This is a genomic window from Stenotrophomonas sp. YJH_SMC_12-1 (genome assembly GCF_059370935.1).
Genome location: NZ_JCAFUD010000003.1, coordinates 1 through 56,266 on the forward strand (window position 1 = coordinate 1; position 56,266 = coordinate 56,266).

Genomic DNA, 56,266 nt, shown 5'->3' on the forward strand with positions numbered 1-56,266 from the left:
CCACCCGATCCCATCCCGAACTCGGAAGTGAAACGCAGCTGCGCCGATGGTAGTGTGGCTCAAGCCATGCGAGAGTAGGTCATCGCCAGGGTTTACACCCAAAACCCCGCTGCTCACGCAGCGGGGTTTTTCTTTGTGCGCAGGAAACCCCGGTAGTGCCGGCCACTGGCCGGCAACCCGATGGCGTTGCATTGCCCGGTAGATCCACGCCATGCGTGGGTGCTCCGCGAGGAAGCATGGCGCCAACCAAGGTTGGCCGCTACCAATCGATTGCCGGCCAGCGGCCGGCACTACCGGCAGATCCACACCAACCGTGGATGAGCCGCCGACGGTAGACAAAAGAAAAGCGGCGCCCCGTGGGGCGCCGCTCTGCTCTCAACGATGTTCAGTCGAGCATGGCCCGGCTTTACTTTGCCGAAGCCTTGTCCTTCATCATCGCGTCGCGGGCTGCCTTGAACGGGTTGCCTTCGTACCAGTTCGGCCAACGATCGCCACCGGCCAGTTCCTTGCCGACGCCGTACATCAGCTGCAGGTCCTCGACAGTCCCGTCCAGCTTCCAGGTGGACGCGTCGAACTCGTCCTTCGGACCGTGGTAGCGGTTGGCGCCGTAGTCCGCCGCGGCCTTGCGGCCGGCGTCCACGCCACCCTCGCGCAGGTCCTCGCCACCATCGGCGTACAGGGCCGGCACGCCGGCCTTGGCGAAGTTGAAGTGATCCGAGCGGAAGTAGAAGCCGCTCTGCACCGAGGTCTCACCATGCAGCGTGCGGTCCTGGGCCGCAGCCAGCGGCTTGAGGATGTCCTCCAGCTCCGAGCTGCCGAAGCCGGTGACGGTCACGTCCTTGGCACGGCCGGCCACCGACATCGCGTCGAGGTTGATCACGCCGGCGATCTTGTCCAGCGGGAAGGTCGGGTGGGAGACGTAGTACTTCGAACCCAGCAGGCCGGACTCTTCCAGGGTCACCGCCAGGAACACCACCGAGCGCTCCGGCTTCGGATCCTGGTGGGCCATGGCTTCGGCCACCTCAAGGATGCCGGCCACGCCGGTCGCGTTGTCGACCGCACCGTTGTAGATGTTGTCGCCGGTTTCACCCTCGTGCTTGCCCAGGTGGTCCCAGTGCGCCATGTACAGCACGGCCTCGTCGGCACGCTTGCTGCCTGGCAGCACGCCCACCACGTTGCGCGACTGCTTCTGCGCGATCTGGCTCTTCAGGTCGACCGTGGCGGTGGCCTTCAGCGGCACCGGCTTGAAGCCGCGCTTGCTCGCATCCTTGTAAGCCTGCGCCAGGTCCAGGCCGGCACCGGCAAACAGCGCCTTGGCGGCGTCGGCGCTCAGCCAGCCCTGCACCGGGATGCGGGCTTCCGGGTCATCCTTGGCCGGCAGGTCGTACTGCGGGCCGGCCCAGGAGTTCTTCACCACGTCCCAGCCATAGGAGGCACCGGCGGTGTCGTGCACGATCAGCGCCGCGGCGGCGCCCTTGCGCGCGGCCTCTTCGAACTTGTAGGTCCAGCGGCCGTAGTAGGTCATGCGCTTGCCGTCGAACAGCTTCGCGTCGTCGACATGGAAGCCCGGGTCGTTGACGAACATCACGACCGTCTTGCCCTTCCAGTCCTGGCCGGCATAGTCGTTCCACTTCTGCTCCGGCGCATCAACGCCATAGCCGACGAACACCAGGTCGCTGGCATCGACCTTCACCTCGGCCTGGCCGGTGCGGGTACCCACCACCATGTCGGTGCCGAACTTCAGCTCGGTGGTCTTGCCGCCCTGGGTGATCTTCAGCACGGTCGATGCGTCGGCCGTGGTCTCGGTCATCGGCACATCCTGGAACCAGCTGTCGCCGTTGCCGGGCTGCAGGCCGATGCGCTGCATCTGGTCGCGGATGTAGTTGACCGTCAGCTCTTCACCCTTGCTGCCCGGGGCGCGGCCTTCGAATTCATCCGAGGCCAGGGTCTTGACCATCTCGGCGAAGTCGCCGGCGTTGATCTCCGGGGAGAACTGATGAGCCGCCGGCTTCGCGGCAGCGGTGTCGGTGGCTGACGCCGGTGCGGTGGCCGGCGTGTCTTCGCCTTTGCAGGCACTGAGCGCGGCCGCGGCGGCCAGGCACAGAAGGAGTTTGCGGGGCATCGTCGATTCCTGGAAAACAAAGGGCGGCCGCACGTCGTGCACGGCCGGTGTCAGCGAGTATCACCGAACCCGAAGGCGCGGTGCGCTCAGTCCGCCGGAGCGGTTTCGGTGTCGAACGGGATCGGCTCAGCGCCGGTGACCGGACCGATGCGCGCGGTGCGATGCACATAAAGCACCACCTCGCGTTCGAACTGCAGGGGGCCGTTGACCACAGCATTCGGGCCGACGATCACGCGCGGCTTGCGGCTGGCGGTGAGCGAGACGCTGAAGTTCGGCTTGCGCACGTGCACACCGCCGTTGACCTGGGAACCGATGCCGACGGTGATATCGCCGTTGACGGTCTCCACGTCCTTGCCGACGCGGCTTTCGACCAGGCCGATGCCACCGTTCACGGTTTCGACGCCGCCTTCGATCTGGCTGCCGCGATCGGTGAAGATGCTGCCGTTGACGGTGCTGACGCTGCCGTGTGCAATCACCTCGCGGCCCAGGCGTACGCCGCCGTTGACCGTTTCAATCTTGCCGGTACGTGCACGGTCGGCCACCTTGACCCCGCCGTTGACGGTGTCGATGCTGCCGGTCTCGACGCCTTCACCAACCCGGATGCCGCCGTTGACGGTATCCAGCTTGCCGTAGCGCTGGCCAGGCTCGGCGCTGATGCTGCCGTTGACCTTGCTGATGTTGTCCTGGGCACCGGCGGGGCCGGCAACGAGCAGGACGCCCAACAACAGCGGAATGGAAAGAGTTTTCATGGGACCTCGATGGATGTGCGGCTGGCAGGCCGCGTGCGGAGATGTCACCATTCCCCGGTACCCCCTGCAACTGCCTGAAGTCACTGGAAAGCCCTTGCGCGACAACGCCTTCCCATCACGCCGACATCACATCGCCGCTGCCCGCGGCGGTCGCTGCCTGCTGCTGGGGCTGGCGTTGGCGCTGGCCCTGCCGCTGCCCAGCGGTGCGCAGACCACCCGCGAGACCGAACGCAAGCTGCAGAAACTGCGAACCGAACTGAAGGGCGTGGCGCAGGAGCGACGGCAGATCGAGGGCCAGCGCGGGCAGGCATCGCAACAACTGCGCGAGGCCGACGAGAAGGTAGCCCGCACCGGCCGTGCCCTTGCGCAGACGGAAGCCGCGCTGCGCGAGCAGGGCCGCGCCCTTGCCGAAGCCGAGCAGCGCCGCAGCACGCTGCAGGGCAACCTGGCCCAGCAGCACCGCGAACTGGCCGGGCTGTTGCGCGCGGCATATCAGCTGGGCAACCACGCACCGCTGAAGCTGCTGCTGTCGCAGGACACGGTGGCCGATGCCAACCGCGCCCTGGCCTACCATCGCTACCTGCAGCGCGAGCGTGCGCAGCGGATCACCACGCTGACCGCCGACCTGAAGGAGCTGGAAGCGCTTCAAGCGCAGATCGCCGAGCGCAAGCAGAAGCTGCAGGGGACGCAGCAGGACCAGAAACAGCAGGCAGCCGCCCTGGAAGCGGACCGCCGCGATCGCGCAAAGACCGTTGCCTCGCTGGAAGAGCGCTTCAAGGACCAGCGTGAGAAGGAACAGGCACTGGGCCAGGACGCCAAGGCACTGGAAACGCTGCTGGCCAACCTGCGTGCCGCTGCCGCGCGGGCCGAAGCCGAGCGGCGCGCCGCTGCACGCCGGGCCGCCGCCGAGAAAGCCGCTGCCGAGCGCGCCGCACGCCAGGCCGCCGCGCAGGGCCGTCCACCGCCGCCCACCAAGGTTCCACCTGCGGTGGCGTCGGCACCGGCGCCGAAGGTCGGCGGCCTGGGCTGGCCGTTGTCCGGCAACCTGCTGGCCCGCTATGGCGGCAAGCTGCCCGATGGGCGCACCAGCAGCGGTGTGCTGATCGGCGCGCCAGCCGGCAGCACGGTCACGGCCGTGGCCGATGGCACCGTGGTGTTCTCCGACTGGATGACCGGCTACGGCATGATCCTGATCGTCGACCACGGCAACGGCTACATGAGCCTTTACGCGCATAACGACACCCTGCTGAAGGATGCTGGCGCGCGGGTCAGCCGCGGCGATGCGGTGGCCAAGGTCGGCAATTCCGGCGGCCAGGGCGTCACCGCGCTGTACTTCGAGCTGCGCCGTGGCGGGCAGCCGGTCAACCCGGACAGCTGGCTGCAGCGGCGCTGAATCCTGGCCCGTCGGATGCGGGCCGGATTCAACGGGAATTTAGCTGTGCTTCGCGCATAATCGGTGCATGTGCCTTGGGCACCATGCCACCGTCGACAGGAGTGATCCATGCGCGCAGCCCGTACCGCCACCCTCTTGCTGGCCCTGTTGCCAGCGCTGTCCTGGGCGCAGCAGACCGCGCCCGCCCCCAGCCCGGAAACCAGCGGGCAGGCAGCGAACAGCGAGGAGGCGGTGACCTCGAAGGTGCCGCTGGAGGAAATCCGCCGGTTCGTGGCCGTGTACAACGCGGTGCGCGCCGCCTATGTCGACCCGGTCGATGACAAGAAGCTGATGCAGTCAGCCGTGCGTGGCCTGCTGCTCGACCTTGATCCGCACAGCACCTACTTCAACAAGGAAGACGCGCAGGCTTTCGACGAGCAGGCCAACGGTGCCTACGAGGGCATCGGCGTGGAGCTGCAGCAGCAGCCCGACAACGCCAGCATGAAGGTCATCTCGCCGATCGACGACACGCCGGCGGCCAAGGCCGGCATCCTCGCTGGTGACCTGATCATCGCCATCGACGGCAAGCCGATCAGCGCCATTGATGCGAGCGAACCGTTGCGTGGCCCGGCCGGCAGCAAGGTGGTGCTGACCATCGTGCGCGCGGGCAAGCCGAAGCCGTTCGACGTCAGCCTCACCCGCCAGACCATCCGCGTGACCAGCGTGCGCAGCCGCCTGCTGGAGCCGGGCTACGGCTACATCCGCCTGAGCACCTTCCAGGCCGACACCGGGTCGGACTTCCAGAAGCACCTGCAGCAGCTGCAGAAGCAGTCCGGTGGCCAGCTCAAGGGCCTGGTGCTGGATCTGCGCAGCAACCCGGGTGGGCTGCTGACTGCCGCGGTGCAGGTGGCCGACGACCTGCTCGACAAGGGCAACATCGTCAGCACCCGCGGCCGCATCAGCATCAGTGATGCACGGTTCGATGCGACGCCGGGCGACCTGCTGAAGGGCGCACCGGTGGTGGTGCTGGTCGATGCGGGTTCGGCCAGTGCCTCGGAAGTGCTGGCTGGGGCGCTGCGCGACAACAAGCGCGCGCGCGTGGTCGGCAGCCGCACCTTCGGCAAAGGCTCGGTGCAGACCGTGCTGCCGCTGGACAACGGCGATTCGGTGAAGCTGACCACCGCGCGTTATTACACGCCGAGTGGCAAGTCGATCCAGGCCACTGGCATCGTGCCGGAAGTCGAACTGAAGCCTGCGGCGCGCCCGGAAGACGAGGCGCTGCCGGCCAGCCTGAGCGATTACAGCGAAGCGACCCTGCCAGGCCATCTGCGCGGCGATGACGAAGGCACCGAGGGCTACCACGCCGGTGCGGTGCTGCCGGGCGATGGCCCGATCAATGACGCGCTGGCCGAGCTGAAGAACCCGGGTTCGGTGGCTGCACGCTTGAAGGCCGAAGCGGCGAAGGCGGATGCGGCCAAGGCCGCGAAGGCCGCTGCGGCGAAGCCGGAAGCGAAGGTCGAACCTAAGCCGGAAGCAAAGCCGGAAGCAAAGCCCGCACCGGCCCCAGCGAAGCCGTGAGGTAGCGCCGGGCCATGCCCGGCGTCGGCTCAAGGGCGGAAGAAGAAACCAAATGCCGGCCAGCGGCCGGCACTACCCGGGCGGTCAGAAGCCGTGGCGCTTGCGCAGGCGGCGGGCGATGGCCGCGCGCACGTAGACCCCGTACACCAGGCCGAACACGAAGCCACCGATGTGCGCCCACCAGGCCACCATGCCGAAGCTTGGGCCGATGTGGGCGAACACCACTTGCAGCGCCGCCCAGACGCCGATCAGCAGGTAGGCCGGGGCACGCACGAACTCCAGGAACAGGCCGAGCGGGATCACCACGCCCAGCCGCGCGCCCGGGAACAGGGCCAGATACGCACCGATCAGGGCCGACACCGCGCCACTGGCGCCGATGATGATCTGGTCCGGGCTGCCCATGGTGTAGATCGCCACCAGGTTCGACACTGCGCCGCCGACCAGGAACAGCAGCAGCAGCCGCCACGGCCCCAGCACCCGCTCGGCGGGCAGGCCGAAGATCAACAGGAACACCAGGTTGCCCAGCAGGTGCGACCAGTCCGCGTGCAGGAACAGGGCGGTGAACAGCCGCAGCACGCTGCCGTCCTGCAGGGTCGCCCACCAGTCCAGCGGGTGGGTCAGACCGGTGGACAGCGCGCCCCAGTCCAGCCAGAGGCTGCCGCGGGCATCGTCCGGACGCGAGATCGACCACAGGAACGCCAGCCACAATGACGCGAACAGCACGGGCGTGGCCCAGCGCAGGGCCGCCTTCTTGCGGGACGGGAGCGAGACGAACATGCCAATAGCCTAGCGTGCGGCCACTTTCGGTGGGGACGGTCCTGTTCAGCTTTTGAGACGAAAAAACCGCCTGCGCTGTTATTGTTTCATTAACAGCTCTGGGTAATACTCGCATACGGCGTCGTATGTCGGGAGGGGAATCCGGCGCGCTCCGATGGGTCCCAGGACCCGGCGGGCGCAGGCGCACTCAGAGCACCATCACCGCTTACCGGAGAGAGAGAACTACGATGCAAACCGCTTCCACCATTGCCCGACTGACCCTGCTGGCTGTCGGCGTTGCCGGTGCGCTGGCCGCCGCCGATGCCAATGCTGCCGCCTTCCAGCTGAAGGAAAACAGCGCCAAGGGCCTGGGCCGCGCGTTCGCCGGCTCCACCTCGACCGAAGGTGACGCCTCGGTCATCGCCACCAACCCGGCCTCCATGCGCCTGCTCGACGGCACCCTGGTCCAGGGCGACGTCAGTGCCATCAGCTTCGGCGCCAAGTTCCGCGGCCAGGGCAAGTACGGCAACGGCGCGCCGATTTCCGGTGGCAACGGCGGCGACGCCGGCATGATCGCCCCGGTTCCGGCCGCGTACTTCCACGTGCCGTTCGGCGAGAACGACAACATGCACTTCGGTGCTTCGCTGACCGTGCCGTTCGGCTTCAAGACCGAATACGACCGTGACTGGGTCGGCCGCTACAACGGCGTCAAGACCGAGCTGCAGGCGATCGACCTGGGCGTGGCGTTCTCCTACGACGTCAACCCGTACCTGTCGTTCGGTGCGTCGGTGTTCGCCGAGCGCCTGAACGTCGACCTGACCAGCGCCGTCGATACCGGCACCGCGATCAACGCCAGCGCCCAGCAGAAGGCAGCCGCTGCCGTGCTGGCCGCCGGTGGCACCCCGGCTCAGGCCCTGGCTGCCTCGAAGCAGGCCGCTGCGGCCTTGGCCCAGCAGGGCTTCGCCCCGGGTACCGCCGATGGCTTCCTGCGCATCAAGGGCGATGAAGTGTCGGTCGGCTACACCCTGGGCATGACCGTCACCCCGGTGGAAGGCACCAACATCGCCTTCAGCTACCGCTCGAAGGTCGAGCACAAGATCACCGACGGCAAGGCCGACTTCACCATCCCGCAGAACGCTGCCGCCTTCCTCGCCAGGGCCGCCCCGGGTACCTTCATCGACAGCAACGGCCGCGCGACCATCACCCTGCCGGCCAGCGCCACCGTGGGCTTCACCCACCGCGTGAACGACCAGTGGCAGATCATGGCCGAAGTCACGCGCACGGCGTGGAGCAAGTTCGACCAGGTCACCGTCGACTATGACTCCAACCAGCCGGACAGCGTGCTGCCGTTCCACTACCGTGACACCACCTTCGCGTCGATCGGTACTGATTTCCGCGTGAACGACAAGCTGACCCTGCGTGGCGGCCTGGCCTATGACCAGACCCCGACCACCGACGCCCACCGCGACGTGCGCGTGCCGGACACCACCCGCAAGTGGCTGTCGCTGGGCCTGACCTACGCCGCTTCGGACAAGATGGAATACAGCGTGGGCTACACCCACCTGTTCACCAAGGATCCGAACGTCAACTCGACCTCGGTCACCGGCAACACCGTGACCGGCAAGTACAAGGTCAGCGGCGACGTGCTGGCGGCTTCGATGCAGTACAAGTTCTGATTCGGGCCCTGGCCTGAAGCAGCACGAGGGAGCCCCGCGCAAGCGGGGCTTTCTTTTTGTGGGGGCGGCCATCCATGCATGGCATGGATCTACTGCGGCGTGGCGGGGTCGGATCCCTTTCCGAAGGAAAGGGCTCTGACCCCAGTGCGTAGGAGCGAGCCACGCATGGCGCGCGGATCAACGACAATAGCGCCATGAACCTGTCCGACCCGAACTTCCAGCTGGAGTTGGCTGCCAACATCGCCGTCGCCGGCTCGATCCTGCTGGCCGGCCGCAACAACGTGCACACCTGGTGGCTGGGCATCGTGGGCTGCGCGCTGTTCGCCGTGGTGTTCGAGCGTTCGCACCTGTATGCGGACATGGTGCTGCAGTTCTTCTTCATCGCCGTCAGCGTGCTGGGCTGGTGGCAGTGGCTGCGTGGCGACCATGGCGCGCCGCTGCCGATCACTGCGCTGCGGCCGCGTGCATGGGCCTGGCTGGTGCCGCTGGCGGTGGTGGCCACCTTCGGCTACGGCTGGATGCTGACCCGCTTGACCAACGCCTACGCGCCGTACATCGATTCGGCGGTGCTGGTGCTGAGCGTGATCGCGCAGATCCTGATGATGCGGCGCAAGCTGGAATCGTGGTGGGTGTGGCTGCTGGTGAATACCGTGGCGGTGCCGCTGTATTACAGCCGCGGCCTGCACCTGACCTCGATCCTTTACATCGGTTTCTGGATCAACGCGCTGGTCGCCCTGCGCCACTGGCGCCACCTGATGCGGATCGAGGCCAGGGCAGCCGATGCCGCTGCCTGAGCGCGTTGCGCGGGGCCTGGTGGTGGGCAAGTTCTGCCCGCTGCACCTCGGCCACGAACGCCTGATCGAATTTGCCGCCACACGCTGCACGCAGCTGCTGGTGATTGGCTGGTCGCAGCCGGGCTTTCCAGGCTACAGCGCCGCGCGTCGCGAGCGCTGGCTGCGAGCGCGATTCCCGCAGGCCACGGTGGCGGTGCTCGATGATGCGCGACTGGCGGCATTGTGCACCCGGCAGGGGATGCCGGTTCGCAGGCTGCCGCAGGACAGCGACAACGAGCAGGTGCAGCGCGCATTCACGGCCTGGCTGTGCCTGAACCTCTTCGGAGGGGCAGTGCAGGCGGTGTACACCGGTGAGGACTATGGCGATGGCTTCGCGCAGGCGCTGTCGGCGCACTTCGACGCGCCGGTGCGCCATGAGCGGCTCGAACGCGCACTGGACGTCGGGCAGGCGTGTGGCACCCAGCTGCGCGCCGATCCGCATGCGCACCGTCATGGCCTCGCACCGCAGGTCTATGCCGGCTATGTGCAGCGCGTGGCGTTCATTGGTGGCGAGTCCAGCGGAAAGACCACGCTGGCGCGCGTGATGGCCGAGCGACTGCAGACCGCCTGGGTGCCGGAGTATGGCCGCACGCTATGGGAGCAGCAGGGCGGAGAGCTGACGCCAGATGATCTGCTTCGCATCGCAATGGCACAGCCGCAGCACGAAGACGAGACCGCACGGCATGCGCATCGCTGGCTGTTCTGCGATACCACGCCGCTGGTGACGCTGGGCTACAGCAGCTGGATGTCTGGTACGGCGCCGGAGGCACTGCGGCAGGCTGCATTGCGACCGTATGACCTGCTGTTCCTGTGTGCGCCGGATATCCCGTTCGACCAGGACGGCACGCGGGTGGGCGAGGCCTTCCGGGCGCAGCAGCATGCGTGGTACGTGCGCGAGCTGGAGGCGCGGGGAGTCGACTACGTGCTGCTGGAAGGCGATCTGGAGACGCGCATCGCGCGCGTGCAGAGCGAGCTGGCGAAGCGGGCGGACAATCGGTTCAGTGTGGCCCAGCCTCTGTAGAGCGAGCCCACGCTCGGCTGTGCGAGGCAAACCGAGCGGGGGCCCGGCTCTACAGGAAGCAAGGCATAAAAAACCCCGCTTTCGCGGGGTTTTTCGTTCACTGCATCAACCGGGCGATCAGTCGCCCAGGGTCAGCAGCGAGGCGTTGCCGCCGGCGGCGGTGGTGTTCACCGTCACCGTCTTTTCGGTGGCGAAGCGCAGCAGGTAGTGCGGGCCGCCGGCCTTCGGGCCGGTGCCGGACAGGCCCTGGCCGCCGAACGGCTGCACGCCGACCACCGCACCGATCTGGTTGCGGTTGACGTAGACGTTGCCGACATGGACGCCGTTGCTGATGCGGTCGACGGTCTCGTCGATGCGCGAATGCACGCCCAGGGTCAGGCCGTAGCCGGTGGCGTTGATCTGGTCGATCACCGCGTCGAGCTGGTCGCCCTTCCAGCGGATCACGTGCAGCACCGGGCCGAACACTTCCTTCTGCAGCTGGCCCAGGTCCTTCAGTTCGTACGCGCGCGGTGCGAAGAAGGTGCCGTTGGCGGCCTCGGCCGACAGCTCGGCGGCGGCGATCAGGCGCGCTTCGCGGTCCATGCGCTCAGCGTGGTCCTGCAGGATCTTCAGCGCATCTGCGTCGATCACCGGGCCGACGTCGGTGGACAGCAGGCCGGGGTTGCCGACCTTCAGTTCCTTCATCGCACCGGCCAGCATGGTCATCACCTTGTCGGCGATGTCGTCCTGCACGAACAGCACGCGCGCGGCCGAGCAGCGCTGGCCGGCGGAGGTGAAGGCCGAACCGATCGCGTCCTTGACCAGCTGTTCCGGCAGCGCCGACGAATCGGCGATGAAGGCGTTCTGGCCGCCGGTCTCGGCAATCAGCACACCGATGGCGGCGTCACGCGCCGCCATCGCGCGGTTGATCGCACGGGCGGTGTCGGTGGAGCCGGTGAAGGCCACGCCGGCCACGCGCGGGTCGGCGGTCAGCGCGGCACCGACGGTAGCACCGTCGCCGGGCAGGAACTGCACCACCTCGGCCGGCACGCCGGCGTCGTGCAGAAGCTTCACCGCGTAGTAGCCGATCAGGTTGGTCTGCTCGGCCGGCTTGGCGATGACGCTGTTGCCGGCGGCCAGGGCGGCAGCGACCTGGCCCAGGAAGATCGCCAGCGGGAAGTTCCACGGGCTGATGCAGACGAACACGCCGCGGCCGTGCAACTGCAGCTCGTTGGACTCACCGGTCGGGCTCGGCAGCTTCTCGGCGTGGCTGAACTGCTCGCGCGCCTGCTTGGCGTAGTAGCGCAGGAAGTCCACCGCTTCGCGCACTTCGGCGATGCTGTCGGGCAGGCTCTTGCCGGCTTCCTTCACGCACAGCGCCATGAATTCCGGCATGCGTGCTTCCAACTGGTCGGCGGCGTGCTCGAGGATGGCGGCGCGGCTGGCGGCCGGGGTGCGGTTCCAGGCCGGCTGCGCGGCTACGGCGTTGGCCAGGGCCTTCTGCACGGTGGCGGCGTCTGCGGCCAGCCACTGGCCAACCACTTCACGGGTGTCGGCCGGGTTGGTCACCGGCAGCGCGGCGCCGGTCGGGTTGGCACCCGGCACCAGCGGGGCGGCCTGCCAGGGCTTCACAGCCGCGTTGATCTGCTCGGCCAGGGCGCGCAGTTCGTTGTCGTTGGCGAGGTTGGCGCCCATGGAGTTCTTCCTGTCGTGGTTCTGGCTGCGCAGCAGGTCAACCGGCAGCGGGATCTTGGGATGCGGAATCGAAGCGAACGAGGCGACCATCTCGACCGGATCGCGGATCAGGTCGGCGATCGGTACGCGTTCGTCGGTGATGCGGTTGACGAAGCTGGAGTTGGCGCCGTTTTCCAGCAGGCGGCGCACCAGGTACGGCAGCAGGTCTTCATGCGAACCGACCGGTGCATACACGCGGCAGGGCAGGCCCAGGCGGTCAGCCGGCACCACTTCGGCGTACAGGTCGTCGCCCATGCCGTGCAGCTTCTGGTGCTCGTACACGCCGCCGTTGGCGATGCTGCGCACGGCCGCGATGGTGTGCGCGTTGTGCGTGGCGAACATCGGGTAGATCGCGTCGGCATGGGTGAACAGCCGCTTGGCGCAGGCCAGGTAGGACACGTCGGTGTTCTGCTTGCGGGTGAACACCGGGTAGCCCGGGTAGCCTTCGATCTGCGCGCGCTTGATCTCGGCGTCCCAGTACGCGCCCTTGACCAGGCGCACCTGCAGGCGGCGACCGGCGCGGCGCGCCATGTCGGCCAGGTGGTCGATCGTGTACGGGGTGCGCTTCTGGTAGGCCTGCACGACCACGCCGAAGCCATCCCAGCCGGACAGCGACGCGTCAGAGAACACCTGCTCGATGATGTCCAGCGACAGTTCCAGGCGGTCGGACTCTTCGGCGTCGACAGTGCAGCCGATGCCGTAGCTCTTGGCCAGCTGTGCCAGTTCCAGCACGCCCGGTACCAGGTCCTTCAGCACGCGCTCGCGCTTGGCGTGCTCGTAGCGCGGGTACAGCGCCGACAGCTTGATCGAGATGCCCGGGGCATTGTTGACGTCGCCATCCGGACGGCCGCCGCGTGCCTTGTGATCGCCGCCGATGGCGTGGATCGCACGACGGTAGTCTTCCAGGTAGCGCAGCGCGTCCTTCATGGTCAGCGCACCTTCGCCGAGCATGTCGAAGGAGTAGCGGTAGCTGGCGTTGTCGCCCTTGTGCGAGCGCGCCAGCGCTTCGCTGATGGTGCGGCCCATGACGAACTGGTGGCCCATGATCTTCATCGCCTGGCGCACGGCCAGGCGCACCACCGGCTCACCGACGCGGCCGACCAGGCGCTTGAACGCGCTGGGCGCATCGGCGCGGGTGGCGTCGTTCATCTGCACCAGCTTGCCGGTCAGCATCAGGCCCCAGGTGGAGGCATTGACCAGCACCGAGTCGCTGCCGCCCAGGTGCTTTTCCCAGTCGGCATCGGCCAGCTTGTCGCGGATCAGCTTGTCGGCGGTGTCCTGGTCCGGAATACGCAGCAGTGCCTCGGCCACGCACATCAGCAGCACGCCTTCCTCGCTGCCCAGGTCGTATTGGCGCATGAAGGCTTCGATGGCGCCCTGGTCCTTGGCACGCACGCGCACGCGGCCAACCAGGTCGGCGGCCAGCGCCTGCACCCTGGCCTGCTCTTCGGCCGGCAGACGGGCCAGCGCCAGCAGCTCGCGGACGTGGCTGGCCTCGTCCTTCAACCAGGCATCGGTGATGGCTTGGCGGAACGGGTTGGGGGGCGCCGGCAGTTCCGGCGACAGCAGCGCGCCGGGACGCAGTGCGTCGCTGGCGGCAGGGGAGGAGGAAGGTGCGTTCATGCCGGTCCGGCCAATGGAAAACTTGGCGATTTTAATCATTTTTGCGGGTTGCGGAAGTGCCCCGCAGCCACCTTCGTGAAGGGCTGATAGCCCCTAACGGTGGTGGATTCAGCGTGTTCAGCAAGCTCGGTAGAATTTGTGCTGAATTCGTCATTCGTGCCGCCGACCTCATGCTGTGTTGCAGCATGGGAAAAAGTGTGAATGCACCCTTGCTACCGGCGAGAGGGCAGGGCTACCATCGAGACGTTTCCCGCGGCAGGAACGCGGTTGCGACATGATCGAGGTGCTTCCAGCTCCGGATGGGTCAGGTACGCAGCTGCGGCTGCGTCCCCCACGGGCGCTCGATGCCCGGCAGTTCGTCCTGTTGTTCACCGTGTTGTCGGGTGCGATGTGGCTGGTGTCCGCCTTCGGGTGGTTGGCCGGCAATGCATTCGCCCCCCTGTTCGCGCTGCTGTACAGCCTGGTGCTGGCGGCGGCGCTGCGTGCCCTGTGGCGCAGCGGTGAACGGCAGGAGGAGATCCGGGTAGTGCCGGCGTACGTGGAGGTCATCCCCGTACCCGGTGGATCGCCGGTGTTCCGGGCCCACCCCCACTGGGTGCGCCTGCTCACCGACGATGAGAGGGTCCGGCTGGCATCCAGCGGCCGGCAGGTGGAGGTGGGGAGTTTCCTCGCGCCGGCCGAACGTCAGACGCTTGCAGAGACACTTGAAAGCTTGCTCGCCGCCAGCGATGGCGGCAACCGACGACGCTAAGGGTCTAGGCAATGAAGCAAAGCAGCAGGTGGGGCACGAAGTGTGTTGCAGCGGTCGCCGCCATGGTGGCCGGGGGACTGGTTCCGGCATTGGCCTGGGCCCAGGCGGCCGATCCCAAGCCGTGGCAGCTGAACATGGGCAAGGGGGTGACCCAGACCTCACGCCTGGCTTGGGAATCGAACAATCTCTCGTTGATCATCTGCACGGTGATCGGCGTCATCGTGTTCGGCGCGATGGCCTACGCCATCTTCAAGTTCCGCAAATCCAAGGGCGCGGTCGCCGCCACCTTCAGCCACAACACCAAGGCCGAGATCATCTGGACGGTGATCCCGGTGATCATCCTGATCGTGATGGCGTGGCCGGCCACGGCCAACCTGATCAAGATGTATGACACCCGCGATGCCGAGATGACAGTGAAGGTCACCGGTTACCAGTGGATGTGGAAGTACGAGTACCTTGGCGAGAACGTTACCTTCACCAGCCGCCTGGACCGCGAGTCCGACCGCGTGCGGCAGAGCGGCATCGTGCCGACCCGCGAAAGCCATCCGCACTACCTGCTGGATGTCGACAACCGCCTGGTGCTGCCGGTCGATACCAAGGTGCGTTTCGTCATCACCTCCGACGACGTGATCCACGCCTGGTGGGTACCGGCGCTGGGCTGGAAGCAGGACGCCATCCCCGGCTTCATCAACGAAGCCTGGACCCGCATCGAGCAGCCGGGTGTCTACCGCGGCCAGTGCGCCGAGCTGTGTGGCAAGGACCACGGCTTCATGCCGATCGTGGTCGAGGCGGTGTCCAAGGAAGAGTTCAAGCAGTGGCTGGCGCAGCGCAAGCCGGCGCCGCCCGCCGAGCCCGCCACGCCTGCGGCACCTGCCGAACCGACTGCACCGACGGGCGAGGCACCGGCTGCGCCTGCTGCTGCAGAAGCGGGCAGCGCGCCTGCCACCGCGGCCAGCGGAGCGTGATGTAAAGCCCGCAGCCGTTCGCGGCCGCGGTGACAACCGATTCTGAGAGGTGTTTTGCAATGGCGCACTCGGCAGTTGGGCACGACGATCACCATCACCACCAGAGCTTCTTCGAACGTTGGTTCTTCTCGACCAACCACAAGGACATCGGCACGCTGTACCTCGGTTTCAGCTTCATCATGTTCATCATCGGCGCGGCGATGAGCGTGGTGATCCGCGCCGAGCTGGCGCAGCCGGGCCTGCAGTTCGTCAAGCCCGAGTTCTTCAACCAGATGACCACCGTGCATGCGCTGGTGATGATCTTCGGCGGGGTGATGCCGGCCTTCGTCGGACTGGCCAACTGGATGATCCCGCTGCAGATCGGCGCGCCGGACATGGCGCTGCCACGCATGAACAACTGGTCGTTCTGGTTGCTGCCGGTGGCATTCAGCCTGCTGCTGCTGACCCTGTTCCTGCCGGGCGGTGCACCGGCCGGTGGCTGGACGCTGTACCCGCCGCTGTCGCTGCAGGGCGGCTACAACGTCGCTTTCAGCGTGTTCGCCATCCACGTGGCCGGCATCAGTTCGATCATGGGCGCGATCAACATCATCGCCACCGTGCTCAACATGCGTGCGCCGGGCATCGACCTGCTGAAAATGCCGATCTTCTGCTGGGCCTGGCTGATCACCGCCTTCCTGCTGATCGCGGTGATGCCGGTGCTGGCCGGCGCGGTGACCATGCTGCTGACCGACAAGTTCTTCGGCACCAGCTTCTTCAATGCCGCCGGTGGCGGTGACCCGGTGATGTACCAGCACATCTTCTGGTTCTTCGGCCATCCCGAGGTCTACATCATGATCCTGCCTGCCTTCGGCGTGGTCAGCGAGATCATCCCGACCTTCAGCCGCAAGCCGCTGTTCGGCTACCAGGCGATGGTGTACGCCACCGCCGCGATCGCGTTCCTGTCGTTCATCGTCTGGGCCCACCACATGTTCACCGTGGGCATGCCGCTGGGCGGCGAGATCTACTTCATGTTCGCCACCATGCTGATCTCGATCCCGACCGGCGTGAAGGTGTTCAACTGGGTCAGCACCATGTGGCGTGGCTCGCTGACGTTCGAGGCACCGATGCTGTGGTCGGTGGCCTTCGTCATCCTGTTCACCATCGGTGGCTTCTCCGGCCTGATGCTGGCGATCGTCGCCGCCGACTTCCAGTACCACGACACCTACTTCGTGGTCGCCCACTTCCACTACGTGCTGGTGACCGGTGCGGTGTTCGCGCTGATCGCGGCGGTGTATTACTGGTGGCCGAAGTGGACGGGACGGATGTACAGCGAGAAGTGGGCCAAGGTGCACTTCTGGTGGTCGATCGTGTTCGTCAACCTGCTGTTCTTCCCGCAGCACTTCCTCGGCCTGGCCGGCATGCCGCGCCGCATTCCGGACTACAGCGTAGCGTTTGCCGACTGGAACCTGATCAGCTCGATCGGTGCGTTCGGCATGTTCGTCACCCCGTTCATGATGGCCGCGATCCTGCTGTCCTCGCTGCGCAACGGCGAGAAGGCCGAGGCCCGTTCCTGGGAAGGCGCGCGCGGCCTGGAGTGGACGCTGCCGTCGCCGGCACCGGCGCACACCTTCACCACGCCGCCGACCATCCGCCCGGGAGATCTGGCGCATGACGACATCACGCATTGAGGTGGGGCATGCATAACGAGAGCCCGCTGCCGATCGGTAGAGTCGACTGTCAGTCGACTCGCGAAGTGCAGCCGACTAACAGTCGGCTCTACCAAAGCCAAAGCCAAAGCCAGACCGAAGCCCAACGCCACGGCATCGAACAGCAACGCCAGCGCGCCAGGCGCACGGCGATGTGGGTCGGCGCCATCGCCGTGCTGGTCTACGTCGGCTTCATCCTCAGCGGGGTGATCGGCCGATGAGCGAGGCGCCAGCCAGCACACCGTCTCGCAGTGCGGGGCTGCCGCGCCTGATCGGTGTGGCGGTGGCGGTGTTCCTGCTCACGTTCTCGCTGGTGCCGCTGTACCGCATCGCCTGCGAGAAGGTGTTCGGTGTGCGCCTGGAACGCGGCCCCGGTGGCGAAGCCAGTGCAGGCGCCGCCACCGGCAAGCGCACCGTGCGCGTGGAGTTCGATGGCGGCGTCAATTCGCGCCTGCCGTGGTCGTTCCATCCCGAACAGCTGACCATGGACGTGGTGCCCGGCGAACTCAACGAAGCGCTGTACTTCGCCCGCAACGACAGCCAGCAGGCGGTGGTCGGCAGTGCGGTGCCTTCGGTGGCGCCGGCGCGTGCCTCGGGCTTCTTCAGCAAGACCGAGTGCTTCTGTTTCACCGCGCAGACGCTGCAGGCCGGCGAGAAGCGCGACATGCCGGTGCGTTTCATCGTCGATCCGGACCTGCCGCCCGAGATCAAGACGATCACCTTGTCCTACACCTTCTATCGCAACGACGCGCTGTCCGATCGGCTGGCCCCGGCCGCCACCTCGGAAGGCGCGCACGCCGCACCCTGACCCGGATACCGACATGGCCCAGACACCGACCGACGCCAACGTGTACTTCGTCCCGGCCCAGAGCAAATGGCCGTTCGTGGGTTCCATCGCGATGATGGTGACCATGGTGGGCGTGGCCAGCTGGCTCAACGATGCCAGCTGGGGACGCTGGACCTTCTACATCGGCATCGCGATGCTGGTGCTGACGTTGTTCTGGTGGTTCAGCGACGTGGTGCGCGAGTCGCAGGCGGGCAACTACAACCACCAGGTCGATGGCTCGTTCCGGATGGGGATGATCTGGTTCATCTTCTCCGAAGTGATGTTCTTCGGCGCCTTCTTCGGTGCGCTGTTCTACACCCGCAACCTGGGCCTGTCGTGGCTGAGCGGCGAAGGCCGCGGGGTGATGACCAACGAGCTGCTCTGGCAGGGTTATTCCGCCGGCTGGCCGACCAACGGCCCCGCGGCGATCGGCGGCGCGTTCCAGACCATCCCGGCCTGGGGCCTGCCGCTGATCAATACGCTGATCCTGCTGACCTCCGGCGTGACCCTGACCATCGCCCACCACGCGCTGAAGGCCGGCAACCGCCGCCAGCTGCTGATCTGGCTGGGCCTGACCGTGGTGCTTGGCCTGGGCTTCCTCACCCTGCAGGCGGAGGAGTACATCCACGCCTACAAGGAACTGAACCTGACGCTCGGCTCGGGCATCTACGGTTCAACGTTCTTCATGCTGACCGGCTTCCACGGCGCGCACGTGCTGCTGGGCACGATCATGCTGATCGTGATGTGGCTGCGTTCGGCCAAGGGACACTTCACCCGCGACAATCATTTCGGTTTTGAAGCGGCCGCGTGGTACTGGCACTTCGTCGACGTGGTGTGGCTGATGCTCTTCATGTTCGTCTACGTGCTTTGACCGCGCACGCATCGGTGACCTCAGCCGCCGATGCCGTGCGGTTTGATCCAGCCCATGTAGATGCTCACGATCACCAGCAGGATCAACGCAACCGACACCGCGATGCGGCGCGTCAGTGCGTTGACCGTGCGCTTGGTCTGGCCGCGGTCGACCAGCAGGTAATACAGGCCGGCGCCCAGATTCCAGACGATGACGATCAGAAACGCGATTACCAGCAGGGTCTTCAGCGAATCACTCATGCGCGGCTCGAGGGCAGGGTGGATGCGCCTATCTGACCGCGTTTGCGCGGACTTGTCATGATGCGCCAGCACACGCGCGTGATCGCATGGCTGCTGGCGGTGCTGGCAATGGTTGGTTTCACCGCATTGGGGCTGTGGCAGCTGCAGCGCATGCATGCCAAACAGGCAATGTTGGATGCACAAGGTCCAGCTGTGGCACAGGCGATGCCACTGGCGCAGGCCCTGGCTGCACCTGGCGCATTGCACGGCGTGGCCGACCACGGCCGTTTCCTGCCCGGCGTGGTGCTGCTGGACAACCAGACCCGGCACGGCCGCGCGGGCGTGAAGATCTATCGCCCGTTCCGCAGTGACGAGGGCAGCGTGCTGCTGGTCGATCTGGGCTGGCGCGCGCTGCCGCCCGATCGCAGGCTGCCGGATGTGCCGTCGCCGCCTTCGCCGGTGGCGGTGCGTGGCCTGCTGGCGCCGCCGCCGTCGGCGGGGCTGGCCTTGGGCCCGGCGTTCTCCGCTACCGATGAGGCCGGGCGTTGGCTGGCCAGCCGCTTGCCCGACGAGGGCCTGGCGGCGGCGCTTGGCCTGCCGGCATTGCCCGATCGCGTCCTGCGGCTGGACCCGGCGCTGCCATTTGGCGACGAACGCGACCTGGACCTGCTGCCGAACACGCTGCCGCCGCAGCGCCACCTGGGCTACGCCGTGCAGTGGTTCGGGCTGGCCCTGACCGTGCTGGTGGTCGCGCTGGTACTGGAGTGGCGCAGGCGACGTGCTGCCCGGTAGTGCCGGCCGCTGGCCGGCAACCCCCGCATTCCTGGATGCCGGCCGGCGGCCGGCACTACCGCGGCGTCACACCCGCATCCCTCACCCAACCATGAGAAAATGCCCCGCATGAACACTGCTACGTCCCCGCAGGCGCGCGGCTCCGGCCGCCGGACCCTGGTGCTGCTGTTTGCCGTGTTCTTCGGGGCGATGGCGCTGGCCGCCGTGCTGCGCTTCTCTGGCTGGCAGCCCACCGGGCACCGCAATGCCGGCCAGCTGCTGAAGCCGCCGGTGGACCTGCGCCAGCAGGCGCCGACCCTGGCCAACGGCCAGCCGTACCCGTGGAACCCCGAAGCCCGTACCTGGCGCCTGCTGGTGGCGCCGGCCGGTGCCTGCGACGCGCAGTGCGTCACTTTGTCGCAGGGACTGGGCAAGGTGTGGCAGCTGTTCGGCCATAACGCCGATAATGTCGAGATCCTGTGGCTGGGTACGCCACCGGCGTCGATCGCCTCGCTGCCCGCGCTGCGGCCGCTGGCTCCGTCGCCAGCCCTGCGCGCGGCGTTGCCGGGCGTCGATGATCCGGCGGGACTGCCGGTCTACGTGATCGATCCGAACGGCTTCGTGATCATGCGCCATGCCCCGGGTTCCGACCTCGGTGGCCTGCGCAAGGACATGGCCACGTTGCTGAAACTGAAGTGAGTCCCGTTTGATGAGCCTTTCCGCGCGTCCGGCGCTGCACCGCAATTTCCACCGCCTGGCGTGGTTCGCCATGATCATGACCGCGAGCACGATCATGTTCGGCGCCTTCGTGCGCCTGTCCGATGCCGGCCTGAGCTGCCCGGACTGGCCGACCTGCTATGGCCAGGCCACCTGGCCGCAGCACGTGGAAGAGACCATCGGCCACCCGGCGGCGGAGATCCGCCCGCTGGAGACCCACAAGGCCTGGCGTGAACAGGTGCACCGCTTCCTGGCCGGCGCACTGGGCATCGAGATCCTGACCCTGGCGCTGCTGGCCACGCGCAAGCGGCGATTCGGAAGCACGGCGGTGGTGACCGCCTGCGTGCTGGTGGCCGCCGGCATACCGCTGTACATGATGGGCTGGCATGGCACCGCCAGTACCTTGGCTCTGATCGGCGAGGCGATCCTGCTGATCGCCGCGCTGCGCTGGAGCAACATCGACCTGGCGCGCGCTGCACTGCTGACCCTGGCCGTGGTGATCTTCCAGGCCCTGCTGGGCATGTGGACGGTGACCCTGCTGCTCAAGCCCATCGTGGTGATGGGGCACCTGCTGGGCGGCATGCTGATGTTCGCGCTGCTGGTCTGGATGGCCTGGCGCGCCACGCACATGCCGATCACCCTGGCCGAAGCACCGAAGCTGAAGTGGGTGCTGCGCATCGGCGTGGCGGTGCTGGTCACCCAGATCGCACTGGGCGGCTGGGTCAGTGCCAACTACGCGGCGCTGGCCTGCGGCGGCGGCAGCGCCTCGCTGGACAACTTCCCGCGCTGTGCCAACCAGTGGTGGCCGCAGCACAACTTCGTCGAAGGCTTCACCCTGTGGCGCGGCATCGGCGTGGATTACGAAGGCGGCGTGCTGGATGGCGCCTCGCGTATCGCCATCCAGATGGCGCACCGGCTGTTCGCGGTGGTGGTGGCCGTCTACCTGCTGTGGCTGGGCGTGCGCCTGTTCCGCTTGCCGAGCATGCGTGGCTGGGCCAGCGCGCTGATCGCGCTGCTGGTGCTGCAGGTCACCCTCGGCATCCTCAACGTGAAGCTGGCGCTGCCGCTGGAAGTGGCGGTGGCCCACAACGGCGTGGCCGTTGCCCTGTTGTTCGTGCTGGTCAGCCTGCTGGCCCGCCTGCGCGCCCCGGACTGACTCCATGTTTTCCAATTACCGCCAGTACTGGGACCTGACCAAGCCCAAGGTCGTTGCCCTGATCGTCTTCACCGCCCTGGTCGGCATGGTCCTGGCCATTCCGGGCGTGCCGAGCTGGGAGCAGGTGCGCGCCGGTGTGCTCGGTTTCCTCGGCATCTGGCTGGCGGCCTCGGCCGCAGCCGCCATCAACCAGCTGCTGGACGCACACATCGATGCGCAGATGGCGCGCACCTCGTGGCGTCCGCTGGTGGTGGGCAAGGTCAAGCCATGGCAGGTGCTGGTGTTTGCCGGCGTGCTGATCGTGCTGTCGATGACCATCCTGGTGCTGTGGGTGAACCTGATCACCGCCGTGCTGACCTTCGCCTCGCTGATCGGCTACGCGGTGATCTACACCGTGTACCTCAAGCGTGCGACCTCGCAGAACATCGTCATCGGTGGCCTGGCCGGCGCGATGCCGCCGATGCTGGGCTGGGCCGCAGTGACCGGCATGCAGGGTTCGTCGGACTGGGCGTACTCGTCGCTGCTGGTGCTGATCATCTTCATCTGGACCCCGCCGCACTTCTGGGCGCTGGCGATCTTCCGCCGCGAGGACTACGCCAAGGCGGAGATCCCGATGCTGCCGGTGACCCACGGCGTGGTGCATACCCGCAAGCAGATCATGGTGTATTCGGTGGTGCTGGCGCTGGTCTGCCTGCTGCCGTACCTGGTGGGCATGAGCGGTGCGTTCTACCTGGGCGGCGCGATCGTGCTCAACGCGGTGTTCCTCTGGTATGCCTGGCGCATGCTCAACCCGCCGGACGAATTGTTCTCGATGAAGATGTTCTATTACTCCATCGTGTACCTGATGGCGCTGTTCGCCTTCCTGCTGGTGGACCACTGGATCCTGCCCTGGCTGTGAGCGGCTGCCCTTTGTAGAGTCGAGCCACGCTCGACTCAGGCCCGGTCTGATGGCGGGAGCATCCACGCACGGCGTGGATCTACTTGAACCGCGGTTGCTGCGTCGCCATTGCTGTTCCTGACCGCAAAGGAAAGGAAGGCGCAGGGATGCATTCGATCTTCCGTTGGACCACCGCGCTGCTGCTGGCGCTGGGTGTAGCCCTCACCGCGCATGCCGATGACACCGCCGCGCAGATCCGCCAGCATGCCGGTGAGCACCGCCTGCTGGTACTGGGCGAATTCCACGGCACCCGCGAGACCCCGTTGCTGGTACGCCAGCTGGTGGACGACTACAGCCGCAACGGCCCGGTCCTGCTGGCGCTGGAACTGCCACGCGCCGAGAACCCTGTGCTGCGCGACTATCTGGAATCCGATGGCGGGGCCAGGGCGCGCCGGCACCTGCACGGCCGCGCGTTCTGGACCGTGCGCGATGACCAGCATGATGGTCGCCGTAGCCGCGACATGCTGGCGATGATCGAAGGCCTCCGTGTGCTGAAGGCGCAGGGGCGCGTGATCGAAGTGGTTGGCTATGACGTCAATGCCAGCAGTGGCGGCAACCAGACGCGCGATGACTTCATGGCAGCCGAATTGCGACGGCTCTATCGAGGGTTGCCAGACAATGCACGCATGCTGGTGCTGACTGGCAATGTCCACGCCATGCTGCGGCGGCCGGAAGGTATGCCGCCGGAAATGCAGAGGCGGCCGATGGCCTCCCAGCTGCGGGACCTGGATATCTACAGCGTGCGGTTGGGTGCGCTGCGTGGCCAGGCGTGGGCGTGCGCGGACCGTTGCATGGCGCGGCCACTTCCAGAGCAGGTGGCCCCGCGGCTGCGGGGCGATACCCATGCGGAACGGGCGTACGACCTGTGGGTGTGGATGCCGGAGCTGAGCGTCGGCACGCTCGTGGATCCGTAGTGTCAGGCAACCCATCCACGCATGGCGTGGATCTACTGGTGGTTCACGCCATCCGTGGTTTGGAGTAGATCCACGCCATGCGTGGATGGTCTACCCGGAACAACCCGCGTGCCCTGTCAGGGCTTGCGCCGCGCATACCGCTGCGCGATCACGCCGCAGACGATCAGCTGGATCTGGTGGTAGATCATCACCGGCAGCACGATCGCGCCGAGGCTGCCGCCGGCGAACAGCACCTTGGCGATTGGCACGCCGGTGGCCAGGCTCTTCTTCGAGCCGCAGAACACGATGGCGATCTCGTCCTCGCGGTTGAAGCGCAGCCGGCGGGCGATGAAGGTAATCAGCGGCATGGCGATGCCGAGCAGCACGGCAGCCACCACGGCCACGGCCAGCAACGAGAGCAGCGGCGTCTTGCTCCACAACCCTTCGGTCACCGCTTCGCCGAACGCCGAATACACCACCAGCAGGATCGTGCCCTGGTCGGTGTAGCGCAGCAGCGCGCGCTGCTTCTCCACCCAGCCGGCAATCCACGGCCGCAGCAGGTGGCCGGCCACGAACGGCACCAGCAGCTGCAGCATGATGCCGCCGATCGCGTGCAGTGGGTCATGCACGCCGCCGGAGGTGCCGGCCAGCGCGGTCAGCAGCAGTGGGGTCAGGAACACGCCGAGGATGCTCGACAGCGAGGCGCTGCACACCGCTGCCGGCACGTTGCCGCGGGCCATCGAAGTGAACGCGATGGACGACTGCACGGTGGACGGCAGGGTGCACAGGAACAGCACGCCCAGGTACAGCTCCGGAGTCAGCAGCCAGCCCGACAGTGGCTTGAACATCAGCCCCAGCAGCGGGAACAGGAGGAAGGTGCAGGCCAGGATGGTCAGGTGCAGCCGCCAGTGCAGCATGCCGCCGATGATCGACTCGCGCGGCAGGCGCGCGCCATGCAGGAAGAACAGCGCGGCGATGGCGACGGTGGTGACATCGTCGAGCACGATGGCGGCGGCGCCCTTCATCGGCAGCAGCGAGGCCAGGCCGACGGTGCACAGCAGGGCGAGGGTGAAGTTGTCCGGTCGCAGGCGCGACCACCAGCGGGTCATGGTGGGCAGAGTCCTTGGTGCGGAGGGTTGTTCAGGGCGAAGTGACCGGTGTGGCCAGGCGCTGGCGGGTGGCGGCTTCCAGCGACTTCAGGCCGGCGCGCTGGCCGAGCTGAAGCGCCTGCTCCGGGCTGGCATGTTCGTAGTGGGCATTGACCAGGCCGAGCACGGCACCGGCGCGGTTGCCGGAGGCGCAGTGCAGCAGCACCGGCCCCTGGCTCTGCTGCAGGGCCTGGTGCACCGCGCGCACATTGGCCGTATCCAGGCCCTCGGCGCCGGCCACCGGAATGCGCACATAGCGCAGGCCCAGCGATTCGGCCGCGCGGGTTTCATCGAAGCCCCGGTCCTCGTCGGGCTGGCGCAGGTCGATCACCGTGCGTACGCCCCGTGCGGCCAAGGCCTGCAGCTGTGCGGCACTGGGCTGGCCACCGGCATACAGGCCGGGACGGACTTCGTTGAGAGGCACGTCTTCGGCCAGGGCCGTCAGTGGCAGGCAGAGCGACAACAACAGCAGGCAGGTCAGGCGCAGCAGCATGGTCCTCTCCGTGAAAACGTCCTGCCGCTACAAGCGCAGTCCGGCGCGGGCCTTCAACAGCTCGCGCAGTTCGTATTTGTCAGTATCGTCGAGGCCCTGCTGGCGCTGCTTTGCCAACAACTCCTCCAGACGTTGCACCAGCAGCTGTTTCTCCAGCTGGGCCACTGCGTCGTGCAGTTCCTGGGTCCAGCTGGCTTCGGTGCCGGGCAGCGTCTGTGCGGCCAATGTATGCAGCGAGGCCTGTTCCTCGCGGCCGTCGAAGTGTTCCAGCAGGGCGCCGGTGCTGATGTCCGGGCGCTGTTCGACCAGCCCCAGCAGCTCCAGCAGCAGTTCCACACCCGGCAGGCGAAGGCCCTGGAAGTGATGCTTGCCGCCCAGGGTCAGCGCCAGCGACGGCTGCTGCAGCAGCACGGCGATCGCGCCGCGCACCAGGCTGCGCCTGGCCACTGGCTGGATCGTGCGCGAAGGCTGGCGTTGCGGCATCGGCGTGCGTGCAGCCTGGGCGTTGCCGCCGAGCCCGGTCAGCTGCGCCAGCTGCTGCTTCATCAGGTCGCCGAAGGCACCGTCGGGAATCTGCGCCAGCATCGGCTTTGCGCGTTCGGCCAGGCGCGCCTTGCCGTCCAGCGTGCCCAGGTTGATCTCGCGGGTCAGTTCATCGAAGAAGAACTGCGACAGCGGCGTGGCCTGCTTCAGGCGCTCGTTGAAGGCCTCGGCGCCTTCCTTGCGCACGATGGTGTCGGGGTCCTCGCCATCGGGCAGGAACAGGAAGAAGGCCTGGCGGCCGTCCTTCATGCGCGGCAGCACCGACTCCAGCGCCTTCCAGCCGGCGCGTCGGCCGGCGGCGTCGCCGTCGAAGCAGAAGAACACGTCCGGCGCGTTGCGGAACAGCAGCTCGGCATGGTCCGGCGTGGTTGCGGTACCCAGTGTTGCCACCGCCTGGGTGACACCGAACTGGAACAGCGAGACCACGTCCATGTAGCCCTCGACCACGATCAGCCGCTCGATCTTCTGGTTGGCCTGGCGCACCTGCCACAGGCCGTACAGTTCGCGGCCCTTGTGGAACAGCGCGGTTTCGGGCGAGTTGAGGTACTTGGGGCCGTCGTCCTTCTCGAACACGCGGCCACCGAAGGCGATCACCCGGCCACGGCGGTCGAAGATCGGGAACATCACCCGGTCGCGGAACTTGTCGTAGACGTGGCCGCGGTCGTTCTTCGAGAACAGGCCGGCGCGGTCGAGCAGTTTCATGCGCCGCTCGTCCTTGCCCAGTGCATCGCGCAGGCCGCTGTACCCATCCGGGGCGTAGCCGATCTGGAAGCGCGCGCGGTTCTCTTCGTCCACGCCACGCCCATCAAGGTAACTGCGTGCCTTGTCGCTGCCTTCCAGGTTCTTCTGGAAGAACCGGGCAGCGGCATCCAGTGCCGAATACAGCTCGCGACTGTCGTCCTGCTGCTGGGGGCTGCGCGGGTTCTCGTTGCGCGGTACTTCCATGCCCGCGCGCTTGGCCAGCTCATCCACCGCGTCGAGGAACTCGAGGCGGTCGTAGTTCATCAGGAAGCTGATCGCGGTGCCGTGCGCGCCGCAGCCGAAGCAGTGATAGAACTGCTTGGTGGGCGAGACCGTGAACGACGCGGAGCGCTCGTCATGGAACGGGCAGCGCGCGGCGTACTCCTTGCCCTGGCGCTTCAACGGCACGCGGCTGCCCACCACCTCGACGATGTCGGTGCGGGCGAGCAGGTCGTCGATGAAAGCGTCGGGGATACGGGCCATGGGCAACAGGGCAGGGCGCGGTGCAGGACCACGCGACGGAACCGGGGGCGGTCGGCCTAGTTTACCCCCTGTCGGGCACCTGGCTGGCGGTTGCCGGATCAATGCCGGCTGCGGCCAGGTGATGACGCGCGCGCAGGCGCTCATCGATCACCGCCGTCATCAGGGCACCAACGAAGAACACGACGGTGGCGTAGTAGATCCAGACCAGCGAGATCACCAGCGCGCCCATCGAGCCGTAGGCACTGCCGGGGGCCACGGTGGCGATGTAGACGCCGATGCCGTACCGGCCCAGTGCGAACAGTGCCGAGGTGATGACGCCGCCGATGAAGGCCTGGCGCCACGCCACGCGACGGTCGGGCAGGTAGTGGTACATGAAGGCGAAGCCGACTGCGTACAGCAGCAGGCTCGTGACGTACCCCAGCGCGGGCAGGATCGAGGGCAGTTGCGCGAAGGCCACCTGCAGCACCGTGGTGGCGGTCATCGACAGGATCAGCAGGAAGCCCAGCGCCAGCACCACGCCGAACGAGAACACGCGCTTGCGCAGCCAGGCCTTGAGGCCTTCCAGGCGCTCGCCGCTGGTGCGGAAGATCAGGTTCAGTGCGTTCTGCAGCTGGGCGAACACGGCGGTGGCGCCGACGAACAGCAGCAGCGTGCTCCACACACCCGCCAGCGAGCCGACATCCGGCTGGTTGTCGGCGTTCTTCAGAACGGTTTCGGCCACGGTGGCCGCGCTGCTGCCGGCCACCGAGCTGATCTGGTCGATCAGTGCCTGCTGGGCCGGCGGGTACAGCGAGGCGGTCAGCCACAGCAGCAGCACCAGCAACGGTGCCATCGACAGCAGGGCGTAGAAGGAGACGGAAGCTGCCTGGGTCAGCACGTCGACGTCGATGAAGCGCTTGGCCACCGCCATCGGGAAGCTGTCCTGCAGGCGCTTGATGTACTTGCGCAGTGACACGGGAACGTTGGGCTCGGGTTCAACCATGTGTGCGGTTGTAGCAGGCGACCGACGAAGGTGCGGTGAAGCGGGTGCATCAATGGGGTCAGAGCCCTTCCGTGTCGCGGAAGGGATCCGACCGCAAGTGCTGGATTACGCCAGCAGCTGCTTGACCAGCTTGGAAACCAGGCCCATGTCGGCCTGGCCGGCGAGCTTGGGCTTCAGTGCGCCCATCAGCTTGCCCATGTCGGCCGGGCCGGAGGCGCCGGTTTCGGCGATGGCGGCCTGGATGGCGGCCACGATCTCGGCTTCGCCCATCTTGGCCGGCAGGTAGGCTTCGATGACCACGATCTCGGCGCGCTCGATCTCGGCCAGGTCTTCGCGGTTGGCGGCTTCGTACTGGCTGACCGAGTCCTTGCGCTGCTTGACCATCTTGTCGAGCACGGCGATCACGGCGGTGTCGTCCAGTTCGATGCGCTCGTCCACTTCGCGCTGCTTGATGGCGGCATTGATCAGGCGGATCACGCCCAGCTTGTGCTTCTCGCCGGCCTTCATGGCGGCCTTCATGTCTTCGGTGAGCTGCTGCTTCATGCTCATGAGGAACCTCGTGGTGGTAGGTGGGGCGGGCGCGGATGCCCGAACCCGGAAACGCAAAAAGCCGGCGACGCTCGCGCGTGCCGGCTTCGGCTCCATCGCGACAGGCAGGCCCGCCGCAATGAAGATGCGTCCGATCAGTACAGGCGCTGACGCTTGGTGACGTCGCGCGACGAGCGGCGCAGCTGACGCTTCACAGCAGCGGCGGCCTTGCGCTTGCGCTCCTGGGTCGGCTTTTCGTAGAACTCGCGCTTGCGGGTTTCGGCCAGCACACCGGCCTTTTCGCAAGTGCGCTTGAAGCGGCGAAGAGCAAACTCGAAGGGCTCGTTCTCGCGGACTTTGACGCTGGGCATGGAATCTCCGGGACACAGTAGAACCGGGTCACGCCCGGCGAGCCGCACATTATAGCGGCGAATAGACAAACTGCAAGCGGCCAACCCTGAATACGGGCCGGAAGTTCGAAAGCAGTGAGATCTGCACATCCCCCGAGGGGGCGGCAGGGGCGTCATAATAGCAGGCATGCGAGTCCTTGGCATCGAATCTTCCTGTGATGAGACCGGCGTGGCGGTGTATGACACCGGCCTGTCCGGCAGCGCGGCCCTGCGCGCCCATGCGGTCTACAGCCAGATCGCCCTGCACGCCGAATACGGGGGGGTGGTGCCAGAGCTGGCCAGCCGCGACCACGTCCGCAAGCTGCTGCCGCTGGTGCGCCAGACCCTGGCCGAAGCCGGTCTGGGGGTAGGTGATATCGATGGCGTGGCCTATACGGCCGGTCCCGGCCTGGTCGGCGCGCTGCTGGTGGGCGCGGGCGTGGCGCGTTCGCTGGCCTGGGCGCTGGAGGTACCGGCCGTGGGCGTACACCATATGGAAGGCCACCTGCTGGCCCCGCTGATGGAAGACGACCCGCCGGAAGCGCCGTTCGTGGCACTGCTGGTGTCCGGTGGCCATACCCAGCTGGTGGCGGTGGATGCGATCGGCCAGTACCGCCTGCTGGGCGAAACCCTGGATGATGCGGCCGGCGAGGCCTTCGACAAGACCGCCAAGCTGATGGGGCTGCCGTACCCTGGTGGCCCGCAGCTGGCCAGGCTGGCCGAGCAGGGCACGCCGGGCGCGTATCGCTTCGCGCGGCCGATGACCGACCGCCCGGGGCTGGATTTCAGCTTCTCCGGCCTGAAGACCCAGGTCCTGATGGCCTGGCGCGACAGCGACCAGAGCGAGCAGACCCGTGCCGACATCGCCCGGGGCTTTGAAGATGCGGTGGTCGAGACCCTGTCGATCAAGTGCGAGCGCGCGCTGGAAGCGGCGGGCACCAACGTGATCGTGGTGGCCGGCGGCGTCGGCGCCAACAAGCGCCTGCGCGCCCGCCTGCAGCAGATGGCCGAGCGCCTCGGCGGCCGCGCCTGCTTCCCGCGGCCGGCACTGTGCACCGACAACGGCGCGATGATCGCCTTCGCCGGCGCGCTGCGCCTGCAAGCTGGCCAGCACAGCCCGCCGAAGGTGGATGTGACCCCGCGCTGGGACATGGCGACCCTGCCGGCGGTGTGAACCGGTAGCGTCGGGCCACGGCCGGCGGACGCATTACCGATGCACTGCCAACGGCGACGCCGCCAGCACGGTTGTCGCCCGCTCATGGCGCTGCAGCCAGCCCAGCGTGTGTGGGCAGCGGGCATGGATCAGCCGCCCGATCGCGGCCAGGTCGGCGCCGATGTCGCGCTCGAGGATGGGCTCGTGATGGGCGATGCGGTTGCGCAGGTGGCGGATGCGGTCGAGGTCAGCGTGGATGTTCGTGCGGACCACGCTGAGAGCATCCTGTGGCGCGTTTGGCAACGCAATCTTCAAGCCCCGCGCCCAGATGGCTCCCTCGAAGCGCCGCGTGAAAAGCTGCTGCCAGAAAGCGAAACGAAGACTGGCGATGATCTCCGGAGTGTCCATCCGAGGATCTGCCTGTCTATGGATATCCTGCAAGGCCGACAACGCGCCATCTGCTGGCATCCGCTGCAGCAGTGCAGGATGCCAGGGCCAGCGCGGCCCGAAGGTATGCGCCAGCGCCGCGGCCACCGCATTGCGGATTACGATTTCACAGACGTGCAGGGGAGATAGCAGCGCGCCGCACATCTGCATGTTCCATACGTAAAGTGAGGCGGCGTCCAAACAGTGCCGGTATGCAATGCGTTTGTACGTCGCCCACCGTGGGCGTGACAGCGCTGCCTGCAGGATTCGTTGCTCTCTCATCAAATACGGGACCACATGGCGGATCACTAGCCTGCGCTGGTTGCCGCAGGCGTGATATCGGGCAATGCCGCCGTGTCAGGCAGCAAAATTCCTGTATCGCCTTGGGCTTCCTCCAGTATGTCGTGATTGACTCTGGACCGTAGAGGAAATGAACGTCACGATCTGCATCGTGTGCTCCGGGACTCGCGGCTGGATTCCAGCTCCCCCCGGGGACGTTGAGAGGTACCAAAGGGCCCCGCTAGCAGGGCCCTTTGTTTTTTCCGGACCGCCCCACGCCGGTGGCCCGCCGCCCGTTCCGGGCAGGCTCACCGCCGTGCCGGTACCATGGCCGTCTGTATTCGGCTGGTAACCGCAATGGACAAGGTTTTCATCGAGGGGCTGACGATCGACGCCCTGATCGGCATCTACGATTGGGAGCGGCGGATCCGCCAGGACCTGGTGTTCGACCTGGAAATGGGCTTCGACAACCGTCGCCCCGCAGCCACCGATGACATCGCCCACACCCTGAACTACAAGGCGGTGAGCAAGCGCCTGGAACAGTTCGTGCGCGAGTCGGAGTTCGGCCTGGTCGAGACCCTGGCCGAACGTTGCGCGCAGATCGTGCTGGACGAATTCGACGTGAAGTGGCTGCGCCTGAAGCTGAGCAAGCCGGGCGCGGTGCGCGGCGCGCGCGCGGTGGGCGTGATCATCGAACGCACGCGGGACTGACCCGGTCGTGCCGGCCATTGGCCAGCAACCCCGGTAGTGCCGGCCGCTGGCCGGCAACCTTGGCAACAACGAAACAGACAGGAGACAACCGATGGTGGACGCGGTGGTGGCGGTACAGTGGCTGGAACGGCTGCAGAACACACTGGAACCCTATCCTGGCGCCTACCTGGCGTTGATGATCTCGGCGCTGCTGATCGCCGCTGGCCTGGCCAACTGGGTGACCAAGCGCATCCTGCTGCGCGGGCTGCGACGCCTGCTCAGCCGCCTGCCGGGTGCTGATACCGGCCGCGGCAGCCACCTGATGCGGGTGATCTCGCGTCTGTCCAATGTGGTGCCCAGCCAGGTGATCGCCTCGGGCATCCGCATCGTGCCGGACCTGCCGCCGGGGCTGGTGAGCTTCATCATCGGCGCCTGCCAGGCGTGGGCGATCCTGACCGTGGTGCTGGCCATCTCGCATGCGCTGGATGCGGCCAATGATCTCTACGAGCGCCGCCCCGAGGCACGCAACAAGCCGATCAAGGGGTACCTGCAGGTCGCCAAGATCGTCATCTTCGTGATCGCCGGCCTGTCGATCGTTGCCACCCTGGCCGGCGTCGACCTCCGCTATCTGGTCACCGGTCTCGGCGCCGCCACCGCAGTGCTGATGCTGATCTTCCAGGACACCATCCTGTCGCTGGTGGCCAGCGTACAGATCAGTGGCGATGGTCGCGTGCGCATCGGTGACTGGATCGAGATGCCCAGCCAGAACGCCGATGGCGATGTGATCGACATCGCCCTGCACACCATCACCGTGCAGAACTTCGACAAGACCATCACCACCATCCCGACCAAGAAGCTGGTGACCGAGTCGTTCAAGAACTGGCGCGGCATGCAGGAGGCGGGTGGGCGCCGGATCAAGCGCGCGCTGTACCTGGACCAGCACAGCGTCGGTTTCCTGGACGAGGGCGACCTGGCCTTCCTCGGTGAATTCGCGCTGCTGCGCGACTACCTGCAGGCCAAGGAGCAGGAGCTGGGGCAGTGGAACGGGCGCCTGCGCGAGCAGGGCGTGGCCGAGGTCAACAGCCGCCGGGTGACCAACCTTGGCACCTTCCGTGCCTATGTGGAGCGCTACCTGCGCAGCCACCCGGGCATCCATACCGACATGACCCTGCTGGTACGTCAGCTGCAGCCAACCACCGAAGGCCTGCCGCTGGAGCTGTACTGCTTCACCCGCAGCACCGCCTGGGGTGAGTACGAGGCGGTGCAGTCGGACATCTTCGACCACCTGCTGGCGATCCTGCCGGCCTTCGGCCTGCGGGTGTTCCAGGCCTCCAGCGACGCCATGTTGATGGCCGGGCAGCGCCAGCTGGCCGGCTCGGAGTAAGCTGCGGTGCCCCCGGCGGGGCCATACGGACCGCGCTGGTGGCTGAAACTGAATGAACAAACCCCTCGCCAAATCGCCCGGGATCGCTAGAATGCCGGGCTTGTAAACGTTTTCATCAAGGACTGCCGGTGGCCTCCGATCGCATCGAATCCCTCATTGCCCAGATGACCGTCGAGGAAAAGGTCGGCCAGCTGGGTGTCTTCGCGGACATGGTCCGCCCGTTCGCCCCGGACGTGAACCCGGAAGCCAACGTGCGCAATGCCGACCAGGTGCTGCAGCAGGTGCGCGAGGGCAAGGTCGGCTCGCTGTTCAATGGTGTGGGCGCCGAACTGGGCCGCCGGATCCAGCAGGTCGCCACCGAAGAGAGCCGCCTGGGCATCCCGGTGATCCTGGCGGCCGACGTCATCCACGGCATGCGCACCGTGTTCCCGATTCCGCTGGGCGAGGCCGCCAGCTTCGAGCCGGCGCTGGCCGAGCGCACCGCGCGCGCCACCGCCATCGAGGCCACCGCTGCCGGCCTGCACTGGACCTATGCCCCGGCCGTGGACATCGCCCGCGACCAGCGCTGGGGCCGTGGCGCCGAAGGTGCCGGTGAGGACGTGGTGCTGGGCTGTGCCTTTGCCGCCGCCCGCGTGCGCGGCTTCCAGGGCAGCGACCTGCGCGCCGCCGATTCGCTGCTGGCCACGCCGAAGCACTTCGCCGCCTATGGCGCGGTGATGGCCGGCATGGAATACAACATGGTGGACATCTCGCCGCAGACCCTGCGCGACGTGCACCTGCCGCCGTTCAAGGCCGCCTTCGACGCCGGCGCGATCACCGTGATGTCCTCGTTCAACGACATCAACGGCGTGCCGGCCAGTGCCAACGCCGAACTGCTGACCGACATCCTGCGCGGTGAATGGAAGTTCCCGGGCGTGGTGATCTCCGACTACACCGCCGATATGGAACTGGTCGCGCACGGCTATGCCGCCGACGACCGCGATGCCACCGCCAAGGCGTTCACCGCCGGCCTGGACCTGAGCATGCAGAGCGGCTTCTACGCCGAGCACCTGCCGGGCCTGGTCGAGAGCGGCGAGGTGCCGATGGCGGTACTGGATGAGGGCGTGCGCCGCATCCTGTGGCTGAAGGAAACCATCGGCCTGTTCGACGACCCGTACCGTTCGCTGGACCCGGCGCGCGAAGCCGATACCTCGTACCTCGCCGCGCATGACGAACTGTCGCGCGATGCCGCGCGCCGTTCGATCGTGCTGCTGAACAACCGCGACAACGTGCTGCCGTTGCAGAAGACCGGGCAGAAGATCGCGCTGATCGGTCCGTTCGTGCAGGACCGCGAGAACATTGAAGGCTGCTGGACCCTGTTCGGCGACAAGCAGCGTTACGTGGACCTGGAAACCGGCGTGCGCGCCGCCATCGGCGATGAAGCGCTGCTGGAGATCGTGCCGGGCTGCGAACTGGAAACTGCCATTCCGGGCGGCACCGAAGCAGCGGTGGCTGCCGCGCTGCGCGCCGACGTGGTGGTGCTGGCGCTGGGCGAACCGCAGCGCTACAGCGGTGAAGCGCAGTCGCGCGTGGAGATCACCCTGCCGCCGGCACAGCAGGCACTGGCCGAGGCGGTGGCGATGACCGGCAAGCCGCTGGTGGTGCTGCTGCGCAACGGCCGCGCGCTGGCACTGCAGGGCGCGGTGCGCAATGCGCAGGCCGTGGCGGTGACCTGGTACCTGGGCACGCAGACCGGCCATGCCGTGGCTGATGTGCTGTTCGGCGACTACAGCCCGTCCGGCCGCCTGCCGGTCAGCTTCCCGCAGGTGTCCGGCCAGCAGCCGTACTTCTACAACCACCCGCGCACCGGCCGCCCGGAACTGCCGACCATGTCGGAGTTCAAGGCTCGCTGGCGCGAGATTCCGAACGAGCCGCTGTACCCGTTCGGCCACGGCATCGGTTACACCACCTTCGCCTACGGCGTGCCGCGGCTGAGTGCGGCGCAGCTCGGCTGGGACGACACCCTCACCATCACCACCACCCTGACCAACAGCGGCGACGTGGCCGGCGAGGAAGTGGTGCAGCTGTACATCCACGACCGCGTGGCCAGCCGCGTGCGTCCGGTGCGTGAACTGAAGGACTTCCGCAAGGTGGCACTGCAGCCAGGCGAGTCGACCGACGTGGTGTTCACCCTCACCCGCGAGCAGCTGGCCTTCACCGGCCGCGACGGCGTGCTGCGTGCCGAGCCGGGCCACTTCGACCTGTGGGTCTGCGCGTCCTCGGCGGCCGGCGAAGCCGTGCAGTTCGAGCTGCTGAAGGCCTGATCGAAGAAAAAGGGGACGGAGGGAATTAAGTCGTTTGTGCCACTAACGACTTAATCCCCTCCGTCCCCTTTTTGTTGTCCTCACCGCGGCGACGCTACCATCGGGCTCCCTGTTTCGATGGAGTGCGCGCATGCGCCGGATGGCTTGTCTGATTCCCGCCCTGGTGCTGGCCGCCTGCTCGCAGCCGGCGGCACCGCCGGCCGAGCCTGCGGCGGATGCACCGCCGCCGATGGAGGCCAGCGCCCCGGCAACGCCTGCGGCATCTGCCACTGAACCCGCTGCTTCGGCACCGGCCGCGCCCGCAGCGGAAGCGCCCGCCGAAGACGCACGCGCGCGCATCGAAACGCTGCTTGGCGATGCGGCGCAGTTCGAGAAGGTCTTCAATGCGTTCAAGGCCGCCGTGGTTGGCGGCGATCGCGCTGCGGTGGTCGAGGAAGTGCGCTTTCCATTGAACGTCGGTGGCGGAAAGAAGATCACCGGCCCCGGTGAGTTCCAGCGCAACTACGAGAAGATCATCACCCCGGCGGTGGTCAAGGCGGTGTCCGAGCAGGATTTCGGCAAGGTGTTCGTCAACCAGCAGGGCGTGATGATCGGCAGCGGCCAGGTGTGGTTGAACGGGCAGTGCCTGGACCAGGCCTGCACGAAGACCGAGGTGAAGGTCATCACCATCCAATGAACGCAGGCGGCCCCGCGTGCGGGGCCGTTGCGGACAAACGTGCCGGCCAGCGACCGGCACTACCTCAGGTGCTCGGGGTGAGCTTCAGCAGGCGCGCCTTGCTGCCGTCTTCCAGCAGCCACAGGGCGCCATCCGGGCCCTGTTCCACTTCGCGGATGCGCTCGCCCATGTTGAAGCGTTCGGCTTCGCGCGCGCTGTCGCCGTCGAAGGCCACGCGCACCAGCGAGGTGGAGGACAGGCCGCCGATGAAGCCGCTGCCCTTCCACTGCGGGAACAGGTTGCCGCTGTAGATCACGAAGCCGGCCGGCGAGATCACTGGCGTCCAGGTCACCTTCGGCGCGGCGAATTCCGGGCGCGTGTCGTGGTCGGGAATCGGCCGGCCGTCGTAATGGTCACCATTGGAAACGATCGGGTAGCCGTAGTTGGCGCCGCGCACGATCAGGTTCAGTTCGTCACCGCCGGCCGGGCCCATCTCGTGTGCCCACAGCTTGCCGTTGGCATCGAAGGCCATGCCGAGGATGTTGCGGTGGCCCAGTGACCACACCTGCGCGGCCACGCCGCCCTGCGAGGCGAACGGGTTGTCGGCGGGCAGGCTGCCATCATCGTTGAGGCGGATGATCTTGCCGAGGTTGCCGCCCATGTCCTGCGCCGGATCGAACTTCTGGCGCTCGCTGGAGCTGATCCACAGCTTGCCGTCCGGGCCGAAAGCAAGGCGATGGCCGTAGTGACCTTCACCACTCACCTTCGGGCTCTGTCGCCAGATCACCTTCAGGTCCTTCAGCTGGCCGGCACCGTTGGCGTCCAGCGCCAGCGTGGCACGGGCCACGGCGGCGCCGCGGGTGTCCAGCGTGCCTTCCTCGGCATAGCTGAGGTAGATCACGTGGTTGCTCGCGAATTGCGGGTGCAGGATCACGTCACCGAAGCCGCCCTGGCCGCCGTAAGCGACCTTCGGAACGCCGGTGATCTCGTGCTTCTGGCCGCTGGCCAGGTCCAGGTGCTGCAGCTTGCCGCGCTTTTCGGTGACCAGCAGGCTGCCGTCCGGCAGGAAGGTCATCGCCCACGGCTGGTCGAACCGGCTGATTTCGGTTGCGGTGAACGGGCGCTGGTCGGCAGTGGTGGAGGCTGCGGGCGCCGCAGTCTGGGCGCCGTTGGCGGCCGGGTCGGCGGCATTGCAGGCGGAGGTGGCAAGGATCGGCACCAGGCCGAGGGCGAGCAGCAGGGGCGTGCGGGTCATGGGTATCTCCAGGGCGGGGATGCGGATGGCCGGGCTGTCCCTTGTATACCACTGGCGTCGTGAGCGTCGTGGCCCGAAGGTCCTGCGACCCCTGTGCGAGCGCGGCGGGATCGTCTAGGGTGGGCACGCCCGGGCAAAGCGTGCCCGTCTGCCTGCCAAGGATCTGCAATGAACACTGCCATGCCCCACAAGCCCTCCACCGCCTTCATCGCCGCCTCATGGGTGGCCCTGCTGCTGGGTGCGGCGGCCTACCTGATCGGTCTGTTCAACGCCACGATGGCGCTCAACGAAAAGGGCTACTACCTGACCCTGCTGCTGTTCGGCCTGTTCGCGGCGGTGTCGCTGCAGAAGAGCGTGCGTGACCGCGTCGAGGGCATTCCGGTGAGTGGCCTGTACTACGCGCTGTGCTGGTTCGCACTGCTGTCGGCGTTGATGCTGCTGCTGGTTGGCCTGTGGAATGCCACGCTGGCACCGAGCGAGAAGGGCTTCTACGGCATGGCGTATGCACTGTCGCTGTTCGGCGCGGTGGCGGTGCAGAAGAACACCCGCGACCTGATCGCCGCCGGTGGCGGTGAGAGCAAGCGCAGCGCGGCCGTGCCGCCGCTGCCGGAACAGGAGTGAATGTGTAGAGCCGGGCCAATGCTCGGCTGTCCTGCGGCGTTTGTGGAGTCGAGCCGAGCGTAGGCTCGGCCCGACAAAAGCACGGCGTTATCGCTTCAACCGCGGATCCGCCAACTGCGCATCCTCCCAGCCACGGCGCACGGCACCGCGCGCCTGCGCCCATTCCAGCCGGCTGCGGCCACGCTCGCTGGCCCAGCGCGACTCCAGTTCAGCTTCGACCTGTTCGTAGGCGCGGATCATGTCCTGCGCACGCGCGGCGTGGCCGATGCGGTAGGCCGGTTCATAATCCTCGAAGAACAGCTGGTCGTCGTAATACGGCTCGGCCGTGTAGCGCTCACGCCAGTAGTTGCTGACCGCATCACGCGGCGTGCTGTCGTCCGGTACGCGGCCGGGGATCTGGTACTCGGTCATGGAAGGCTCCGTTGTGGACGAAGCCTGATCCTGCCTGTGTGGCGGTTAACGGCCCGGTCCGGCAGCGTGATCACCAGATCAATCCGCCGGGCATGGCCCGGCGCTATCGGTCATCCGGCGTCGGCATCTTTTCGCGGCAGCTTGTAGATCACCGCGCCGATGGCGAACGCCACCAGCGCAGCAGCGATGTTCTGCCAGCTGGCACTGGCGAACAGCGCCAGGCACAGCAGCAGCGCCAGTACCGGAATCAGCGGGCCACCCGGCAGTTTCAGTGCGCCCGGCCGGTCCGCATAGCGCTTGGCCAGCACCAGTACCGCAGCGGCCGTTCCGATGTAGGCGAACAGGCGCGTGGTCATCGACAGCAGGGCCAGCTGCACGAACGAACCGGACAGGGCCAGGCCGAGTGCGATCAAACCCTGGCACAGGATCGATGCGGCCGGGGTGTGGAAGCGCGGATGCACCTGCGCCAGGATCTTCGGCCCATAGCCATCGCGGGCCAGTGCGAACAGGAAGCGTGGGCCCATCATCATCGTGTTGCTGTTGGTGCCGAGGATGGAGATGGTCGCGCCTACGGTGAGGATCAGCGCCAGTGCTTCGCCGCCGAAGCCGGCAGCGGCATCGGCCAGCGGCGTGGCCGAGCTGGCCAGGCCGGCCAGCGTGCCCTGTGCCACCACCTGCACCGCGCCGTAGATGACGGTGACGGTGATGATCATGGTGATCAGCGCGAACGGAATATCGCGACGCGGATTACGGTACTCGCCGGCGGCGGCCGGGATGTTCTCGAAGCCGGCGTAGGCGTACAGCAGCAGCAACGCGGCCTCGCCCATGCGCTGCAGGTCGTGCGGGTCGGGGCGCTGGCCGGAGAAGGCCAGCTGCGGGTCGATATAGAACGCACCGATGGCCACGAACAGCAGCAGCGGCAACATCTTGCCGATCACCAGCACCACGCCGGTGCGCGCGGCCGAGCGCACGCCGATGATGTTGACGCCGGTGAGGAAGCCCAGCGACACCACGATCACCGCGATGCGCCCCATGCCGGCACCGGCCCACGGCCAGAAACGCGCGACCGCATCGGCCAGCGCGTTGCTGAGTGCGGCCGCCGAGCTGATGCGGGTCAGCCAGATCATCCAGCCGATCTCGAACCCGGCGAAGCGCCCGAACGCCTCGCGTGCATACAGGTAGCTGCCACCGGGCTCGTCGAAATAGCTGGCGGCCTGCGCGTAGCACAGCACCAGCAGGGCGACCACGATGCCGGCAGCGACCACGCCCCACAGGCTGAAGGGGCCAAGCAGGGCGACGGTGGCGGCCGGCAGCAGGTAGATGCCGCTGCCGATCACATCGTTGATCGACAGGCCGACGATCTGCCAGCGGCTGACCGCGCGCTGCAGCTGCGGTTCGTCCTGCGCGCTCAACGGGCGTCTCCGCGCAGTGCGGGCAGTTGCCACTGGGCCTGCAGGCGCGTGTACTCGGCGCGCGGCAGCAGCACGAAGCGCGGCGCATCCTGCGGCCGCAACCAGTCCAGCAGGGCTTGCATGCGGGCCTGCGGCATGGCGGTGCAGCCGGCCGTGGCCTCACCGGGTTGGCGCCACAGATGCGCGAAGATGCAGCTGCCCTTGCCGGGCTGGTTGTCCGGGTTGTGGGCGATCACGAAGCCTTCCTGGTAACGCACGTCGCCCCTGTTGTGCAGATCCAGCCGCATCGGCTCGGTGGAGCCTTCCACAGCTGCCTTGCCGACCTTCTTCTCATCGACGATGCGGTTGTAGAACGGCGAACCGGACACATCCATGCAGTAGCTGCTTTCGAGCATCGGCTGGTAGGCCATGGCCGTGCCTGGTCGTGTGACGGCATAGCCGAACGCGCTGCCGAGCGCGAACACGCCTGCCGGGCTGCGGCCATCGCCTTCCTGCTTCTGCGGGCCATCGGCCTGCGCCGGGTGCAGGCCCAGGCCCCAGGCGCTGCCGGTGCGGCCCAGTGCCACCGGGAACGCCTCTCCATGTGCGTGCCAGCCCTTGCCATCACGCACGTAGGCCTGCAGCTGGCCCTGTGTGCTGTCCCAGCTTTCGCTGGTGACCACGATCAGCTGGCGCGCACCCTGCAGCGGCGCAGCGTGGACGGATGCCGCCGCGGCAAGCAGCAGTGCAGCGGTAGCGAGACGGACCAGGGATTTCATCAACAGGTGCTCCGGTCAGGAATCCAGCAGGTGGTCGATCCGCTCCAGGTTCACCGCCAGCTGCTGCTGGCGGTCCGGATTGGTGTGGCAGAGCAGCACGAACAGGAAATCGAGCAGGGCGTGCATGGCGCTACGGTACAGCAGCTGCGCGACCTGCGGCGTGCGCTCGTGCGCGCACACCACCAGCGCTGCGTCAGCATGCGCGCGCAGCGGGTTGGCGGTATGGCGGGTGATGGAAATCACCTTGCCACCCATGTCCTGGAACTGGCGCGACAGCTGCGAAAGCTGAGGCAGGTTGCCGAATTCGGAGAACACCAGCAGCGCATCACCGGGGCGCGCGGCCGACAGGTTGGCCAGCATCAGGATCGGGTCGGTATGCGGCACCACCAGCAGGCCGAGCAGCGACAGCCGCATGGCGAACTCGCGCGCGAACAGGCCGTCGTCACCCAGGCCGTACACGAACAGCTTCGGCGCGCCGTCGAGCAGCTGCACGATGCGCTCGATCTCCTTGCGCGGGTTGGCCTGGCGGGTTTCCTCTTCGGCCTGCGCCTTGCTGCGGCGCAGGGTGTCGCCCAGGCGCAGGTAGTCGTCGCCGCTGTCGGGTTCGCTGGGGGCCTGCTGCGGATCGGCGCCAGCACGGGCGACATCCTGGCCGATGGAGTACTTCAGGTCCGGGTAGCCCTTGAAGCCGAGCTTCTGGCTGAACTTCACCACGCTGGACTGGCTGATGCCCAGCGCGCTGGCCAGTTGCTGGGACGAGTAGTCGCGCAGCAGGTGGGCGTTGTCGAGGATGAAGTCGGCGATGCGGCGCTCGATGGCCGACATCTGCCCGCGCTCGGAACGGATCTTCAGCAGGGGCGGCATGCGGGGTGTCCGGGCATGTGTAGGCGCGTTGCGGTTGGCAGCGTAGAGCGTGCCATGGAATGGGTCGGGCGGGTTCCAGCCGCGAAGAGGTTACGGGATGCAGTTGTTGCCTTTGACGTTGAGTCCGCCTTCAAGCGAGCCGAGCACCGCAGGTCCGGCGAGGGCGAAGAGGCGCGGGTGTCTGAGCGCAGCGAGTTCCGCGCCGTCCCTCGGCGGACCGAGGAGCGCAGGGCACCGACGTGCGCAGCACGTCGGCTCGCGGCCGGGGGAGCGTTTCTTTTGGTTACTTTTCCTTTCGCGAAAAGAAAAGTAACGCGCGACCCAGCGTCAGTGGCACGCAACGTCAGCCGCAGGGCAGAGATCACCCCAGCATCTCCAGCCCACGCACCTCAGTAATGCCCAGCCCCGGCACGTCGCTGATGCTGATCTCCGATTCGTTGAAATGCACGCCGCCGCTGACCGGGTCGAACTGGCCCAGCGAGGGACCGTCGAGGTCAACCTTGGTGATCACATCACTCTTGGCCACGGCCAGGTGCACGGCTGCGGCCACGCTGATGCTCGACTCGATCATGCAGCCGATCATGCACGGCACGCCGTAGATGCCGGCGATGTCGGCGATGCGGATCGCATTCGACAGGCCGCCGGTCTTCATCAGCTTGATGTTGATGATGTCGGCCGCGCGCTGCTGGATCAGGTCCATCACCTGGCTCGGGCTGAACACGCTCTCGTCGGCCATCACCGGCGTGTTGACGCGATCGGTGACGTACTTCAGGCCGCTGATGTCAGCCGCCTTCACCGGTTGCTCCAGCAGCTCCAGCACCACGCCGGCCTCTTCCAGCGTACGCATCGCATGCACCGCCTGCTTGGCGGTCCAGCCCTGGTTGGCATCCAGTCGCAGCAGGGCACGGCCTTCCACGGCGGCATGGATCGCCTTGACCCGTTCGATGTCCAGTCCGATGTCCTTGCCGACCTTGATCTTCAGCGACTCGAAGCCGCGTTCGATCGCCGACAGCGAATCGGCCACCATCTTGTCGATGTAGTCCACGCTGATGGTGATGTCGGTGGTGATCACCGGGTCGCCACCACCGAGCATCTGGTACAGCGGCGCACCGTGCAGCTGCGCCCACAGGTCGTACAGCGCGATCTCCACCGCTGCCTTGGCGCTGGTGTTGCGCTCCATCGCGGTCTGCACCAGCGTGCACAGATGGTTGAGGTTGACCACGTCCTGGCCGATCAGGCGCGGGGCGATGAAGTGGCGGATCGCTTCGATGATCGAGCCGTGCGTATCGCCGGTGATCACCGCGGTGGCCGGGGCTTCACCGTAACCGGTGTTGGCGGTGTCGGTGCGGATCAGTACGACCACGTCTTCCACGGTTTCCACCGTGCGCAGGGCAGTCTTGAACGGCGTCTTCAGCGGCACGCGCAGCATGCCCAGTTCGATGGCAGTGATCTTCATTCAGGGGGTCTTGGCCCGCAGGCGCTGGATGTTGGTGATGCGGTCGATGTAGCGGACGGTATCGCTGGCCATCATCGGCTCCAGCGGCGTGACCGAAACACCATTGAGATGGGCCTGCACACGTCTGCCGTCGGCACCGAACCAGCTGCCGCCCGCCGTATCGTGGATCACCCAGGTGCGGCCGTCGACGTGGCCAATGGCCATCATCACGTGGCCGGGGATGTAGACCAGGTCGCCGACCTGTAGTTCGCTGACCGCACGGTCGCGCGCGGCCTTGCCGACCTTGTCGGTGAACGGCAGGCGATCCAGTGCCGGGCTGACCGCCTGTGCACTGGTGTTGCGTGGCAGCAGCACGCCGAAGCTGCGGTAGATCTCGGAGACGAACCCGCTGCAGTCACGGGTGTCGTAGTCATGGCCCCAGCCGTAGCGTTCGCCCAGGAACTTGAAGGCCTGCTGCAGCAGCAGGCGCGGGGTCAGTGGCAGGTAGTCGGCGGCGGTGTCCTGCGAGCGCGGCAGCAGCGCCGGTACGAGCTTCAGACGCCCGTCGACCTCGCGCACCGGCAGCTGCACCACCCACGAGGCATGCGCCTGCTGGCCGTTCACGGGTTCTGAAGCGGGCCAGTCGGCCAGCACCGGCAGGCGTACGCCCATGTCCAACTGCAGGCGCGATACGCGCGGTTCCTCCGGGGTGTAGGCGGTCTGCGCGGTGGCGCCGGTGACAATGCGGTACGGGCCCTTCGTGCCATAGCCGAGCACCGTGGCCTTGTCGCCGCTGGCGATGGCGTCGGCTTCGATCCACGCGCTGTAGCGCTCGCTGTGCACGAACAGCCAGCGGCCGTCGGCACTGCGGTGAACCACCGCGACCTTGTCGCCGGGGAACAGCGCCGATTCCTGGAAGCGGTCGATGTCGGTGTCACCGGCGGTGCTGAAGACGCGCTCGCGGGTGGGGAAGGTACGCAGTGCCGCGCGCTTCACCACCAGCCCATAGGCCGGTGCCACCTGGGCAGGAATCGCATCGAGGCCGAGGTTGGCTTCGATGCCGCTGCGCAGCGCGGGGGCGATGGCCTGGCCCGTCTCGTTGAACAGTGCACGCGTGGGCCAGCTGGACAGCGCGCTGATGCTGGCACGCACCGTCGCCGCATCAAGCTGGGCGGGCAGTGTGGCGATGTCCTGGATATGGCTGTCCTGCGCCCGCATCCGCGCGTTCTGCGCCTCGATCTGCGCGCGATCCAGAATCGGCGCATCAGCGTTGTCCAGGCGCGCGGCCCAGTACTGCGGGGTGAGGTAGGCCTCGTGCAGGCCGATCACATAGGGCAGCGGCGCACCCGGGTCGGGCGGTGGTGCCGCCTGTGCAAAGGCCGGTGCGGCCAGCAGGCACAGGGCCAGGGTCAACCGGCGCGGCCAACGCCGGTGCGGTTCGCGGGAAGCCAGGCTCATGCGGTGCACACCCTCCTCGAATGCCTGTTGGAATATTTATTCCTTTTGGCATCGAAAGCAAGAATAAATTATTGACCGGCATCCCGGCCCGTGTTACACAGCCGTTACCACCCGCGCTGGGGAAGTGTCGCTGTGGATCCTGCCGTTCGCAAACCGCGTCTGCCTGCTGCTGCCGGCCTGTGTGCCGCGCTGCTGCTGTGGGCGTCGGCCACGCAGGCGGCAGACGGGCGCAGCAGCCAGCAGCGTGCGCGCGAAACGCAGGTGATCGACCTGATCGACAGCGGCCGCTTCAGCGACGCCGATGCGCTGCTGGCGACCGGGAGCGATGCTGCCGAAGGCACGTTCCAGCGTGAGCGCATGCGCCGCATCCGCTTGGATTTTTCCCTCGATGAATCCGCCGCCAAGTCTGCCGTGCGTCGCTGGATTCCGGACCTGACCGACGAGGAATTCGCGCGCTGGGACCAGCTCGGCCTGATCGAGCATCTGGATATCGATGGCACGCGTTGGTATTTCAAGCGCGCACCGTCGAACCTGTTCCTGCTCAGTGACGAAGCACGCGCACGCCGCCGCGCGGATGCACCGATGTCACCGCCGGGCCCGAACGAAGTGCTCAACGCGCACCACGCGCGCGTGCTTGCCGCAGCCGAACAGAGTGGCCAGGCGTCCGTACTGCCGCAGCGCATTGAGTTCACCCAGTCGCTCACGGTGAAAGCCGATGCCGTCCCGGCGGGTGAAACCGTACGCGCCTGGATTCCATACCCGCGTGAGATCCCGGGCCAGCAGGAACAGGTGCAGTGGCTGGGCAGCGCCCCGGCCAAGGCACGGGTGGCACCGGCCAGTACCCTGCAGCGCACCGCCTACCTGGAAGCCAAGGCCGTAGCCGGCAAGACGACCCGGTTCGAGATCCGCTATGCAGTAACGGTCTTCGCGCGACACACTGCGATCGATCCCGCGAAGGTGCTGGCCACCCCGAATGATCCCGCATTGAAGCCCTATCTGGTCGAGCAGCTGCCGCATGTGCGCTTCACCCCGGCGCTGAAGCTGTTCTCCGACCAGGTGCTGCAGGGCGAGACGCGCCCCTATGAAGTGGTGCGCAAGCTGTTTGCCGCCGTGGACCGCATTCCATGGGCCGGTGCGCGCGAATACTCGACGCTCAGCAACATCAGCGATTACGCGCTGCGCGCCGGCCATGCGGATTGCGGGCAGCAGACCCTGCTGCTGATCGCGCTGCTGCGCATGAACGGCATTCCTGCACGCTGGCAGTCGGGCATGGTGTTCTCCGACGATGGCAGCGGCTACAACAACCTGCATGACTGGGGACAGGTCTACCTGGCGCCATACGGCTGGTTGCCGATGGACGTGACCACCGGCGCGCTTGCCAGCGATGTGCCGGCCCTGCGCGATTTCTATCTGGGTGGCCTCGACGGCTACCGCATTGCTTTCAACGACGATTTCGGCCAGCCCTTGGTGCCGGCCAAGCAGCACTTCCGCTCGGAAACGGTCGACTCGCAGCGCGGCGAGGCCGAGTGGGCAGGCGGCAACCTGTACTTCGACCAATGGACCTACGACTTCCAGTGGCGGGTACTGCCAGCCAGGCAACGCTAGCGCGACACATCGCATTCCACACCATTCAATTCTTGCAGGAGAGAGCAGGGGATGAAGGCTTACAGCATCAAGCGGGCGGCGTTGTGCGTCGCCCTCGGGGCGTGTCTGGGCGTAGTGCTGCCCGGCATCGCGATGGCACAGAACGTGAGCGGTGCAGTCGCCGGCCGTGCAACCGCCGGTGACCAGGTGACCGTGGTCAGCAGCAGCACCGGCCTGACCCGTACCGTCACCGTAGGCGCCGATGGCAGCTACCGCCTCGGCCAGCTGCCGGTGGGCGACTACCAGCTGCAGCTCAGCCGCGATGGCCAGAAGCTGGGCGACCAGGTATCGGTGAGCGTTGCCGTCGGCGGTACCACCACGGTCAACCTGGGCAGCGGCGGCGGTGTCACCAACCTGGATGCACTGCAGGTGGTTGGCACCCGCGTGGTCAACCGCGTGGATGTGTACTCCACCGAAACCTCGTTCAACATCAACCGCCAGGAGATCTCGCGGCTGCCGGTGGCGCAGGACCTGTCCGCGGTCGCGCTGATGGCGCCGGGCGTGGTCGGCGGCAACTCGTCATTCGGAGGCCTGTCGTTCGCCGGTTCATCGGTGGCCGAGAATGCGGTCTTCATCAACGGCCTGAATGTCACCGACATGTATACCCGTCGTGGCTTCAGCACCGCGCCGTTCGCCTTCTTCAAGGAATTCCAGGTCAAGACCGGTGGCTACTCGGTCGAGTTCGGCCGCTCCACCGGTGGCGTGATCAATGCAGTGACCCGTTCGGGCAGCAACGAGTTCGAAGGCGGCGTTGAAGTCACCGCCGAGCCCAGTGCGTGGCGCGCCAGTGGCGGCGATCATTTCCACCGCGATGGCACGCCGCATTCCTACGGAAGCCGCGACAACAACTCGTTCCTGAAGACCAACGTCTGGGGCTCGGGGCCGATCGTCAAGGACAAGCTGTTCCTGTTCGCGATGTACGAGGACCGCAGCGACAAGGGCCACAACACCTCGTCCGATGGCAGTACCTGGTTCAAGAACGACTCCGGCAACGGCTTCTGGGGCACCAAGCTGGACTGGAACATCAACGACAACCACAGCCTGGCGCTGCTGGCGTTCTCCGACGAGGGCGATGTCACCAACGCGTCGTACGGCTACAACTGGAATGCGGACCGGATCGGTTCCTGGGGCGGTGACTCGGTCACCGAGACCGGCGGCCGCAACTGGTCGGCCACCTACACCGGCCACTTCGGCCAGAATTTCACCGCGCGCGCCATGGTCGGCCAGAACAAGCAGCGTGCCTTCACCAATTCGTCGCTGGACCAGGCCTGCAGCCCGGTGTTCACCGACAGCACCTACGGCCCGCGGCTGGGCAAGCTGCAGGGGCTGCGCGCGGGCTGCCACCCGACCGGCGCGGCGGTGGCCGAACGCGATGACACCCGCGATGTCGCGCGCCTGGATTTCGAATGGCAGCTCGGTGATCACCTGCTGCGCTTCGGTGTCGACCGCGAACTGATGACCACCAAGCAGTCCACCCGTTATCCAGGACCGACCGAGCTGAGCTACACCGCCTACGTGGCGCGCCCCGGCGATGAAGTGTGGGATGGCGCCAACGCCTACGTACCGGCTGGCGTCACCGAGATGCTGCGCGCTCGCAACCGCCGCTCCGGCGGCACCTTCGAGACCGAGGCCAATGCCTTCTATCTGGAAGACATCTGGAACATCACCCCGAACCTGATGCTGAACCTCGGCGTGCGCTGGGACCGCTTCGAGAACCGCACCGCCGCCGGCAAGGCGTTCATCAAGATGGACGACCTGATCGCGCCACGCGTCGGTTTCTCGTGGGACATGCGCGGTGATGGCAGCACCAAGCTGTTCGGCAACGCCGGCCGTTACTACCTGCCGGTCACCAACAACATCAACGTGAACTTCGCCGGTGGCCTGACCGACGAATACAGCTATTACGTGCTGAACGGCTGGGAGCAGAAAACCTCGCCGACCGGTTCGCCGTACATGGCACCGATCGTCGGCCAGCAGATCGGGCCGACCGACACCCGCATGAACACCGGCGGTGCCGACCTGCGCCAGAGCGTGGACCGCGACCTGAAGGCGGTCTACCAGGACGAATACATCCTGGGCTTCCAGAACATGATCAACCAGGCCTGGTCGTGGGGCGTCAATGCCACCTACCGGCGCATGACCCGCGCGCTGGATGACATCCGCATCAACTACACCCCGTGCGGCCCGACCCCCAGCACGCTGTGGCCGATCGCCAACCCGGGCGAGAATCTGACGATCTGGGGCGACAAGAGCATCGGTTGCGCCAACGAAGGCTGGATCACCATCGACACTGCCAACAGCGGTTATCGAAAGGGCGGCAGTGGCGAGGTGATCGGTTACTCCAAGCCCAAGCGCACCTACAAGGCGCTGGAGTTCCAGATCGACCGCGCCTGGGACGAGAAGTGGATGTTCAACGCGTCCTACCTGTGGTCGAAGAGCGAGGGCAACTTCGAAGGCCCGGTAAACTCCGATACCAACTACGGCGACACCGGCATGGTGCAGTTCTGGGACCACCCGGCCACCAATGAACGCTATGGTGTTCTGTTCAACGATTTCCGCCATCAGTTCAAGCTGCGTGCCGCGTATGCGCTGAACAAGCAGTGGTCGTTCGGCACCACGCTGCAGGTGCAGTCCGGTGGCCCGATCACCGCCTACGGCGTGATGTGGCCGAACGACTCCATCGCCGGTGGCAGCACGTCCAGTGAAGGCAGTGGTGGTGGCACCGGTTGGCTGTGCGTGGCCAACTGTTCGGGCCCGTACAACCAGCGCCAGTTCGAGTACAGCCCGCGCGGCGCGTTTGGTCGCCTGCCGTGGACCTGGACCATGGGCGCCAACGTGACCTGGCGCCTGCCGGTGGAGGGCATCGACCTCAGCGCCCGGTTGTCGGTGTACAACCTGTTCAACAACCAGAAGACCATCAACGTGCACCAGCGCTACGAGGCGCAGCCCGGCCAGTATCGCGAGGCGACGTTCGCTACCGGTACGCGCTGGCAGGCACCGCGCTACACCCAGCTGGTGGTGACCTGGAACTTCTGAGGCCACGATCCGCGCCGTCCACCGTGACGGCGCGGGCAATGGAGGGGCTGCCCGCATGCACCACCTGCTGATCCTCGCGGCGGCACTGGCCGCAGCGTCCGCTTCGTCGGTCGACAGTGCAGCCATCGAGGCCGACATCGCCACCGTGGTCCGGGCCGAGCATCTGCCCGGGCTGGCGCTGGCGGTGGTCGAGAATGGGCAGGTTGTCTATCGCCACGCGGCCGGCGCGCGCGGTGACGGCGGCCGCATCGACGAGGACACGCTGTTCAAGATCGCCTCCAACAGCAAGGCGATGACCGCAGCGCTTCTGGCGCGACTGGTGCAGCAGGGCAAGCTGCACTGGGATGATCCAGTGCAGCGACACCTGCCGGGTTTCCGCATGCATGATGCGTGGGTGGGCGAGCAGATGCAGGTGCGCGACCTGCTGATCCACAACAGTGGCCTTAGCCTGGGCGCCGGGGACCTGATGCTGTGGCCGGAGCCGAACGCGTTCACCCGCGCCGACATCATCGCCGGCTTGGCGCATCTCAAGCCGGTCAGCAGCTTCCGCAGTCACTACGCCTACGACAACCTGATGTATGTGGTGGCCGGCGAAGTGGCGGCGGCAGCGGGTGGCAAGCCGTATGACCAGCTGATGCGCGAGCAGGTGTTCGAACCACTGGGCATGACGCGCTGCCAGGTGGGTGCGTGGTCGGTGAAACGCGTGGGCAACGTGGCACAGCCGCATGCCTGGCGTGGTGAACGCAACGAGGTGGTGAACGCCGATGCTGCGATCAGCCCGGACCTGCCCTCGATGGCGGCGGGAGGCATCCGTTGTTCGCTGGGCGACATGACACGCTGGATGCAGGTGCTGCTCGATCCCGCGCTGGTGCCGGACTGGCTGGGCAGCGAGCAGCGGCGCACGCTGTGGACCCTGCACATGCCGATGCCGTTGGGTGAACGCCAGCGGCGCTGGGACAACGCGCATTTCTACGGCTATGGATATGGCTGGCGGGTGTCGGACATGGACGGGCAGTGGAAGGTGGCGCATACCGGCACGTTGTCGGGCATGTACTCGTCGCTGGCATTGCTTCCTGACCGCAGGGTCGGCGTGGTGATGCTGATCAACGGCGAAGGCGAGGATGCACGCACGGCGCTGTTGCAGGCCACACTGAAGCGCTTCACCGCACCAGACGATGCGCGCCCTGCGATGGAGTACCTGGCCGAACTGAAGGCTGACCGGGCAGCGCAGTCAGCATCTGGCCATCAACGGCCAGCGACCACCGCCGCACAGCCGGCACGCGGCAATGACCTGCCGCATTGGCAGGGCCGCTACTCCGACCCCTGGCTGGGCCCGGCTTCGCTGTGCCCGGGCAAGGATGGCCTGCGCTTCAGCGTGGACAAGTCGCCCAGGCTGCAAGCGGCCGTGCTGCAACTGCAGGGGCGCTGGCTTCTGCGCTGGGATACGCTGGGTGACGAGGCGCAGGCGTGGCTGCAGCCGGGCGAGGGCCCGGCACCGACACTGGACCTGCGCGCCATCGATCCTGACATCGACTTCAGCTATGACTTCCAGGACCTGCATTTCACTCGTACTGGCGACTGCCCTGGCGGCGACCGCCAACGCCGCTGAGCCACCGCGCGTTTCGCCGGCCACTGATGCGGCCAGCGCCGGATTGGTGGAGATCCGCACGTTGTCGCCAGGCATCGACATGGACATCCGATACGCCAATGCCAACAACTTCACCGGCGCGCGCGTGCCCGGTTATGAGGCGCCGTCCTGCTACCTGCTGGCGCCCGTGGCGAAAGCGCTGGCGCAGGTAGAACAGAATCTGCGCGCGCAGGGCTTTGGCCTGCGCCTCTACGACTGCTACCGGCCGGTGCGCTCGGTGCAGGCCTTCATGGCCTGGGTGAACGATCCGCGCGAACTCTCGCGCAAGGCACAGCAGTACCCGGACCTGGACAAGCCACGGCTGCTGGCCGACGGCTACATCGCCGAGCGCTCTGGCCATAGTCGTGGCGCCACGGTTGATCTTGGCCTGCTGGATTGCCGCACTGGCGCCTGCACGCCGCTGGACATGGGCACCGACTTCGATTTCTTCGGCCCGCGCGCGCATACCCGGACGAGCGGGTTGAGCACTGTGCAGCAGGCGAACCGCCAGCAGCTGGTGCAGGCGATGGGGCGCCGTGGCTTCGTCAACTATCCGCAGGAGTGGTGGCATTACACTCTGCAGCCCGAACCGGATCCCGGCACCGCGTACGACGTGCCAGTGCTTTAGGTGGTATCGGCAGGGCTGCGCCCTGCACCCGCGGTAGTGCCGGCCGCTGGCCGGCAACATCAGACGCAACAGCAACAGCGTGCGTTCCGTGGGATGGCGGGGTGGGTCCGGTTTCGGGGGACGCTGCAAGTCCCCCTCCGGGGCCCGGCCCAGCCGCTGGCGGCTGTGCGTTGGGGCGCTTGCGAAGCAGTGCTTCGCAAGCAAAGGCGCCCTCACCCATGTAAGCTCGGTCGCCGCTTGCTCGTGTGCGCTGTCCTGCGCACACGGCAAGACCCGGGTTGGGCGTCCTGCCCAACCCGCCCGAGGCATGCCTCGGGCCCATGCGGCTCACGCCCCCGCAACCGGACCCACCCCGCCTTCGACAGTTTCCCGCGCGGTCCGTTGTAGCCGAGCCCATGCTCGGCTGCTCTTTGTTCGTCGGCTGCTTCTTGTTCAATCGTCGCGATATTCGATCTCGATGAAGATTCATCCACGCATGGCGTGGATCTACTGTGGCTACCGGATTGGGTCCGGGGCAGATCCCTTACACTGGCCGCCTCTTCATCCCTGCCCACCCGATGAACCTTCCTCTGCACTTCGGCCTGCTCGGTACCCTGGAAGCCGGCGCCATCGCCCTGCTGGTCGGGCTGCTGGTGTACTCCCTGTGGTCGCGGCTGTGCCGGCTCCTGCACTGGACAGCGGGTCACGCGATCGGGTGGTCCTGTGTCATCGCCGTGATCATCTCCGCCGGCATCGATGCATGGAAGCTGTTCTACATGGGCATCGTGCGGCTGGAGTCGCCGCTGTACGCGCGCCTGTTCCTGGCAACCATCCACGATCCGAACGAACTCGGCAGCCGCGTGGTGCTGGAAATCGCCGGTGCGCTCGCCGGTGTTGCGCTCGGCTGGGTGTTGTTCAGTTCGCGGTCATCGGAAAAAACCGTCGACTGACGCAGGTTTTTCGTTGGTTGCCGGTTAAATCCGGCAGCGCTGAATGCGCATCTTATGAGCTGCTCACTTGCTGCTAACCACCGTGCTAATGCATGCGCGGGGGCGAGTGGTTAATGGTGCGTGTTGACGCGGGTCGCGGGGCAAAATCGATTCAGAAACGGGGTGGCAGGGTAGGTGCCGTGCGGAGACAACACGCCGCGCAACACCACCCAATTGGCAGGAGACACCCCTGATGACTATTCGCAACCGCAAGCCCCTGATCGCCCTGATCGTCGCCGCTGGCAGCGTGCTGGCCATTCCGGCGATGGCCCAGTCGGCCAAGCAGCAGGCGGCGCATGCGCAGAACGAGGCCGCACAGGCCCAGCAGGCGGCTGCACAGGCCGGCCAGGCCGCCGACCAGGCGACCAACGCTGCCGCAGCCGCATCGGCGCAGGCCAACGGCGGTGGCCAGACCTGGGCCAGCATCGATACCGATGGCAACGGCACCATCAGCAAGACCGAGGCGCAGGTGAACGCGGGCCTGGCCCAGGTGTTCGACCAGGCTGACACCAACAAGGACGGCGAGCTGAGCGCCGATGAGTACAAGGCCTATGTGGCCGCCCAGCAGGCCGGCGCCGGCGGCGCAGCGCAGGGTGCGCAGGGCAGGTAAGACCTGCATCGGGGCGTATGGGAACCCGGGCGGTTTCGGCCGCCCGGGTTTTTTTCGTCATCGCCACCCCTGTATCCTTGGCCGATGAACACCTCCACGCCTGCGCCGTCGCGCGCCATCGGCCTGGTCGGTTTTGACGGTGACGATACGCTGTGGAAGAGCGAGGACTACTACCGCAAGGCCGAGCAGGATTACCTTGACCTGCTGTCGCGCTACGTCGACGTGCATGACACCCAGACCGCGCGCCACCTGCTGGAAGTGCAGCAGCGCCACCTGGGCACCTTCGGCTACGGCGTGAAGAGCATGACCCTGTCGATGATCGAAGCGGCCATCGACATCACCGGCCAGCGCATCGAAGCGAAGGACATCCAGCGCATCCTCGATATCGGCCACGACACCCTGCGCCACCCGGTCGAGCTGATCGACGGTGTGCGCGAAGCGGTGGCGGCCATCGCCGAGCACTACCCGGTGGTGCTGATCACCAAGGGCGACCTGTTCCACCAGGAAGCGAAGATCAAGGTCGCCAACCTGGGCGAGCTGTTCCCGCGCATCGAGATCGTCTCGGAGAAGGACCCGCAAACCTACGCCCGCGTGCTGGCCGAATTCGACCTGCCGATGCAGCGCTTCGTGATGGTCGGCAACTCGCTGCGTTCGGACATCGAGCCGGTGGTTACCCTGGGTGGCTGGGGCGTGCATACCCCGTACGCGGTGACCTGGGCCCACGAGACCCAGCACGGCGTGGCCGACGATGAACCTCGCATGGTCACCGCCGATACCGCCCACGACTGGCCGGCCGCACTGGCGGCGATCGAAGCCAAGGCCGCTGCGGCGGCCTGACAGGGCCCGGCGGCTGCGGCAGAATCGGGGCATGAATTACCGACTGCGCGTGTTGCTGTTGTCCCTGCTGCTGGCGCCGGCCACCGTGCTGGCCCAGCAGACCGCCGAGCGTTCGGCTGTGTATGAGGTGGCAACCGGCGACAGCTGGGTTGATGCCCAGCTGCAGGACATCAACCATTACGCCGAACGCTACCCGGATGCCTTTCTCGATGAGGTATCGCGCTATGCCGACGTGCCCCGTGGCTACATCAGCGCGCTGTTCACCACTCATGGCTGGCAGGCCGGGGACATCTATTTCGCCTGCTTCTGGGCCAAGGCCAGTGGCCAGACCTGCCGCGACAGCGTGCGCGCCTTCAGCCAGGACCCGGACGGCGGCTGGGAAGTGGTGGTAAAGCGGATGCCCACCAGGCCGGACAACCTGCATTACCGTGCCGTGCGCCACGCCATCGTGGCCAGTTACCAGCACTGGGACCGTCCGATCACCCTGGATGCCACCCTGAAGCGCCAGCTCAAGCGGTAGTGCCGGCCGCTGGCCGGCAATCGCACCCTTCCAGGCATCCGGAGATTGCCGGCCAGCGGCCGGCACTACCGGTTTGTTTCATGTTGCTCTGCATATCGCCGCCACCGCGCGCTCCGGCGACAATACGGGTCCGAGCTGTTCCCCCGTTCCCGTAATCGAGTGACTGATGAGCGCCTCTTTGGTTTCGCCTGATGTGATCCGCCGCCTGTTCGCACAGGCCATGTCCCGCATGTACCGCACCGAAGTGCCGCTGTACGGCACGCTGGTGGAACTGGTGGAGCGGATCAACGCGCAGGTGCTGGAGCAGGACCCGGCGCTGGCCGCGCAGCTGCAGCGCAACGACGAGCGCGCACGCCTGGATGAAGAGCGCCACGGCGCGATCCGCGTGGGCACCGTGCAGGAACTGGCCACGCTGCGCCGCCTGTTCGCCGTGATGGGCATGTACCCGGTCGGCTACTACGACCTGTCGGTCGCGGGCGTGCCGGTGCATTCCACCGCGTTCCGCCCGCTCACCGGCGCGGCGCTGGCGCAGAATCCGTTCCGCGTGTTCACCTCGCTGCTGCGCCTGGAGCTGATCGAAGACGAAGCGCTGCGTGCCGAATCGGCGAAGATCCTTGCGCGCCGCCGCATCTTCACCGACGGCGCGCTGGCACTGATCGACCAGGCCGAGCGTGACGGCGGCCTGTCGCAGGCCGATGCCGAACGCTTCGTCGACGAAGCGCTGGAAACCTTCCGCTGGCACGGCGATGCCACCGTCGACCTGCCGACCTACCACGCGCTGCACAACGCGCACCGCCTGGTGGCCGACGTGGTCAGTTTCCGTGGCCCGCACATCAATCACCTGACCCCGCGCACGCTGGACATCGACGCTGCGCAGGCGGCGATGATCGAACACGGCATGGCCGCCAAGGCGGTGATCGAAGGCCCGCCGCGCCGCGCCTGCCCGATCCTGCTGCGCCAGACCAGCTTCAAGGCATTGGAAGAGGCCGTGCATTTCCCGGGCGGCGAAGGCGGCGATGCCGGCACCCATACCGCGCGCTTCGGCGAGATCGAACAACGCGGCCTTGCGCTCACCCCGAAGGGCCGCGCGCTGTACGACCAGCTGTTGTCCCAGGCCCGCGATGCCGGTGGCGAAGGCAGCACCGGTGGCGACTACGGCCAACGCCTGCAGGCGGTGTTCGCCAGCTTCCCGGATGACCATGACACGCTGCGCCAGGAAGGACTGGGCTATTACCGCTACCAGCTGACCGACGCCGGCCGTGCCGCGCCCGAGCGCGTGGCGGATCTGCCGGCTGAAGTGCTGGTGGCCGCCGGCCTGGCCACGGCCGACCCGATCGTCTATGAGGATTTCCTGCCGGTCAGTGCCGCGGGCATCTTCCAGTCGAACCTGGGTGGTGAAGAACAGCGCGCCTATGCCGCACATGCCAACCGCGAGGCCTTCGAGCAGGCGCTGGGCGTGGCGGTGCATGACGAGTTCGAGATCTACGAGCGGCTGCAGGCCGAATCGCTGGCGAGCCTGCGCATCGCGTGAAGGTAGAGCCGGGCGCTGGCCGGCTGTTGGGGAAGCCGGCCAGCGGCCGGCTCTACCCGATTCCGTAGCTGGGGTCAGATCCCTTTCTGGCAGAAAAGGGCTCTGACCCCCAACGCAATCAGCCCTTCATCGTTCCGGTATCCAGCCAACGCTGGTGCCACGACAGCGCTTCCGGCAGCAGGTGCGGGGTGTGCTTGCCGTAGCTTTCGCGGCTGGCACGGTCGAAGTAATCCTGCAGCTGCGGACGGAAATCCGGATGCGCGCAGTTGTCGATCAGCACCTGCGCGCGCTTGCGCGGGGTCAGGCCACGCAGGTCGGCCAGGCCCTGTTCGGTGACGATCACCGACACGTCGTGCTCGGTGTGGTCGACATGGCTGGCCATCGGCACGATCGCCGAAATGGTGCCGTTCTTCGCGGTGGACGGGCTCAGGAACGCCGACAGGAAACCGTTGCGGGCGAAGTCGCCGGAACCGCCGATGCCGTTCATGATCCGCGTGCCCATCACGTGCGTCGAATTGACGTTGCCGTAGATGTCCACCTCGATCATGCCGTTCATGCCGATGCAGCCCAGGCGGCGCACCAGTTCCGGATGGTTGGAGATCTCCTGCGTGCGCATGATGATGCGCTCGCGGTAGAAATCGATGTTCTCCTTGAACGTCTCGTTGGCCTGCGGGCTCAGCGCGAAACCCGTGCACGAGGCATAGCTCAGCACGCCGTCGCGCAGCAGGTCGAGCATGCCGTCCTGGATCACTTCGGTGAACGCGGCCAGGTCGCGGAAACCGCTCTTGGCCAAGCCGGCCAGCACCGCGTTGGGAATGTTGCCCACGCCCGACTGCAGCGGCAACAGGTTCGGCGGCAGGCGGCCCTTCTTCACTTCGTGCTTGAGGAACTCGATCAGGTGCGAAGCGATCTGCTCGCTGGTCGCATCGATCGGGCTGAACGGGCTGTTGCGGTCCGGGCCGTTGGTGCGTACCACGGCCACGATCTTGTCCGGGTCGCAGCGCAGCGCGGTGTCGCCGATGCGGTCGTTGGCTTTCACCAGCGGAATCGGCTTGCGGTGCGGCGGCAGCGCGGTGCCGTAGTAGATGTCATGCATGCCGTCGACGCCGGCCGGCTGCCATTCGTTGACCTCGACGATCACCTTCTTCGCCAGGTCCAGCCAGGTCTTGTTGTTGCCGACCGAGGTGGAGGGCACCAGCGAGCCGTCTTCGCGGATGGCCG

Annotated in this window: 51 protein-coding genes and 1 rRNA gene (1 of these 52 cut by a window edge); 32 read left to right on the forward strand and 20 right to left on the reverse strand. The window is 66.8% G+C overall.

Going from position 1 to position 56,266, the window contains the following annotated elements; genetic code table 11:
• Positions 1-91: ribosomal RNA gene (gene rrf, locus AC5P8Y_RS06185) — 5S ribosomal RNA — on the forward strand; the annotation flags it as partial.
• A gap of 315 nt (positions 92-406) precedes the next feature.
• On the opposite strand, the gene AC5P8Y_RS06190 is transcribed toward rrf, so the two are convergent.
• Positions 407-2,122, reverse strand: coding sequence for a M28 family metallopeptidase (locus tag AC5P8Y_RS06190; protein WP_033834984.1), 1,716 nt, complete (start codon positions 2,120-2,122; stop codon positions 407-409).
• Between the two features lie 86 nt (positions 2,123-2,208).
• Positions 2,209-2,871, reverse strand: a complete 663-nt coding sequence (locus AC5P8Y_RS06195; RefSeq protein ID WP_005407780.1) for a DUF4097 family beta strand repeat-containing protein — start codon at positions 2,869-2,871, stop codon at positions 2,209-2,211.
• A gap of 94 nt (positions 2,872-2,965) precedes the next feature.
• Here AC5P8Y_RS06195 and AC5P8Y_RS06200 point away from each other — a divergent pair, with 94 nt between their 5' ends.
• Positions 2,966-4,264, forward strand: a complete 1,299-nt coding sequence (locus AC5P8Y_RS06200) for a murein hydrolase activator EnvC family protein (RefSeq protein WP_033834985.1) — start codon at positions 2,966-2,968, stop codon at positions 4,262-4,264.
• 108 nt (positions 4,265-4,372) lie between these two features.
• Positions 4,373-5,821, forward strand: a complete 1,449-nt coding sequence (locus tag AC5P8Y_RS06205) for a S41 family peptidase (protein WP_033834986.1) — start codon at positions 4,373-4,375, stop codon at positions 5,819-5,821.
• 84 nt (positions 5,822-5,905) lie between these two features.
• On the opposite strand, the gene AC5P8Y_RS06210 is transcribed toward AC5P8Y_RS06205, so the two are convergent.
• Positions 5,906-6,598, reverse strand: a complete 693-nt coding sequence (locus AC5P8Y_RS06210; RefSeq protein ID WP_111173232.1) for a rhomboid family intramembrane serine protease — start codon at positions 6,596-6,598, stop codon at positions 5,906-5,908.
• A 227-nt stretch (positions 6,599-6,825) separates the two neighbouring features.
• Between AC5P8Y_RS06210 and AC5P8Y_RS06215 the strand changes: the two genes are divergently transcribed.
• The 3 genes from AC5P8Y_RS06215 to AC5P8Y_RS06225 all read left to right on the forward strand — a co-directional run bounded on the left by AC5P8Y_RS06215 (position 6,826) and on the right by AC5P8Y_RS06225 (position 10,107).
• Positions 6,826-8,253: an outer membrane protein transport protein gene (locus AC5P8Y_RS06215; protein ID WP_495201861.1), complete on the forward strand. Its 1,428-nt coding sequence runs from the start codon at positions 6,826-6,828 to the stop codon at positions 8,251-8,253.
• 194 nt (positions 8,254-8,447) lie between these two features.
• Positions 8,448-9,047, forward strand: a complete 600-nt coding sequence (pnuC, locus tag AC5P8Y_RS06220) for a nicotinamide riboside transporter PnuC (protein ID WP_231522519.1) — start codon at positions 8,448-8,450, stop codon at positions 9,045-9,047.
• Entirely contained in the window at positions 9,034-10,107 is a 1,074-nt protein-coding gene (locus AC5P8Y_RS06225; protein ID WP_231522520.1) for an AAA family ATPase, read from the forward strand. The genes pnuC and AC5P8Y_RS06225 overlap by 14 nt, the downstream gene beginning before the upstream one ends.
• A gap of 117 nt (positions 10,108-10,224) precedes the next feature.
• Here AC5P8Y_RS06225 and putA read toward each other — a convergent pair whose 3' ends face one another.
• A complete protein-coding gene (gene putA, locus AC5P8Y_RS06230) occupies positions 10,225-13,443 on the reverse strand; it encodes a bifunctional proline dehydrogenase/L-glutamate gamma-semialdehyde dehydrogenase PutA (RefSeq protein ID WP_495201862.1) in 3,219 nt (1,072 codons plus the stop codon).
• 274 nt (positions 13,444-13,717) lie between these two features.
• Between putA and AC5P8Y_RS06235 the strand changes: the two genes are divergently transcribed.
• Genes AC5P8Y_RS06235 through AC5P8Y_RS06260 form a run of 6 tightly spaced genes read left to right on the forward strand, consistent with a single transcriptional unit; the run spans position 13,718 to position 18,541 of the window.
• On the forward strand, positions 13,718-14,194 hold the full coding sequence (locus AC5P8Y_RS06235) for a DUF2244 domain-containing protein (RefSeq protein WP_014035721.1): 477 nt from the start codon (positions 13,718-13,720) through the stop codon (positions 14,192-14,194).
• A gap of 11 nt (positions 14,195-14,205) precedes the next feature.
• Entirely contained in the window at positions 14,206-15,159 is a 954-nt protein-coding gene (coxB, locus tag AC5P8Y_RS06240; RefSeq protein WP_495201863.1) for a cytochrome c oxidase subunit II, read from the forward strand.
• Positions 15,160-15,218: 59 nt separating this feature from the next.
• The gene (gene ctaD / locus AC5P8Y_RS06245; RefSeq protein WP_005407790.1) at positions 15,219-16,826 is read left to right on the forward strand and encodes a cytochrome c oxidase subunit I; all 1,608 of its coding nucleotides are present in this window, start codon (positions 15,219-15,221) and stop codon (positions 16,824-16,826) included.
• Between the two features lie 8 nt (positions 16,827-16,834).
• Positions 16,835-17,065 (forward strand): hypothetical protein, encoded by a 231-nt coding sequence (locus AC5P8Y_RS06250; RefSeq protein WP_005407791.1) that lies wholly within the window; start codon positions 16,835-16,837, stop codon positions 17,063-17,065.
• Positions 17,062-17,652 carry a cytochrome c oxidase assembly protein gene (locus tag AC5P8Y_RS06255; protein ID WP_005412023.1) on the forward strand — a complete coding sequence of 197 codons (591 nt, stop codon included), beginning with the start codon at positions 17,062-17,064 and terminating at the stop codon, positions 17,650-17,652. Before AC5P8Y_RS06250 ends, AC5P8Y_RS06255 begins: the two co-directional genes overlap by 4 nt.
• Positions 17,653-17,665: 13 nt before the next feature.
• Positions 17,666-18,541: a cytochrome c oxidase subunit 3 gene (locus tag AC5P8Y_RS06260; RefSeq protein ID WP_005412024.1), complete on the forward strand. Its 876-nt coding sequence runs from the start codon at positions 17,666-17,668 to the stop codon at positions 18,539-18,541.
• Between the two features lie 20 nt (positions 18,542-18,561).
• Here the strand turns inward: AC5P8Y_RS06260 and AC5P8Y_RS06265 are convergent, their stop codons facing one another.
• Positions 18,562-18,780 (reverse strand): twin transmembrane helix small protein, encoded by a 219-nt coding sequence (locus AC5P8Y_RS06265; RefSeq protein ID WP_005412025.1) that lies wholly within the window; start codon positions 18,778-18,780, stop codon positions 18,562-18,564.
• Between the two features lie 57 nt (positions 18,781-18,837).
• Here AC5P8Y_RS06265 and AC5P8Y_RS06270 point away from each other — a divergent pair, with 57 nt between their 5' ends.
• From AC5P8Y_RS06270 to AC5P8Y_RS06290, 5 genes are all read left to right on the forward strand, one after another.
• On the forward strand, positions 18,838-19,551 hold the full coding sequence (locus AC5P8Y_RS06270) for an SURF1 family protein (RefSeq protein WP_033833635.1): 714 nt from the start codon (positions 18,838-18,840) through the stop codon (positions 19,549-19,551).
• Positions 19,552-19,659: 108 nt separating this feature from the next.
• Positions 19,660-20,229 (forward strand): redox-active disulfide-containing membrane protein, encoded by a 570-nt coding sequence (locus AC5P8Y_RS06275; RefSeq protein ID WP_033833636.1) that lies wholly within the window; start codon positions 19,660-19,662, stop codon positions 20,227-20,229.
• Between the two features lie 10 nt (positions 20,230-20,239).
• Positions 20,240-21,403 (forward strand): COX15/CtaA family protein, encoded by a 1,164-nt coding sequence (locus tag AC5P8Y_RS06280; RefSeq protein WP_005407797.1) that lies wholly within the window; start codon positions 20,240-20,242, stop codon positions 21,401-21,403.
• A 4-nt stretch (positions 21,404-21,407) separates the two neighbouring features.
• On the forward strand, positions 21,408-22,301 hold the full coding sequence (cyoE, locus tag AC5P8Y_RS06285) for a heme o synthase (protein ID WP_005407798.1): 894 nt from the start codon (positions 21,408-21,410) through the stop codon (positions 22,299-22,301).
• A 146-nt stretch (positions 22,302-22,447) separates the two neighbouring features.
• A complete protein-coding gene (locus AC5P8Y_RS06290) occupies positions 22,448-23,254 on the forward strand; it encodes a hypothetical protein (RefSeq protein ID WP_033833637.1) in 807 nt (268 codons plus the stop codon).
• A gap of 116 nt (positions 23,255-23,370) precedes the next feature.
• Here AC5P8Y_RS06290 and AC5P8Y_RS06295 read toward each other — a convergent pair whose 3' ends face one another.
• The 6 genes from AC5P8Y_RS06295 to rpsU form a co-directional block, all read right to left on the reverse strand.
• Positions 23,371-24,342 (reverse strand): bile acid:sodium symporter family protein, encoded by a 972-nt coding sequence (locus AC5P8Y_RS06295; protein WP_005407800.1) that lies wholly within the window; start codon positions 24,340-24,342, stop codon positions 23,371-23,373.
• A 31-nt stretch (positions 24,343-24,373) separates the two neighbouring features.
• The gene (locus tag AC5P8Y_RS06300; protein WP_033833639.1) at positions 24,374-24,874 is read right to left on the reverse strand and encodes a protein tyrosine phosphatase family protein; all 501 of its coding nucleotides are present in this window, start codon (positions 24,872-24,874) and stop codon (positions 24,374-24,376) included.
• Positions 24,875-24,901: 27 nt separating this feature from the next.
• Positions 24,902-26,641 (reverse strand): DNA primase, encoded by a 1,740-nt coding sequence (gene dnaG, locus AC5P8Y_RS06305; protein WP_033833640.1) that lies wholly within the window; start codon positions 26,639-26,641, stop codon positions 24,902-24,904.
• A gap of 61 nt (positions 26,642-26,702) precedes the next feature.
• The gene (locus tag AC5P8Y_RS06310) at positions 26,703-27,623 is read right to left on the reverse strand and encodes a YihY/virulence factor BrkB family protein (protein ID WP_049402636.1); all 921 of its coding nucleotides are present in this window, start codon (positions 27,621-27,623) and stop codon (positions 26,703-26,705) included.
• Positions 27,624-27,728: 105 nt separating this feature from the next.
• On the reverse strand, positions 27,729-28,172 hold the full coding sequence (locus AC5P8Y_RS06315; protein WP_005412032.1) for a GatB/YqeY domain-containing protein: 444 nt from the start codon (positions 28,170-28,172) through the stop codon (positions 27,729-27,731).
• A gap of 134 nt (positions 28,173-28,306) precedes the next feature.
• On the reverse strand, positions 28,307-28,522 hold the full coding sequence (gene rpsU / locus AC5P8Y_RS06320) for a 30S ribosomal protein S21 (RefSeq protein ID WP_002808376.1): 216 nt from the start codon (positions 28,520-28,522) through the stop codon (positions 28,307-28,309).
• Positions 28,523-28,688: 166 nt separating this feature from the next.
• Between rpsU and tsaD the strand changes: the two genes are divergently transcribed.
• Entirely contained in the window at positions 28,689-29,714 is a 1,026-nt protein-coding gene (tsaD, locus tag AC5P8Y_RS06325) for a tRNA (adenosine(37)-N6)-threonylcarbamoyltransferase complex transferase subunit TsaD (protein WP_032966370.1), read from the forward strand.
• A 33-nt stretch (positions 29,715-29,747) separates the two neighbouring features.
• Here tsaD and AC5P8Y_RS06330 read toward each other — a convergent pair whose 3' ends face one another.
• Complete coding sequence (locus AC5P8Y_RS06330) at positions 29,748-30,401, reverse strand: hypothetical protein (protein ID WP_049396178.1); 654 nt, start codon at positions 30,399-30,401, stop codon at positions 29,748-29,750.
• 354 nt (positions 30,402-30,755) lie between these two features.
• Between AC5P8Y_RS06330 and folB the strand changes: the two genes are divergently transcribed.
• The 4 genes from folB (at position 30,756) to AC5P8Y_RS06350 (ending at position 35,451) form a co-directional block, all read left to right on the forward strand.
• Positions 30,756-31,109 (forward strand): dihydroneopterin aldolase, encoded by a 354-nt coding sequence (gene folB, locus AC5P8Y_RS06335; RefSeq protein ID WP_005407807.1) that lies wholly within the window; start codon positions 30,756-30,758, stop codon positions 31,107-31,109.
• Between the two features lie 91 nt (positions 31,110-31,200).
• A complete protein-coding gene (locus tag AC5P8Y_RS06340; protein WP_005407808.1) occupies positions 31,201-32,472 on the forward strand; it encodes a mechanosensitive ion channel family protein in 1,272 nt (423 codons plus the stop codon).
• Between the two features lie 128 nt (positions 32,473-32,600).
• Positions 32,601-34,775 carry a glycoside hydrolase family 3 N-terminal domain-containing protein gene (locus tag AC5P8Y_RS06345; RefSeq protein ID WP_049433368.1) on the forward strand — a complete coding sequence of 725 codons (2,175 nt, stop codon included), beginning with the start codon at positions 32,601-32,603 and terminating at the stop codon, positions 34,773-34,775.
• A gap of 130 nt (positions 34,776-34,905) precedes the next feature.
• A complete protein-coding gene (locus AC5P8Y_RS06350) occupies positions 34,906-35,451 on the forward strand; it encodes a hypothetical protein (RefSeq protein ID WP_049433369.1) in 546 nt (181 codons plus the stop codon).
• 64 nt (positions 35,452-35,515) lie between these two features.
• On the opposite strand, the gene AC5P8Y_RS06355 is transcribed toward AC5P8Y_RS06350, so the two are convergent.
• On the reverse strand, positions 35,516-36,685 hold the full coding sequence (locus tag AC5P8Y_RS06355; RefSeq protein ID WP_049433370.1) for a PQQ-dependent sugar dehydrogenase: 1,170 nt from the start codon (positions 36,683-36,685) through the stop codon (positions 35,516-35,518).
• A gap of 168 nt (positions 36,686-36,853) precedes the next feature.
• Between AC5P8Y_RS06355 and yiaA the strand changes: the two genes are divergently transcribed.
• The gene (gene yiaA, locus AC5P8Y_RS06360; RefSeq protein ID WP_033833646.1) at positions 36,854-37,306 is read left to right on the forward strand and encodes an inner membrane protein YiaA; all 453 of its coding nucleotides are present in this window, start codon (positions 36,854-36,856) and stop codon (positions 37,304-37,306) included.
• A gap of 87 nt (positions 37,307-37,393) precedes the next feature.
• Here the strand turns inward: yiaA and AC5P8Y_RS06365 are convergent, their stop codons facing one another.
• The 6 genes from AC5P8Y_RS06365 to AC5P8Y_RS06390 form a co-directional block, all read right to left on the reverse strand.
• Positions 37,394-37,717 (reverse strand): hypothetical protein, encoded by a 324-nt coding sequence (locus AC5P8Y_RS06365; protein WP_033833647.1) that lies wholly within the window; start codon positions 37,715-37,717, stop codon positions 37,394-37,396.
• A 110-nt stretch (positions 37,718-37,827) separates the two neighbouring features.
• Entirely contained in the window at positions 37,828-39,129 is a 1,302-nt protein-coding gene (locus AC5P8Y_RS06370) for an APC family permease (protein ID WP_005407814.1), read from the reverse strand.
• On the reverse strand, positions 39,126-39,887 hold the full coding sequence (locus AC5P8Y_RS06375) for a L,D-transpeptidase family protein (protein ID WP_033833648.1): 762 nt from the start codon (positions 39,885-39,887) through the stop codon (positions 39,126-39,128). Before AC5P8Y_RS06375 ends, AC5P8Y_RS06370 begins: the two co-directional genes overlap by 4 nt.
• Before the next feature lie 15 nt (positions 39,888-39,902).
• Complete coding sequence (locus tag AC5P8Y_RS06380) at positions 39,903-40,751, reverse strand: MurR/RpiR family transcriptional regulator (protein ID WP_033833649.1); 849 nt, start codon at positions 40,749-40,751, stop codon at positions 39,903-39,905.
• A gap of 361 nt (positions 40,752-41,112) precedes the next feature.
• Positions 41,113-42,207, reverse strand: a complete 1,095-nt coding sequence (locus tag AC5P8Y_RS06385) for a dipeptide epimerase (RefSeq protein WP_033833650.1) — start codon at positions 42,205-42,207, stop codon at positions 41,113-41,115.
• Positions 42,208-43,644, reverse strand: coding sequence for a C40 family peptidase (locus AC5P8Y_RS06390; RefSeq protein WP_049433371.1), 1,437 nt, complete (start codon positions 43,642-43,644; stop codon positions 42,208-42,210).
• Positions 43,645-43,776: 132 nt separating this feature from the next.
• Between AC5P8Y_RS06390 and AC5P8Y_RS06395 the strand changes: the two genes are divergently transcribed.
• The 9 genes from AC5P8Y_RS06395 to hglS all read left to right on the forward strand — a co-directional run bounded on the left by AC5P8Y_RS06395 (position 43,777) and on the right by hglS (position 55,045).
• On the forward strand, positions 43,777-45,249 hold the full coding sequence (locus AC5P8Y_RS06395; protein ID WP_111108540.1) for a transglutaminase-like domain-containing protein: 1,473 nt from the start codon (positions 43,777-43,779) through the stop codon (positions 45,247-45,249).
• Positions 45,250-45,300: 51 nt separating this feature from the next.
• Positions 45,301-48,324: a TonB-dependent receptor gene (locus AC5P8Y_RS06400; RefSeq protein ID WP_111108539.1), complete on the forward strand. Its 3,024-nt coding sequence runs from the start codon at positions 45,301-45,303 to the stop codon at positions 48,322-48,324.
• Positions 48,325-48,379: 55 nt separating this feature from the next.
• A complete protein-coding gene (locus AC5P8Y_RS06405) occupies positions 48,380-49,933 on the forward strand; it encodes a serine hydrolase domain-containing protein (RefSeq protein ID WP_111108538.1) in 1,554 nt (517 codons plus the stop codon).
• A complete protein-coding gene (locus tag AC5P8Y_RS06410) occupies positions 49,866-50,579 on the forward strand; it encodes a M15 family metallopeptidase (RefSeq protein ID WP_495201864.1) in 714 nt (237 codons plus the stop codon). Before AC5P8Y_RS06405 ends, AC5P8Y_RS06410 begins: the two co-directional genes overlap by 68 nt.
• A 557-nt stretch (positions 50,580-51,136) precedes the next feature.
• Complete coding sequence (locus AC5P8Y_RS06415) at positions 51,137-51,508, forward strand: hypothetical protein (RefSeq protein ID WP_111108536.1); 372 nt, start codon at positions 51,137-51,139, stop codon at positions 51,506-51,508.
• Positions 51,509-51,740: 232 nt separating this feature from the next.
• Positions 51,741-52,157 carry an EF-hand domain-containing protein gene (locus tag AC5P8Y_RS06420; RefSeq protein ID WP_005407824.1) on the forward strand — a complete coding sequence of 139 codons (417 nt, stop codon included), beginning with the start codon at positions 51,741-51,743 and terminating at the stop codon, positions 52,155-52,157.
• An 84-nt stretch (positions 52,158-52,241) separates the two neighbouring features.
• Positions 52,242-52,994, forward strand: coding sequence for an HAD family hydrolase (locus AC5P8Y_RS06425; RefSeq protein WP_033833656.1), 753 nt, complete (start codon positions 52,242-52,244; stop codon positions 52,992-52,994).
• A gap of 31 nt (positions 52,995-53,025) precedes the next feature.
• Complete coding sequence (locus AC5P8Y_RS06430) at positions 53,026-53,514, forward strand: hypothetical protein (RefSeq protein ID WP_033833657.1); 489 nt, start codon at positions 53,026-53,028, stop codon at positions 53,512-53,514.
• A gap of 166 nt (positions 53,515-53,680) precedes the next feature.
• Positions 53,681-55,045: a 2-oxoadipate dioxygenase/decarboxylase HglS gene (gene hglS, locus AC5P8Y_RS06435; RefSeq protein ID WP_049418543.1), complete on the forward strand. Its 1,365-nt coding sequence runs from the start codon at positions 53,681-53,683 to the stop codon at positions 55,043-55,045.
• A 118-nt stretch (positions 55,046-55,163) separates the two neighbouring features.
• Here the strand turns inward: hglS and scpC are convergent, their stop codons facing one another.
• On the reverse strand, positions 55,164-56,266 hold the 3' portion of the coding sequence (gene scpC, locus AC5P8Y_RS06440; protein WP_495201865.1) for a succinyl-CoA:acetate CoA-transferase ScpC. Its footprint extends 412 nt past the window's final position; 1,103 of the gene's 1,515 nt are visible here — the last part of the coding sequence; its start codon lies beyond the right edge, outside the window — the gene reads right to left on this strand; the stop codon is at positions 55,164-55,166.

Coding starts and splice junctions, on each gene's coding strand:
- AC5P8Y_RS06190 (WP_033834984.1), bottom strand. CDS start 2,122: ATGCCCCGCAAACTCCTTCTGTGCCTGGCCGCCGCGGCCGCGCTCAGT.
- AC5P8Y_RS06195 (WP_005407780.1), bottom strand. CDS start 2,871: ATGAAAACTCTTTCCATTCCGCTGTTGTTGGGCGTCCTGCTCGTTGCC.
- AC5P8Y_RS06205 (WP_033834986.1), top strand. CDS start 4,373: ATGCGCGCAGCCCGTACCGCCACCCTCTTGCTGGCCCTGTTGCCAGCG.
- AC5P8Y_RS06210 (WP_111173232.1), bottom strand. CDS start 6,598: ATGTTCGTCTCGCTCCCGTCCCGCAAGAAGGCGGCCCTGCGCTGGGCC.
- AC5P8Y_RS06215 (WP_495201861.1), top strand. CDS start 6,826: ATGCAAACCGCTTCCACCATTGCCCGACTGACCCTGCTGGCTGTCGGC.
- pnuC (WP_231522519.1), top strand. CDS start 8,448: ATGAACCTGTCCGACCCGAACTTCCAGCTGGAGTTGGCTGCCAACATC.
- AC5P8Y_RS06225 (WP_231522520.1), top strand. CDS start 9,034: ATGCCGCTGCCTGAGCGCGTTGCGCGGGGCCTGGTGGTGGGCAAGTTC.
- putA (WP_495201862.1), bottom strand. CDS start 13,443: ATGAACGCACCTTCCTCCTCCCCTGCCGCCAGCGACGCACTGCGTCCC.
- AC5P8Y_RS06235 (WP_014035721.1), top strand. CDS start 13,718: ATGATCGAGGTGCTTCCAGCTCCGGATGGGTCAGGTACGCAGCTGCGG.
- coxB (WP_495201863.1), top strand. CDS start 14,206: ATGAAGCAAAGCAGCAGGTGGGGCACGAAGTGTGTTGCAGCGGTCGCC.
- ctaD (WP_005407790.1), top strand. CDS start 15,219: ATGGCGCACTCGGCAGTTGGGCACGACGATCACCATCACCACCAGAGC.
- AC5P8Y_RS06250 (WP_005407791.1), top strand. CDS start 16,835: ATGCATAACGAGAGCCCGCTGCCGATCGGTAGAGTCGACTGTCAGTCG.
- AC5P8Y_RS06255 (WP_005412023.1), top strand. CDS start 17,062: ATGAGCGAGGCGCCAGCCAGCACACCGTCTCGCAGTGCGGGGCTGCCG.
- AC5P8Y_RS06260 (WP_005412024.1), top strand. CDS start 17,666: ATGGCCCAGACACCGACCGACGCCAACGTGTACTTCGTCCCGGCCCAG.
- AC5P8Y_RS06265 (WP_005412025.1), bottom strand. CDS start 18,780: ATGAGTGATTCGCTGAAGACCCTGCTGGTAATCGCGTTTCTGATCGTC.
- AC5P8Y_RS06270 (WP_033833635.1), top strand. CDS start 18,838: ATGATGCGCCAGCACACGCGCGTGATCGCATGGCTGCTGGCGGTGCTG.
- AC5P8Y_RS06275 (WP_033833636.1), top strand. CDS start 19,660: ATGAACACTGCTACGTCCCCGCAGGCGCGCGGCTCCGGCCGCCGGACC.
- AC5P8Y_RS06280 (WP_005407797.1), top strand. CDS start 20,240: ATGAGCCTTTCCGCGCGTCCGGCGCTGCACCGCAATTTCCACCGCCTG.
- cyoE (WP_005407798.1), top strand. CDS start 21,408: ATGTTTTCCAATTACCGCCAGTACTGGGACCTGACCAAGCCCAAGGTC.
- AC5P8Y_RS06290 (WP_033833637.1), top strand. CDS start 22,448: ATGCATTCGATCTTCCGTTGGACCACCGCGCTGCTGCTGGCGCTGGGT.
- AC5P8Y_RS06295 (WP_005407800.1), bottom strand. CDS start 24,342: ATGACCCGCTGGTGGTCGCGCCTGCGACCGGACAACTTCACCCTCGCC.
- AC5P8Y_RS06300 (WP_033833639.1), bottom strand. CDS start 24,874: ATGCTGCTGCGCCTGACCTGCCTGCTGTTGTTGTCGCTCTGCCTGCCA.
- dnaG (WP_033833640.1), bottom strand. CDS start 26,641: ATGGCCCGTATCCCCGACGCTTTCATCGACGACCTGCTCGCCCGCACC.
- AC5P8Y_RS06310 (WP_049402636.1), bottom strand. CDS start 27,623: ATGGTTGAACCCGAGCCCAACGTTCCCGTGTCACTGCGCAAGTACATC.
- AC5P8Y_RS06315 (WP_005412032.1), bottom strand. CDS start 28,172: ATGAGCATGAAGCAGCAGCTCACCGAAGACATGAAGGCCGCCATGAAG.
- rpsU (WP_002808376.1), bottom strand. CDS start 28,522: ATGCCCAGCGTCAAAGTCCGCGAGAACGAGCCCTTCGAGTTTGCTCTT.
- tsaD (WP_032966370.1), top strand. CDS start 28,689: ATGCGAGTCCTTGGCATCGAATCTTCCTGTGATGAGACCGGCGTGGCG.
- AC5P8Y_RS06330 (WP_049396178.1), bottom strand. CDS start 30,401: ATGAGAGAGCAACGAATCCTGCAGGCAGCGCTGTCACGCCCACGGTGG.
- folB (WP_005407807.1), top strand. CDS start 30,756: ATGGACAAGGTTTTCATCGAGGGGCTGACGATCGACGCCCTGATCGGC.
- AC5P8Y_RS06340 (WP_005407808.1), top strand. CDS start 31,201: ATGGTGGACGCGGTGGTGGCGGTACAGTGGCTGGAACGGCTGCAGAAC.
- AC5P8Y_RS06350 (WP_049433369.1), top strand. CDS start 34,906: ATGCGCCGGATGGCTTGTCTGATTCCCGCCCTGGTGCTGGCCGCCTGC.
- AC5P8Y_RS06355 (WP_049433370.1), bottom strand. CDS start 36,685: ATGACCCGCACGCCCCTGCTGCTCGCCCTCGGCCTGGTGCCGATCCTT.
- yiaA (WP_033833646.1), top strand. CDS start 36,854: ATGAACACTGCCATGCCCCACAAGCCCTCCACCGCCTTCATCGCCGCC.
- AC5P8Y_RS06365 (WP_033833647.1), bottom strand. CDS start 37,717: ATGACCGAGTACCAGATCCCCGGCCGCGTACCGGACGACAGCACGCCG.
- AC5P8Y_RS06375 (WP_033833648.1), bottom strand. CDS start 39,887: ATGAAATCCCTGGTCCGTCTCGCTACCGCTGCACTGCTGCTTGCCGCG.
- AC5P8Y_RS06380 (WP_033833649.1), bottom strand. CDS start 40,751: ATGCCGCCCCTGCTGAAGATCCGTTCCGAGCGCGGGCAGATGTCGGCC.
- AC5P8Y_RS06385 (WP_033833650.1), bottom strand. CDS start 42,207: ATGAAGATCACTGCCATCGAACTGGGCATGCTGCGCGTGCCGCTGAAG.
- AC5P8Y_RS06390 (WP_049433371.1), bottom strand. CDS start 43,644: ATGAGCCTGGCTTCCCGCGAACCGCACCGGCGTTGGCCGCGCCGGTTG.
- AC5P8Y_RS06400 (WP_111108539.1), top strand. CDS start 45,301: ATGAAGGCTTACAGCATCAAGCGGGCGGCGTTGTGCGTCGCCCTCGGG.
- AC5P8Y_RS06405 (WP_111108538.1), top strand. CDS start 48,380: ATGCACCACCTGCTGATCCTCGCGGCGGCACTGGCCGCAGCGTCCGCT.
- AC5P8Y_RS06410 (WP_495201864.1), top strand. CDS start 49,866: ATGACTTCCAGGACCTGCATTTCACTCGTACTGGCGACTGCCCTGGCG.
- AC5P8Y_RS06415 (WP_111108536.1), top strand. CDS start 51,137: ATGAACCTTCCTCTGCACTTCGGCCTGCTCGGTACCCTGGAAGCCGGC.
- AC5P8Y_RS06420 (WP_005407824.1), top strand. CDS start 51,741: ATGACTATTCGCAACCGCAAGCCCCTGATCGCCCTGATCGTCGCCGCT.
- AC5P8Y_RS06425 (WP_033833656.1), top strand. CDS start 52,242: ATGAACACCTCCACGCCTGCGCCGTCGCGCGCCATCGGCCTGGTCGGT.
- AC5P8Y_RS06430 (WP_033833657.1), top strand. CDS start 53,026: ATGAATTACCGACTGCGCGTGTTGCTGTTGTCCCTGCTGCTGGCGCCG.
- hglS (WP_049418543.1), top strand. CDS start 53,681: ATGAGCGCCTCTTTGGTTTCGCCTGATGTGATCCGCCGCCTGTTCGCA.